We start from the raw sequence: 56864 nt of genomic DNA on the forward strand, positions 1-56864 counted from the left end.
CTGTCGATTCAGGCATCTGAATCGAAGCACTTCCTCGCTGCTTACTTCGTCCAACTCTTTGATTATCAAGGAGTTTTCCGTTTCGTCTGCGCCGGAAGTGGGGCGAATTATAGACACATCCAGAGGGGCGTCAAGCACTTATAGTGAAAATCTTCAAAATCGTCTTAAACCTGGAACAATGAGCATTATATTGCGCGGGTGCTATAGGTTCAGCACGACAGCCTTCACCTTCAATGCCTCTACGGCCTCGGGATATGAATCACTCAATGAATGCAAAAAAAAGCAGTCTGGCCTCCGCGTTTCTTCCCGTCGGCCTGCTGCTCATCGCCATGACATCTGTACAGACCGGCGCATCGCTGGCCAAGTCGCTATTCCCCATCATTGGCGCGCAAGGTGCTACCACCTTGCGCCTGGTTTTCGCGAGCTTGCTGATGTTCGTGATCCTGCGGCCCTGGCGGACAAGACTCACCAGGCACTCGCTGAGAGCAGTGCTTATGTATGGCATTGCTCTGGGCGGGATGAACATCCTCTTCTATATGGCTATACGCACCATCCCGCTGGGGATTGGCGTCGCATTGGAGTTCACCGGTCCGCTGGCCATTGCGCTACTGCATTCGCGCAAGATTACAGACTTCATCTGGATCGTAGTGGCAGTGACGGGTCTCGCCCTGCTGATCCCCATGGGTCAAGGCGGCACTCTGGACCTGGTCGGCTCACTGTACGCACTGGGCGCAGGTGCATGTTGGGCGGCCTATATCCTATACGGCCAGAAAGCCGGGGCTGACCACGGGGTACAGACCGCCGCGCTTGGCGTGATGATCGCGGCTATTTTCATTGCACCTATCGGCATAGCCCACGCAGGAAGCGCCCTTCTCACTCCAGCATTAATTCCAGTGGCGCTCGGTGTCGCGATTCTCTCGACCGCATTGCCCTTCACCCTCGAAATGATCGCCATGACCCGCTTACCGGCACGCACCTTCGGCACACTGATGAGCATGGAGCCTGCCATGGGCGCGCTGTCCGGGTTTGCCTTCCTTCATGAGTACCTTTCGCTGTCCCAATGGCTGGCAATCTGCGCGATCATCGTAGCCACGGTCGGCGCCACCTTGACCAGCCGATCGCAGGCCGCCGTTCAGGCGCACGACAACTGAGCGGAATTTATCGACGGTTACACGATGTCACTAGCATTTGTAACGCTGTTGCGCCATGTTTACCTCCGTCCCCTCTCCAGTGCGGTGCTTCATCTGGACGGGCATGATTGTTGGCTTCAGGTAAGCGAGCGAATTCAGGCTGGAGACTGAGCGGTGATCCGCGCTCAGGTAAGGAAATGAATGAAGTACATTTTAATAATGCTGGCGGCCCTGAGCATCGCCGGCTGCGCGGCCACTTCCAAGCCGGTGATGAGTAAGCGTGGGTTGCACATCAATTGCTCCGGCCTTTCCTCATCCTGGGATCAGTGCTATCAGATGGCGACCGATTCATGCGAGTCCAAGCAGTACCGAGTCATCGCCAAATCCGGTGACGCTGCTGAAGCTCCGAGCGAGTTCCCGTTGGGGCTCAATCCTGCCGGCTACACCAGTCGAAGCATGATCATCGTCTGCAAGAAGCCAACCAAGCCTTAACGCTCGCCGGTCAACGGACGCACACAGACCCTTGCGGGTCTTGCCGCCTGCTCCCATGTGCAGGCGCCTACACCGTGTTACATGCCTGCCCCCCTGCTTCTGCTGCCCCTCTATTAGATAGCTCTGCTGGAGTGCGCCGCATCCGCCATTGTTGCCCAGCATGGGCCACGCAGCCTTTAACCGTCTCAGCGACTAGCGACCTTTTTAAGGCAGATGAAGACACCGCCGCTTACATAGGCGGCGGTGTCTTTGGTGCTGTCAGACAGGAGCGGTGCGCAGTTCCAACCAGGCCAGCGCAGCGCCTTCAAGCAAAGGGCTCAGACGAAGTTTGACTTGCGCATGGTAGTGGTTCAGCCACTCGCGCTCCTCCGTGGTCAACACGCTGATCTCCAGGCAGCGAGTGTCTATTGGGCACAGGGTTAGGGTTTCGAACTTGAGGAATTCGCCAAAATCGCTCTTGCCCGCTTCTTGGTTGATGACCAGGTTTTCGATCCGCACGCCCCACTTCCCCGGGCGGTAGGTGCCAGGCTCGATGGAGGTGATCATCCCTGGCTGCATCGCGGTTTGCGGTGTGGCCGGCGCCTGATAGGCAATGACTTGCGGCCCCTCATGCACGTTGAGGAAGTACCCCACGCCGTGACCGGTGCCATGACCGTAGTTAACACCCTCGGCCCATATCGGCGCACGAGCGATTGCGTCCAGCAAGGGTGAAAGGATGCCTCGCGGGAAGTGAGCGCGGGACAGTGCAATGACCCCCTTGAGCACTCGCGTACAGTCACGCTTTTGCTCAGTCGATGGAACGCCGACCGGCACCATCCGGGTGATGTCGGTGGTGCCGCCCAGGTACTGGCCGCCGGAATCGATCAGCAGCAGGCCGTCACCTTCAATCTGGGCATGCTCGGCTTCGGTGGCACGGTAGTGCGGCATGGCACCGTTGCCGTTGAACCCGGCGATGGTGGCAAAGCTTGGGGAGATGTAGCCGGGGCGACGTGCCCGTGCGGCACTGAGTTTCTCATCGATGGTCAATTCGCTGACGGGCTCTTTGCCCAGCGCCGAATCCAGCCAGGCAAAGAATTCGCAAAGTGCCGCGCCATCCTGTTCCATAGCGTGACGAATGTGTTGGGCGTCTGCTTCGCTTTTCTGCGATTTGAATAAAGTAGTGGGATTAAGGCCTTCGACCAGCGTCACTTCACTGTCCAGATAATCGAGCAAACCGCAGGTCACACGCGCCGGATCGACCAGCAAGCGGGCATCACGGGGGACTTCTCGCAGCGCAGCGCCAATGCTGGTGTATTCACGCAGTGTGATGCCTTCGCTCTCAAGGGTTCTGCGTAAAGCAGGGTCAACTTTCTCCGGCGCGACGAAGAGGCTGACGCTGTCGGGGCCGATCAGAGCGAAGGAAATAAATACCGGGTTGTAGGAGACGTCTTCGCCGCGCAGGTTGAATAGCCAAGCGATATCATCAAGCGTTGCGAGGAAATGCCAGTCGGCCCCGCGCTCGCCAAGCACAGCACGCAGGCGAGTGAGCTTCTCAGGACGGGTTTGAGTGGAGTGGGGCGCGAGGTGCTCATAAATGGCTTGGGTGGGCAGTACTGGACGGTCACTCCATAGCTCGGTCAGGGGATCGAGATCGGTACGCAGTCGCGCTCCCCTTGCGTACAGATTACCGGCCAAGATCCGCGAAGACGCGACCGCAAGTACCGCGCCATCCACCGCTACCACCGAGTCGGCCTCGGCTTGGTCAGCCAGCCACTCCAATGGACCTGGCTGGCCCGGCTGCAGCTTGACCAACTCGATACCGCTGCCTGCCAGTTCCTTGGTTGCCTGTTCCCAATAGCGACTGTCCGCCCACAAGCCAGCGAAGTCGGCGGTGATGATCAACGTACCTACCGAGCCATGGAAACCCGACAACCATTGCCGCCCCTGCCAATACCCCGGCAGGTATTCAGACAAATGAGGGTCTGCCGAAGGCACCAGCCAGGCGCTGATTCCTTCACGACTCATCAAGGCGCGTGCCTGCGCCAGACGTTGCGCCACCACTGCGCTGGTTTTCGACTGCGTATTCATTGACTCTCCTGCTGACCCGAAAGGTTTGCGTCGCACCCCAGAGATAATGGAGGACGTCACGGCCCGGATCAACCGCAGGACGGCGATGCAGAATGACACGCTGGAAGGGTTGAGCAGCAGTACACTCGCAGTACGGCAGCGGCGACCTTGCACGTGCACTAAAGTTCAAGATGGGCCGAATCATCTAACGAATAACTGAATAAGTAAGCAGCCGGTCGAAAAGTTGTTCAGAACTTTAACACTCAATTAATTACCCGTTTTGTTGAGTGGCATTCGTATTAAAGCATGTATCAACACTGTTCAAATAATTCACGCCATAAAACCGCTACCCTCAAGTCCTGCCTGAATTCTGACGTTAGAAAAATGCCTCTACGCGCCTTGAACGCGGGTCGCGAGCTTAGGCACCCAGTCTTCGCAAGGCGTCAGTACACCGTGCTCATGATCTGATGTTTTTTTGACATCCATACAAATCAATAGGTTAGATGATACCAGTAGACCATTATCAAAAATTTAACAGAATGTTGACGAAATAATTTGACAGAAACTCTCTATCCGTCGATATATATGCCTGTCCAATGTTTTACCTTTTTTGCGGCATAGCCAAAACGCTATGCATCGCGAGCAATTGGACTTCATCACCCTGTACCCGCCAACGAAAGTTAGTCACCCACGGTGTGTTATTCGCGCCGGTGGGCATTTGTTGGCCTGAAGAATGTTTTTCAAAAATACTGAAAGTGCTCGGTAGGGCGGTAGCTTTGCCCAACGACTGAGTAAGACTTTTTTGAAAAACATGCAGGAATAACACAGCGAAGAACGGCAGGATCTGCAGATTCGGGCGGTAGCGTGCCCGACGCCTTGTCGCTACCTGCCGTGTCCCCTACCCATCTATAGAGGGTGAGATGCGATGCCTTTATCTTTCGACATGGATGAGCAGTTAGCCAAGCGCCTGGCTAACGAAATCGATACCAACGGCTTTGCGAAACTGAGCGGGGCAGTTACTGAAGTGGATCTTCGGCAACTGCGCGCCTGGACGGACGAGCAAGCGGCCAGGCATCAGGGTGAATACTTCGCTTACCACGGTGAGGCCGCCTTGGGCGAAAGCCTGCTGGCCAGCTACTGGACCGATCCTCAGTTCAAGTCACTGCTCGCAGGCCTCTACCGACACGCCGCACAGCGCGATGCGCGCAGCGACCGGATCTTCCCCGTACTGCGTTGCGTACAAGGCAATCAGGGCAAACGTGAATCCAACGCGTTTCACTACGATGCCAGCCTGGTCACCGCGCTTGTCCCTGTGTTCATTCCCACGGAAGGCGAAGAGCGCGGCGATCTGATGCTGTTTCCCAATATTCGCCGGGTGCGCTCCTGGGTCTTGTTCAACGTGATCGAGAAGGCCTTGCTGCAAAACAAAGTGACCCGCGGCTGGATTCTCAAGGGCATGCAGCGCAAGTGGCTCAATCCTTACGTGCTGCGCCTGGAGCCAGGCAACGTTTATTTCTTCTGGGGCTATCGCACGCTGCATGCCAATCAGCCCTGCGGTGCCGACGTCAAGCGCGCCACCGCGCTGTTCCATTTCGGTGACCCGCATACCGGGAGCCTGGCCACTCGACTGATCCTCAGGATCAACCAAGGCCGAGCCCGCCGGATGAGTAACAAGGCCGGCAACCCGCCGCCCGCCTCCACCCCAAGCTGAACCGGTTCGCCCCCCGCCCGGCGCCTGCACAGCATGACTGCCTGAAAAGCCCTAAAGATTTCGCGTCAGAAATGGAGAATTCGATGATCAATGTAACCAAGACCTACCTGGGCGATATCGACAAGTTCAAGACTTACGTCGAAGGCATCTATGCGCGTGGCTGGCTGACCAATCACGGGCCGCTGGTGTGCCAACTGGAGCAGCGCCTGAAGGACTACCTGGGCGTCAAACACGTCATCCTGACCAACAATGGCACCCTTGCCTTGCAGGTGGCGTATCGCGCACTGGGCTTGAGCGGTAGCGCGGTCACCACCCCTTTCAGCTTCGTGGCTACCAGCAGCTCGCTGCAATGGGAAGGCATCCGCCCGATCTTCGCCGACATCGATGCGCAGACCTGGAACATCTCCCCGGAACACATCGAAAGCCGCATCGTTTCCGACACCACCGCCATCGTCGGCACCCATGTGTTCGGCAACCCGTGCGCGGTCGAGCGCATCGAAGAGATTGCTCGTCGGCGCAATCTGAAAGTGGTGTACGACGGTGCCCATGCTTTCGCGGTACGCCATGCTGGCAAATCGGTGCTGAACTGGGGCGATATCAGCACCCTGAGTTTCCACGCCACCAAGCTTTTCCACACCATCGAAGGTGGTGCCATCATCACCAATGATGATGAATTGGCACGTCGCGTTCATCTGTTGTGCAACTTTGGCATCGTCGACGTCGACAAGATCGACGGCATTGGCATCAACGCCAAGCTCAACGAGTTTTCTGCCGCGATGGGCCTGTGCATTCTCGACGACATCGAGAACATTCTTCAGGAGCGCGCAGAAATTGCCCACCGCTACACCACGCGCCTGGGGGAATACGTCGATCTGCAAAAGCCCGAGGAGGACAGTCAGCTCAACCATAGCTATTACCCCATCGCCGTGAGCGACGAGCAGCAGCTGTTGCGCCTGCGCAGCGCCTTGAACACTAACGGCATTAACCCGCGCCGGTATTTCTATCCATCGCTGGACACCCTCGAGTACCTGCAGCCGCAGGCGGCGCAAACCGCTTCGCGCTCCCTTAGCGAACGCGTGCTGTGCCTGCCGATCTACCCAGGCCTCAAGCCCGAGGATCAGGAACGGGTGATCGCCACCGTGCTTTCCGAATGCAGTCTGGGCCGCACACCACACCAAGTGCCGAATATGGCGAGCGCCATCTGACAGCTGACAGCGACGACACGCACACGCTCCGGCAACAAGGGATACACCATGCAAACCAAACGCTCAGTCATACGCAACACTGCGTTGAGCTATGCAGGACAGGCCTACACCCTGCTGGTGGGGATCCTGATCATGCCGTTCTACCTTGGCCACATGGGCGCCGAGGCGTATGGGCTTATCGGCTTCTTCTCGGTCCTGCAGGCCTGGCTGCAGCTGTTGGACGCGGGTCTGTCGCCAAGCCTGGTGCGTGCGGTGGCGCATCAGCAAGGCGCTGAGGTTCAGGATCATCGCTCGGGTCGCCTGCTGCGCTCGTTCGAACTGATCTTCGTGCCATTGGCCGGGCTGTGCTGCCTGGCCATGATGATCGGCAGCGACTGGATCGCCGTGCACTGGCTCAATGCCAAGGAGTTGTCGACCCAGACGCTGGTCGAGTGCATCAGCCTGATGGGCATCGTGATCGCGTTGCGACTGTATTCGACGCTGTATAAAAGCGGGATTCAGGGCCTTGAACAGCACGCGTGGCTGAATATCGCCAACGTCGTCATCGCCACCCTGCGCTACTTCGGCGGATTGTTCCTGGTCAGCACCCTCTCCAGCGATCCGGTGCTGTTCTTCGAGTTTCAGGTGTTGGTCGGCGTGATCGAAACCCTGATCTTCGCCGCCCGCGCCTACCGGCAAATGCCGACGCCGTCGTGGCTGACGGGCTTTGACTGGCAGCTGGTCAAACCGATCATTCCGTTTGCGGCCAGCATGTCCGGCACTGCGGTGTTGTGGATCGTGCTGACGCAGATCGACAAGGTGCTGCTCTCCGAAATGCTGCCGCTCAACGAATACGGTTATTTCTCGCTGGTGGCGCTGATCACTACCGGGATCATGATGTTGAGCAACCCGTTGGCGCAGACGTTGCTGCCGCGCCTGACCGTGCTGATGGCCGAAGGACGTCGCCAGGACATGCACCAGCTATTCCTGGCGGCGAACCGTTTTGTCTGCACCTTTCTGTTTCCGCTGGCAGCTTTGATTGCCCTGCACGCCCACGAGATGGTGTACGCGTGGTCGGGCGATGAACCTGCTGCGCAATGGAGTCGCTCGATCCTGCCGTGGTACTCGCTGGGCAGCGCAATCATGGCGGTCAGCGCGTTCCAGTTCTATCTGCAATATGCCTATGGGCAGATGCGCCTGCATGTCTGGTACAGCGTCGTTTCAGCACTGATCACGGTGCCTGTGATGTTTCTGGCGATTCATAACTACGGGGCCCTTGGCGCCGCAGTCGCCTGGTTCGTCCTGCGCGTGGTGTCGTTCGCTATCTGGCCGACCATCGTGCATCAACGATTGGCGCCGGGGATTCACGGTGTCTGGCTGCGCGACATCATCCGCATCAGCGTGATGACCGGCGTGGGACTGGCAATCAGTGAGCCGCTGTTGCGCATGATCGCCGACGGCAATCGTTTCAATACGTTTTTGGGCTTGGCGGTCAGCGGTTTCATCACCCTGATGATCGTAGCCGCCAGCTACAAGCCACTGGTAACCAGGATTTCCATCCTGTTCAGTAAACCCAGCGTTTGATGCTGCGGTTTTTAAACCGCACCTTTGAATCAGAGAGCACAGCCATGGATGCTATTAGCAAAAAGACGAGCACCTCGCCGTCCGCCGCACCCCTGGTCAGCATTGTCTGCCCAGCCTACAACCAGGAAGCCTACGTCGTTCAGACGCTGGAAGGTTTTCTGATGCAGCAAACGACGTTCGATTTCGAAATCTTGGTCAACGACGACGCCTCCACCGACGGCACCGCCCGTATCATCGCCGAGTATGTCGAGCGCTATCCAACGCTGATCCGGGCCTTCTATCACGAGACAAACCAGTACTCGCAAGGCAATCCCTCGGTGCCGCGCCTGTTTGGCGAGGCCCGTGGACGCTACATCGCCTACTGCGAGGCCGACGACTATTGGACCGATCCGCGCAAATTGCAGATCCAAGTGGACTTTCTTGAAAGCCATCCCGATTACGTGCTGACCTACCACGATGCCATTCCCTTCGACATCCACGGCCAATACCCGGTGCAACTGCAAGGCAAGCTGCGCGGCGATGCCACGGCGCTGGAATTGCAGAAGGCACGGCCGATCTCGACGCTGACCACGGTGTTTCGCAACGTTTTCGATTCACTGCCCAAGGAACTGGTTGGCGCGCCGCTCAATGATCTGGTGTGGTGGTCGCTGCTGGGAGCTCACGGCAAAGGCAAGTTCATGGCCCAGATCAAACCCGCCGCGTATCGCCTGCATCCGGGCGGGGTGTTCTCCATGCGCTCGAACAAACGCAAGCTGCACATGGCACTGCAGACTTCGGGCGCGCTGGCTAACTACTACAACCGCCTGGGCAACGATGAGCTGTACGAGCATTTCCTGATGGAACTGGTCGGTTACTCGCTCTCGGCCATCACCCCTGAACGCAAGGTGCAGACCTTGCTGCAGGTGGGGCGCAACTTCAGCCTGAACATCGGCAAGCGGCTGATGACACCCTTGCGCAAAGGTCATGTTCAATAACGTTCTGGTGGTCTGCGTCGGCAACATCTGTCGCAGCCCCATGGCCGAAGCCATGTTCCGACAACGCGTGCACGACACCGGCATCGCGATCTCGTCGGCTGGCACCCACGCCATGCTCAGTTCAACCATGGACCCACTGGCCCGGGCCGTGTTGCACGTCAACGGCGTCGAAGCACACAAGCATCGCAGCCGGCAGATCGATCGGCAGATGCTCCATGACGCGGACTTGATCCTGCTGATGGAGCACCGTCAGGCGCAAAGCGTACTCAAGCTGGCCCCCGAGGTACGCGGCAAGACGTTTCTGATTGGCAAATGGCAACAAGCACTAGAAATTGCCGACCCCTACCGGCGCCCGAAACTAGCCTTTGAACAGACCTACGAGCAGCTTTCGCGTTGCGTCGACGACTGGCTTCCTTATCTTCAGTCAGGAGATCCGAGATAAATGACCGCTATGAACCGTACTTCCCTGGACGAGGTCCAGGACTCCCGGATCGATTTGGCGACTATCTTGCGCACACTTTTCGATCACAAAGGAATGATTGCATCGATTGTCGGTGTCTGCGTCCTGATTGGACTCACCTACGCCATCCTTGCCACGCCGATCTTCCAGGCCAACGCGATGATCCAGATCGAGCCGAAAAAAATCGGCATCGAAGGGCGCACCGAGATCAACGCCAAGCCGCTGTCGGTGTCCCAGGCGACTACCGAAATCGAGCTGATCAAATCCCGCGCGGTGCTGGGCAAGGTCGTCGAAGACCTCAAGCTCAATATCATTCAGAAGCCTAAATACGTGCCCGGCATCGGCGGCTATATGGCCCGTCGCTTCAAGCCCGAGCACGAGGGCGAGTTGGCGTCGCCGTTGTTCGGCCTGGACAGCTACGCCTGGGGCGGCGAGAAAATCGATATCTTTCAGCTGGAAGTGCCTGATGCGTTGCTGGGCGACAAACTGACGATGGTCGTCGACACGCCTGAAACCTTCAGCCTGTATGACGAAGACCACAACAAGCTGCTCAGTGGCCCGGTCGGTCAGACAGTCGAAGGCAGCGGCGTGAAGATTCAGGTGGCCGCGCTCAATGGCCGTCCTGGCACCGAATTCACGGTCACCCGTCAACGCACCCTGACGTCGGCGCTGGATTATCAGGATCGCCTGAAAATCATCGAAGCCGGCAAGGATTCGGGCATCGTCTACCTGTCGATTCAGGACGCTGATCCCATCCTGGCCAAGCGCATCCTTAACGAAGTCAGCCGTCTGTATGTGCGTCAGAACGTCGAGCGCAGCTCGGCCGAAGCCGCCCAGCGCCTGGAATTCCTGCGCTCGCAATTGCCTGCGGTGCGCAAGCAGCTGGAACAGTCGGAAATCGCCCTGAACAATTTCCAGATGGGCGCAAAATCGGTTGACCTGAGCGTCGAGACCAAATCGGTGCTGGATCAAGTGGTCAAGCTGGAAGGCACGTTGTCCGACCTGAAGATGAAACGGGTCGACGTTGAACGCCTGTACACGCCTGAGCACCCGACCTATCGCGGCCTGATGACGCAGATTGGCCAGGTCGAAGCGCAGAAAGCCGCCCTGTTGAAGAGGATCGAAACCCTGCCGGCCACGCAACAGGAACTGCTGCGTCTGAATCGCGACATGCAGGTCACTTCCCAGACCTACACGCTGCTGCTGGACAAGAGTCAGGAGCAGGACATTCTTCGTGCCGGCAGCATTGGCAACGTGCGCATCATCGACAACGCCGACGCCAACGTCGAAGAGCCGGTCAAGCCGATGAGAAAGATCATCGTGCTGGTCGCAGCCCTGGCCGGCCTGCTGCTTGCCGTGGCGACCGTGTTCGTGCGCCAGGCGTTCTATCGCGGGGTGGATAACCCCGAGGTGATCGAAAACCTGGGAATGCCAGTGTATGCCTCGCTGCCGTTTTCCCGTCAGCAGGAACGCATGGACAAGGCTCAGAACCGTACCGGCAACAAGGAGCCGCGTCTGCTCAGCGTCAGCGCGCCAACCGAGCTGGCCATCGAGTCGTTGCGCAGCCTGCGCACCAGCCTGCACTTCGCCATGCTTGAGGCGCGCAACAACGTGCTGATGATTTCAAGCCCTACACCGGGCGTGGGCAAGTCGTTCGTTTCCAGCAACCTGGCAGTGATCATTGCCCAGACCGGCAAGCGCGTGCTGTTGATCGACGCTGACATGCGCAAAGGCTACCTGCACAAGGTGTTCAACCTGACGCCCAAGCACGGCTTGTCCGACACCCTGGCGGCGCGGCTGAAAAGCAGTGAGGTGATCAACCACACCGAAGTGCGCAATCTGGACTTCATTTCCTGTGGATTCGCGGCACCCAACCCGTCCGAACTGTTGATGCATGACAACTTCAACAAAATGATCAGCGACCTGGCACCGCTTTACGATCTGGTGATCATCGACACCCCGCCGATCCTCGCGGTGACCGACGCCACCCTGGTGGGCCGTCAATCGGGCACTTGCCTGCTGGTCACCCGCTTCGGCCTGTCGACCGCCAAGGAAATCGAAGCGTGCAAGCGCCGCCTGATGCACAACGGCATCGTGATCAAGGGCGCGATCTTCAACGGCGTGCTGCGCAAGGCCTCGACCGCCGATTACGACTGCGCAGCCTATGGCTACGACTACAGCACCGTTCGCAAATAAGCCGACACCCAAGCGTCGCAGTACGAGGAGACGTTCATGGCCAGGACCATTGCAGTGATGCAACCCTATCTCTTTCCTTACCTGGGTTACTTCCAGCTCATTGCCGCTGCAGACGTCTTCGTCCTGGGAGACGATCTGCACTATGTCCGGTCGGGCTGGGTCAATCGCAACCGCATCCTGCATGACGGTGAGGCCCGGTTGATCAGCTTCCCGCTAAAGAAAGACCGCTTCGTGTTGCGGATCAACCAGCGGCAACTGTGTGATCACTTCAGCGAGGAGGCCGAGCGGCTGATTCGCTTGATCACCGAGACTTACGAGCGGGCGCCCTACTTCGCGCAGGTGATGCCGCTGCTCGAGCGCCTGATCCGGTTTCCGCAGCAGAACATCGCGCTGTATGCCGAACATGCACTGCGCGAAATGTGTGCTTATCTGCACATCGTCACGCCGATCATGCGCAGTTCGGACCTGATCCTGGGCAACCCGGCGGACAAGCAGGAGCGAATCATCCGCATCGCCCATGTGTTCGACGCCACGACGTTCATCACACCCGAAGGTGGATCCGTGGTGTATGACCGTGACCACTTCGCGCGCAATCGCTTGCTGGTCCGGTTTTTCAGGATGGGGGCGGTGGAGTACCGACAGTTTGGTCAACCTTTCGTCGCCAACTTGTCAATTATCGATGTACTGATGTTCAACTGCGTCGAGCAGGTTCAGCAGATGCTGAATTGCTACCAACTGGACAAGAATCCACCCGCCGCCAAAACCGTGTTGCTGGCCAGGCCCACGCCGCACCTGGAGCTTGTTTCTACCCCGTCGAACCGGATTGCAGTGGAGTGAAAAACCATGTCTGAAGCTGATAGCCCTTCCAGCAACTCAGCACGCTGGTACCTGATTCAGACCAAGCCCCGCCAGGAAGGCCGGGCACAGGAGCATTTGCACCGGCAGCATTTCGAATGCTATCGGCCGGTCAAGCAGGGCGAGAAAAAACGTGGCGCTCGCGGCGCGGCCGAAGAGGAGCTTTTCCCCGGTTACCTGTTCATTCGCATGGACCAGACCAGCGACAACTGGTACCCGATCCGCTCAACCCGTGGCGTGGCGCGCATCGTCACCTTTGGCGGGATGCCGGTGCCGGTCAAGGATGAGCTGATCGAACAGATCCGCGAACGCCTGCTGGCGCCGTCGCTGAAAGTGCCGTTTCAGCCAGGCGATGCGGTGCGCATCACGGCGGAGGGCTTCAACGAGGTCGAAGCGATCTTCCTGGCAGCCGATGGGGATGAACGCGCGGTGATCCTGCTCAACCTGCTGCAGCGTGAACAGAAAGTGACCTTGCCGGTCAGCAGTTTGACGCGGCTGCAAGCCCAGGTCTGATCCGAGCCGCGGTCGTCCGGTCCTCGTCGAAATCATGCGCATCCTTTGAACGTGCGCCTTGCCGGCGTATCTCGTAGACGCCGCCGGCAAGGCGTATCGCTGCAAGCGTGCACCTCACATTTATAGATTCCTGCGGGGCTGAAGCTTTCAGCCTTTTGAACCCCCTTTGCCCGGAAACTCACCATGACCTCGAAAACGACGCTGGTGACGCTCACCTACGGTGACCGTTTCAACTATTTGCACACGCTGGTCAGCCGTTCGCTGGAAAGCCCGCTGATCGATCGCGTGATCATTGTCAGCAATGCTTCAACCTCGCCACTGGACACCCTGCGCCGTACCTGGCCGGATCAGGTCAGCGTGATCTACATGCACGAAAACACCGGTTCCGCCCGTGGCTACTCGGTCGGGATTCAGGCCGCCCTGGATGCGGGCGCCGAGCATATCTGGCTGATGGACGATGACAATGCTCCGACCATCAACGCCATCGCCACGCTGCATCAGGTGCTTGAGGAGCGCAAGCTGATCGACGGCGAAGACAAAGCCGCCGTGCTGGGCTTTCGCCCGACGCATCAGGCTGACATCGCCGCCGGGGTGCCGAAGCGTTTTGCGATTCAGCGACGTTCGAGCTTCTTCGGCTTTCACATCGCGCAACTGCCGTACAAGATCTGGCGTCGGCTGCCTTGGGGTGCGCCACAGGCGGGCCACAGCAAGCTGCAGATGGTGCAACTGCCGTTCGCGACCTACGGCGGGCTGCTCGCCCATCGCGACCTGTATCGCAAGATCGGCCTGCCGCTGGACGCGCTGATGCTCTATGCCGACGACAGCGAATACACTTGGCGCATTACCGCAGGTGGCGGTCGGATCTTCCTGGTGCCGGATGCAGTACTCGATGACCTGGAAAGCTCCTGGAACATCAAGGCTCGCACCAACAACATCTACGAAAGCTTTCTGTTGGGCGGCTCGGATTTGCGTGCCTATTACGGGGCGCGCAACCAGGCCTGGTTCGACAAAAACGTCTGGGCCAATTCTTCATTGCTCTACAGCCTCAACCGTTGGGTGTTCTTCCGCCTGCTGAGGCTGATCGCCAAGCGCAGCGGCACGCAAGAGCGCCTTAGCCTTATCGAAAAAGCCATCCGTGACGGAGAGTCCGGTGTGCTGGGCCTGAACCAGTCATATCCTCTATGAAAATACTGTTCATCAGCAGCCTGTATTCACCGCACATCGGTGGCGGCGCGGAGATCGTCCTGCAGCGCACGGCCGAGGGCCTGCAAGCGCGCGGGTGCCAGGTCAGCGTGCTGGTAACTGGCCCCGATGCAGGGCTTGCGAGCGAGACAGTCAACGGTGTCAAGGTTTACCGCGCCGGCCTGCATAATTTCTACTGGCACTTCGGGGCACAGCGCCCGGGACGCCTGGCACGTTTGGGCTGGCACCTGCGCGATCACTACAACGGCGCCATGCGCCGCTACGTCAAACAGGTGATCGGCACCGAGCAGCCGCAATTGGTGGTCTGTCACAACCTGTCGGGCTGGTCGGTGTCGGTGTGGGACGAGATCACTTGCGCGCGACTGCCCATCGTTCAAGTGCTGCACGACATGTACCTGATGTGCCCCAGCAGCAACATGTTCAAGCGCGGCCAGTGCTGTCAGCAGCAATGCAGCAGCTGCCAGTTGTTTCGCAAGGGCCACGACGCACGCTCGGCGCAGGTGTCTGCGGTGGTGGGCGTCAGTCAGTTCATCCTCGACAAGCTGCAGCAATACGGCTACTTCAAAGCGGCCAAAGGCTACGTGGTACACAACGCCAGCCCGTACGCGTCGCTGCGCGATCCGCTGAGCTTGCAACCGCAGACCGATGCAGCGAGCAAACCCGCGCGGTTGCGCTTCGGGTATATGGGCACGTTGTCCGAGCAGAAAGGTGTACGCTGGCTTATCGAGCAATTCCAGCGCCTGCCGTTCGACGCCACCTTGCAGATTGCCGGGCGTGGACAAGCCTGTGACGAGTCAGCCTTCAAGGCTCTGGCCACTTCGCCGAATATAAGCTTCGTCGGCTACCAGAAGCCTGAACTGTTCTACGACCAGATCGATGTAGCCGTGGTGCCATCGCTGTGGAACGAGCCATTTGGCATGGTCGCGGTCGAAGCCTGCGCGCATTCGGTGCCGGTGATTGCCAGCCGCATGGGCGGCCTGCCGGAAATCATTCAGGATCCGCTTAACGGCTTGCTGTGCAGCCCGAGCGACCCTGACTCGCTGGGCCAGGCCATGCTCAGGTTGCATCAGCAACCCCAATTGCTGGCCCGCCTGCGCCATCAGGCGCGAGTCAGTGTCGCATCGCTGCTGGACCTGGAGTTGATGCTGGACAGATACGAAAGCATCTTCGCCCAAACCTTGCTGGACAACATCGTGCATCGCAAGCCTGCCGTTGTGCCGCATCCCGTTTGAACAACCGCAGCCAAGCGATCCCATTAGCCGACGGCCCGAGACCTACCTGAGCAAGCGCTCCGGACCGCGCCTCTTCATTGAGACACACCATGCCCATCATGCGCCTGACGAGGTTACGACGGCCCCTGGCGCTGCTGCTGGGGCTGCTGGTCACCTGCGCGGCCAGTGCCGACGACTCATTCATCATCGGGGTCGACACCCACCTGATGAACAGAAACACTTCACCGGCCAAAGCTTTGAAGCTGCTTCAGGCAGCAGGCGTGGATTCGGTGCGCGATGACGCCTACTGGTCCAGCGCCGAGCCCCGACGAGGGTTGATGAAGATAGAACCGTCCTGGCAGACGTATCTGAGCCAGACCCAGGAGCATCGGCTGCGGCCACTGCTGGTGCTGGGCTACGGCAACCCGTTCTACGATAACTACGCCAAACCGCGTAAACCTCTCGTGCGCGACGCCTATGGCAATTACGTCAGCTTCGTGACCCGGCAGTTGAGTGACAACGTGGACTTCTACGAGATCTGGAACGAGTGGGACCGGGAAAACCCCGTCGATCCTGCATTCGCCAAGGACTACGGTGTACTGGTGGAAGAAGCGGCCAGGCGCATTCGCGCCAATCAGCGGCCGATGCTGGTTCTGGCCGGGGCGGTGACCAGCCAGGGCATGGACCTGGGGTTTGCCGACCGACTGGTGGAGTCCGGCATCCTTGACCGAGTGGACGGGTTGTCGTTGCACCCTTACGTGCATTGCCGCTCGGACGAGCGCAATACCCCGGAAAACTGGATCGCCTGGCTGCGCAGGCTCAGCGAAGACCTCAAGGAAAAGACCCGGGACAAGACTGCCGTCCCGCTGTACCTGACCGAGATGGGATGGCCCAGTAACGAGGGGCATTGCGGCGCCGACGAAAAAACTCAGGCCGCGTTCCTGGCGCGCAGTTTCTTCCTTGCGCAGACGATGCCGAACATCAAGGGCATGTGGTGGAACGGGCTGCTTAACGATGGGCCCGACATCACTGACCCGGAGCAGAATTTCGGTTTGCTCACTCAGGATTTGGCGGTCAAGCAGTCGTATCTGACGCTGAAGGCCATCAGCCCGACGCTGCATGAGTTTCGCTACGATGCAGAGAAGAGCCGGGAGATCGATTCGCAGTATCTGCTGCGTTTTGCCCGCGGTTCGGAGCAGATCATGGTGGCGTGGACAGCGGGTTACCCGCGAACGATCAAGGTCGGCGCCAGTAGCAAGTTGCAGGGCAATGTGCAGTACATCGATACCCGGGAGCCACATAAGGGGCTGGTTGACAGCGGCATTCCCTGGAGCTGCAACGAGGGACGTTGTTCGGCGCAGGTGCCGATAGATGAATTTCCGAAGATTATTACACTGGGGACTCGGCCTGCATTGTTTGCGATGCCTTGAGTGTGGGATGTCGGTGGTGGCGCTGAGGTCGGTTGTTTACTTCTGTCCGGAGGGCGTAGAAGCGCAGCTTGCTCGCAATCTGCCGGGAGCCGCAGCAAATGCTGAGCATGCGGTTTGTCTGATACAACCGAGGTAGCGGGTTTTACTGCCGCTTCGCGCCAGATCGCGAGCAAGCTGCGCTCCTACGCCCTCTGGGCAGAATCAAAAGCAGTGCGGCGCTCCTACGTCCTCTGGGCAGAATAAAAGCAGTGCGGTGACTTGCAGTACCTGTGCAAGCGCTCGCGTGGCTTTGCACCTCAATACGCAGGCTCTGTAGGAGCGCAGCTTGCTCGCGATCTGCCGGGAGCCGGCAGCAAATGCTGAGCATGCGGTTTGTCTGATACAGCCGAGGCAGCGGGTTTTACTGCCGCTTCGCGCCAGATCGCGAGCAAGCTGCGCTCCTACGCCCTCTGGGCAGAATCAAAAGCAGTGCAGCGATCTGCTTGTCTGTGCAAGCGCTCGCTTTTGCCTTGCGCGTCAATACGCAGGCTCTGTAGGAGCGCAGCTTGCTCGCGATCTGCCGGGAACCGGCAGCAAATGCTGAGCATGCGGTCTGTCTGATACAGCCGAGGCAGCGGGTTTTACTGCCGCTTCGCGCCAGATCGCGAGCAAGCTGCGCTCCTACGCCCTCTGGGCAGAATCAAAAGCAGTGCGGCGATCCTACGCCCCTGGGCAGAATCAAAAGCAGTGCGGCGATCCTACGCCCTTGGGCAGAATCAAAAGCAGTGCGGTGATCCTACGCCCTCTGGGCAGAATCAAAGCGGTGCGGTGAATCGCAGTACCTGTGCAAGCGCTCGCTTTTGCCTTGCGCGTCAATACGCAGGCTCAGCAGGTGCACAGACCGATTTCAGCACCACCGATGATTATGGATACACCCGCAGCGCTACACCGATCCACGTCTTGACCCCAGAACACCCCTTTCATGTCCGCATCAAGAGCGCCCCACTCATCCAGGACGCTGCCGGATCTACGCACGACCCATTCCATTTTCAACAGGTCGACCACAATGATTGTGATCAATGCACGTTTTCTGACCCAAGAATTGCGCGGCGTACAACGCTTTGCAGAACAGACCTGTCTGGCGCTCAAAGAACTGCGTGACGATCTGGTATTCGTCGCCCCCCACGACATCAAGATGCACGACACCGCCCGCGCGCTGAACGTGCAATGCATCGGCAGCCGCACCGGCCATTTGTGGGAGCAACTGGATCTGCCGCTCTACCTGCGTCGCCAGGGCAACCCGCTGCTGATTTCGTTATGCAGCACCGCCCCCCTGTTTTACGGCAATCAGATCGCGACCCACCACGACGTCACCTACGTGCGCCACCCGGAAAGCTATACCCGAGCATTTCGCCTGCTGTACCGCACCATGACACCGATCATGCTCTCGCGAATCAAGGCGCTGCTCACGGTCAGCAACTTTTCCAAAGGCGAGATTTCGCAATTCTACGACTACCCGGAAAAGAAGATTTTCGTTGTGCCCAACGCGGTCAGTGGCGCCTTTCAGCCCGGCCCGCCGCTCACGAATCAAGCGCACTACCTGCTGGCGGTGTCCTCCCCCAGCGCGCACAAGAATTTTAGCCGGATGATCCAGGCATTCCTGATGCTGCGCGGCCACGACGACCTGCAACTGCATATCGTCGGCGGAGCCAGCGACGTGTTCGCCGACGACAACCTGCAACGCCTGGCCAGCCGCGACCCACGCATCCGTTTTCTGGGCCGCCTGAGCGACGAGCAATTGATTGAACAATATCAGGGCGCTACCGCATTCATCTTTCCTTCGCTGTATGAAGGCTTCGGCATTCCGCCGCTCGAAGCGCAAGCCTGCGGTTGTCCGGTGTTGGCGGCCAATGCGGCGTCCATTCCGGAAGTGCTGCAGGCCAGTGCGTTGTACTTCGACCCGATAGACGTCACGCACATGACCGCGGCCATGGAACGCATTCTCACGGACCTGCCGCTGCGTCAGTCCCTGCGCCGGCGTGGCCTGAACAACGTGGCGCGGTTTTCCTGGGACGAATCGGCGCGTCGGGTTTCACAGCGCATCGACACCCTGCTCAACCACCCCAAGGACCGCCGAACCAGCACCGGCAACGACGCGCTGCGCCGTGAATCCTCCAGCAAGCTTTGAGGCATGCCCATGAAACGTTTGGCCTATCTCGACGCATTGCGTGGCATCGCCGCGCTGATGGTGGTGTTCACTCACCTGTTTGGGCCGGTCATCGGTCATGTCTGGGTGTTCGACTACCTGATCGATCCAGGCAAGCTTGGGGTGCTGTGGTTTTTCATGATCAGCGGCGTGGTGATTCCCTACAGCCTCAAGCCCGGCCCGGACGGTGCGCAGCGTTTTCTGATCTCGCGGTTCATGCGCCTGTATCCGGCCTATTGGGTGTCGCTGCTGATTTTCGTGATCATGCTCAAACTGACCGGCGCTGCACTGCCCTCAGTCGCGCAGATCGTCGCCAACATCACCATGGTGCAGGCAGCACTGGGATTCGACGATGTGATCGGCCTGTACTGGACGCTGTTCATCGAACTGGTGTTCTACGGGCTGTGCCTGGCGCTGTTCATCAGCGGCAAACTGTATAACCAGACGACGCGCGCGCGCTGCTCGCTGGCGTTTTTGCTGATGGCACTGGCCATGGCCGTGGTGCGCGCGGTCAGCGAGCGCAAGCTGCCGGTGGCGCTGCCGCTGGCGCTGGCGCTGATGTTCTTCGGTTCGATCTGGCGCCAATGGCTGCTGGCCGAGCACAGCAAGGAATTGACGCGCAACCTGAAGATGCTGTTGATCGCCTTCGTCGTGATCCTGCCACCGACGCTGATCATGGCGTACAGCCAGGATATGGGCACCGGGGAAACCTGGGGGCGCTACTGCTTCACTTACGCGCTGGCCATCAGCAGCTTCCTGTTGCTGACCCGCAGCGTGCGCCTGAGTCATCCGGCGCTGGTCTGGCTCGGCGCGGTCAGCTATTCGCTGTACCTGCTACACCCTTCGATGTTGATGCTTGCCGAGTTTGTCCTGGGGGGCACCGGCGCGTCGCCGCTGATCATCGCGACGCTTGCCACTTTGCTGACCCTGGGCGCCGCTCATTTGTGCTTTCGCTACATCGAGTCGCCTTTCATTCAGCTTGGAAAACGCCTCAACAATCGCAAGGCCAAGACGCAAACCATCAGCGTCTAACGTCATGCCTGCGTCATAACAACCGCTCAGGACGCCCGTGCGAACATCGCTTCGCGCGACGGGTGCCTTCGAGCCGCCTGCAGAGAATTCCATGAAAATTGCAATCGTCCACGACTGGCTGGTGACGTACGCCGGTGCCGAACGGGTTTTGGCATCGCTTCTTAAAATCTGGCCCGAGGCGGATCTGTTCTCCGTCATCGACTTCCTCAGCGACCAGGACCGCGCGCAACTGGGCGGCAAAGTGGCCACCACCACCTTCATCCAGCGCCTGCCCAAGGCCCGCACCAAGTACCAACGCTACCTGCCGCTGATGCCGATGGCCATCGAGCAACTGGACCTGTCCGGTTACGACCTGATCATCAGCAGCAGCCACGCAGTGGCCAAAGGCGTGCTGTGCGGCCCTGACCAGTTGCACATCAGCTACGTGCATTCACCGATCCGCTACGCGTGGGACCTGCAGCACCAGTACCTGAAAGAAGCCAACATGAACACCGGCCTGAAGGGCAAAGTGGCGCGGATGATCCTGCACTACATGCGCATGTGGGATCAGCGCACGGCTGCCGGGGTTGATGACTTCATCGCCAACTCGCACTTCATCGGCGCACGCATTACCAAGTCCTACCGGCGCGAATCCACGGTGATCTACCCACCGGTGGATACACGGGGTTTCTCGATCCAGGAAGACAAGCAGGATTACTACTTCACCGCATCACGCATGGTGCCGTACAAACGCATGCCGATGATCATCCAAGCCTTCGCCGCCATGCCAGACAAGCGCCTGGTGGTGGTCGGGGACGGGCCGGAAATGGAAAAAGCCAAGGCCGCGGCCGCCCATGCACCGAACATCACCTTGCTGGGTTATCAACCGTTCGCAGTGCTGCAAGAGCACATGCGCAATGCCAAGGCGTTCGTGTTCGCCGCCGAAGAAGACTTCGGCATCAGTCCCGTTGAAGCACAAGCCTGCGGTACGCCGGTTATCGCCTTTGGCAAGGGCGGTGTGGTGGAGACGGTCTGCGGCCTGGAACACCCGCAACCGACCGGGGTGTTCTATCAGGAGCAGAGCACGGCGTCGCTGATCGAGGCTGTTGAAACCTTCGAGGCCTCGCACGGGCGCATCACCGCCCAGGCGTGCCGGGCCAATGCCGAGCGTTTCAGCGAGGCGCGCTTCGAACAGGAAATACGTCAATTCGTCGAATCGCGTCTCAGCGCCTCGCGCCAGTCCCGTCAGCCCATGCCCTACCGAGCGCCTCAAGTCGCTCCAAGCCTGGTTGCCAGCGACCTGACCGCCCGCGTTGTTCCGATCAAATCAGTCTGAGCGAGCCTAAAACATGAGCACACCCCTTCGCGGCATCCTGCATGCTCATCAATCCTCCTTGTCCGTCGCGCACCGTTTGCTCGATCTGGCCGTCATCGCTATTGCCGGCTACAGCATCACCGTGCTCACCGGCTCCCCGATGGGCACCGAAGCCTGGATGCAGATCCTGCTGGCAGCCGTGGCGTTCCACTGGCTGGCCGAATACCACCAGCTCTACGGTTCGTGGCGCGGCGAACGCATCGTGCGCGAACTGTTAAAGGTCGCCAATTACTGGGGACTGGCGTTCGTCCTGCTGCTGTCCGTGGATTATCTGCTGCTGCACCCGGATAACCTTGCCGATGACTCACAGATGGCCTGGTTCGCCACTACCCTGATGGCGCTGTGCGGTTACCGCCTGGCCATTCGCAGCCTGTTGCACACCTTGCGCAGCCGTGGTTTCAACGCACGGCGCGTGGCGATCGTCGGCACCGGTCATTGCGGCGAGCGTCTGGCGATGTCGATCGAAAGCGCGCCGTGGATGGGCCTGGACCTGCTGGGCTTCTACGACGAAACCCCGGAGCAGATGGACCTGGCGCGGATCGGCCGTCGCATCCCGGTGCTGGGCGACCTGGACCAACTGATCGCCGACGCTCGCGACGGCAAGATCGACAAGGTCTACATCACCTTGACCCTGGGCGCCCAAGCGCGCCTGCAAGAGCTGATCACAGGCTTGAGCGACACCACCGCGTCGGTTTACGTGATCCCGGATGTGTTCATGTTCGAGTTGCTCCACGCCCGCAGCGAAAGCATCAATGGACTGCCGAGCATCAGCATTTTCGACTCGCCCATGGACGGTGCCTGGAGCATGGTCAAACGCGTCGAGGACATCGTGCTGTCGAGCCTGATCCTCGCCATGATCGCCCTGCCGCTGTTGCTGATTGCCTTGGCAATCAAGTTCACATCAAAAGGACCGGTGCTGTTTCGTCAGCGCCGCTACGGGCTGGACGGACGACCGATCATGGTCTGGAAATTCCGCAGCATGAGCGTTCAGGAAAACGGCGACGTGGTGAACCAGGCCACGCGCAACGACAGCCGGATCACACCTTTGGGCGCATTGCTGCGGCGCACCTCGCTGGACGAGTTGCCGCAGTTTTTCAACGTACTGCGCGGCGAGATGTCGATCGTCGGTCCGCGCCCCCACGCGGTGGCGCACAACGAGCAATATAGAAAGCAGGTGTCAGGCTACATGCTGCGACACAAGGTCAAGCCGGGCATTACCGGCTGGGCGCAGATCAACGGCTGGCGTGGCGAGACCGACACGCTGGACAAGATGCAGAAACGCGTGGAATTCGACCTGCAGTACATCGAGCACTGGTCGGTCTGGCTGGACCTGAAAATCATCCTGCTGACGCTCTTCAAAGGCTTCGTCAACAAGAATGCCTTCTAAAAATCTGCCAATAACAACGACTTTGCTGCAGCCGACGGGCGCGAGGGGAGGTGCATAGGTGCGTGAAATAACGTGATCCGATGTTCGGTGTGAGTAAGGGAAGCAAAGAAATCACTGCGGTGCCAGTACGCACCTATTAGGATTAGAAGGAACATTCATATGAAAGTAACGTTAGCGGTCGTGCTGCTTTCCAGTCTGGTGTTGCAAGGCTGCGCATTCGCCCCGGGTCAATACATGTCACTGAGTGATGTCACCGATAAAGACCCGGACGGGCCGGCGGTGACCCTGGTCAATATCACCCCGGCCACCCTGGCCCAGCAGCAGAAGACTGCCGCCTCCCAGGCCAAGCCGTTGCCACCTGAGTTGCTGAGCTACAAAACCCCTGAATACGTGGTCGGACCGGGCGACGCCCTGTTGGTCACGGTGTTCGAACACCCTGAGCTGACCGCGCCAGGATCCCAAGAGCAACTGGACGCCAACAGCCGGGAAGTGCTCAACGACGGCACCGTGTTCTTCCCGTATGTCGGCCGTATCCAGGCCGGTGGCAAGACCGTTTCACAGATTCGCGACCAGCTGCGCATGGGCTTGCTGCCGCAGTACACCGAGGTCAAGGTCGACGTCAAAGTGTTGCGTTACAACAGCCAGCGCATTCTGCTGTCCGGTGCATTCAAGGCGCCAGGGCCACAACCTATCACCAATATTCCGCTGAGCCTGGTTCAGGCCATCAGCACCGCCGGCCTGGACCTGACCGACGCCAACCTGGCGGGTCTGACGCTGCGTCGTGACGGCAAGGATTACGTGATCGACGTCGACTCGCTTAATCGCAAGGATTCGCAACTGAGCAAGATCTACCTCAAGGACGGCGATTACCTGCACCTGAACAGTAATTCGAAGAACAAGATCTATGTACTGGGCGAAGTGTTGAACCCGCAAGTGATCTCGTTCAGCACCACCAGCGTAACGCTGCTCGAAGCCCTCGGCACTTCTGGCGGGTTGAGCCCGGAAGCGGCTGACGGTGAAGCGGTGTATGTGATTCGCGCACAGGATGCGACGCACTCGGCGACGGTCTACCACCTCAATGCCAAGAAGCCGACTGCTTACGTGTTGGCCAAGGGTTTCGAGTTGACGGCGCAGGACGTGGTGTATGTCGGCCCAGCCAATATCACCCGGTGGAGCCGTTATGTGAGCCAGTTGCTGGGTTCGAACAACATTGTTCAGACCGGCGCAATGTTTAGGCACTGACAACAGCGTTGAACATGTCGCTTTGAGCGATGAGTTAGATGCAAGCGTGAAAATAGAGAATCCTCGCAGCGTGTTGGCTGCGGGGATTTTTTTTGTCCGGCGTTTGGGATGCGGGGTTGGAGTGCGCATCTGTTATCAGCTGGTGCTGGTCAGGGTCCGGCGCGTAGGACGGCCACCGCTCATTGCCGGGCAACAACTGTTGCCCGGCAAACAGTAAATCAACACATGCAAGCTTTCCTGCCGTTTCGACCGACTCTATTCTTCAGCGCTTCGGCCTGCAGCCATTGCATTTGCTATACCACCCGTTGATCGGCAACGCTGGCACGCATGCTGCTTTGAAGCTGTCACAAGGTCTATCCGCCCACTCAATTTCGCGTCGAACGCGACCTGCAGAGTGCGCTCAGCACTCCGGGTGCCGACCTCAAGGAATCACAGCATGTTGGTAGTTTCAATCTCAGGCAGCCCGTCCACCCGCTCACGCTCGGGCGTCGTGCTCAAGCACGCGGCGCAATGGCTCGCCGATCGTGGCGTGGACGTCAAGGCCGTACGCATTCAGGACTTCGATGCAGAGGATCTGCTGTACGCACGCTTCGACAGCCCGCAAGTGGTGGCCTTCATCGACGCCGTGGCTCGGGCCGACGGTCTATTGATCGGCACACCGGTCTACAAGGCTTCGTTCTCCGGCGCGCTGAAAACCCTGCTCGACCTGCTGCCCGAGCGTTCCTTGCACGGCAAGGTGGTCTTGCCCCTGGCCACCGGCGGCAGCATCGCTCACATGCTGGCGGTCGATTACGCGCTCAAGCCTGTACTGTCAGCGCTCAAATGTCAGGAAGTGCTGCATGGCGTGTTCGCCATCGACAGCCAGATCAGCTACGGCGACAACGAACTGGGGGGCGATCTGGATGAGCTGTTGACCCAGCGCCTGCATGACGGGCTGGACCATTTCCTGCTGGGCCTGCAACATCGCAACAATGCGCGGCATAAAGAAGCGGGCGGGCATTTGAAGCTGGCCCTTTGAAGAGGCGGCAAGCGATGCGCCTCACGCGCAAGCAATCCAGCCGGGTAAGCCTCGCTTGCCGCTTGAGGCTTACCCGCGCAGCAAGGGATACAACGACAGCATCAACCACGCACCATCCCCGTGTTGAACAGCCGCAACCACAGCGGATCACGCAGCACACTGCGCAGCAACGCTGAACCGCGCCCACGTGACCAGAGCCGGCAGGTTAACGACGCCGAATACCAACGGTGGATGTGTGATTTTCAGCCGTCACGCTATAGAAAGCCCGAGGACAGGCACCTGGAAAAAGACGCTGACGTTGACCATACAGCGCCATAAGCGCTGCGGTTCTCATAAAACTGTTAAATCAGGGCAATCAATGGAGCGACCCGACGCGGGTGATCAGCCTTGGCGCGCTTTGCTGAATGCGCTGATTTCGACGTTGATTTCACCACGGTTATCGAACTCGTGAGCCCGTTGCAGTTGAGGCTGGGCCATCAACTGCGCCTTGCGGGCCTGATAAGCGTCGTAGGACAAGCTGCGACGGTTCAAGTCTTCAAGGGCCAGTTGATGGGTTTCTTCAGGGGAGTAAGGGCGCAGCTCGGGATGATTGCCAGCCGCACAGCCGGAAACGACAACGGCTGAAAGCAACATGGCAAAGGCAAGAAGACGGTTCATGGGAGCCTCCGAATCGGCTCGTCTCTGGAATGCAGCCAAGGCTACGCCTCTGCGTTTTCCAGCTGAAATCAGTCGTCTTGATAGTGGCTATCGGTGTTGCACAAACGCCGGGGGCGCGCAGCGGCGTCCACGGCGTACCGCCTACCTGTGGAACGTTGCGCAGGTTACGCCACTGGTGAAGGCGGTGCAGCGGTCACGCCGCACTCCCCCCGTCCCACAGCTCGCCAGTGCCTAAAGCGCCCAAAGGGTCGCGTATCAGGCCATGGGGCGGCTCACACCAACCAATGCCACAACAGCAACGTGCCGATCAGTCCCACCACCGAGACGATGGTTTGCAGCACCGACCACACCCAGATCGTCTGCTTGAGCTGCAATCCAAAGTACTCGCGCACCATCCAGAAGCCCGCGTCGTTGACGTGGCAGAAGAAGACCGACCCCGCCCCGATCACCAAGGCCACCAGCGACGCTTGCACCGGCGCAAGGCCAGCCATCATCGGCGCGAGAATACCCGCGGTGGTGGTGGTCGCCACCGTTGCTGAACCCGTCGCCTGACGCAGTGCCACCGCGATCAGCCACGCCAGCAACAGATACGGCATATGCGCGCCTTCAGCCACCTTGCTGATGGTCTGGCTGACGCCGGCATCGAGCAGTGTCTGTTTCAGGCCGCCGCCAGCACCGATGGTCAACAGCAACACAGCGATCGGCGCCAAGCTCTTGCGCAGCGTCCCGCCGACGTGCTCCCGCGAGATGCCATTGGCCCAGCCCAGGCAGACCGTGGCCGCCAACACCGCGATGCCCAACGCAACCAACGGCTCGCCGAGGAATTTCAGGGCCAACGCGACGTGACTTTCAGGGTCCATCGCCACTTTGGCCAGCGTGCTGCCGAGCATCAGGATAACCGGCAGCAGGATGATCAACAGCGAGATGCCAAACCCTGGCTGGCGTTGGACGTTGGGCTTGGCCGAAAACAGTTCACCCAACTCGGCGGGCTCCTCGACATGCAGGCGCTTGGACAGCCAGTTGCCGTACAGGGGGCCGGCCAGGATCACCGCCGGCACCGCGACGCACACCCCCAGCAGCATGGTCAGTCCCAGATCGGCGTGCAGTGCACTGACCGCGATCAGCGGGCCGGGGTGCGGCGGCATCAAGGCGTGCAGCGTGGTCATGCCGGCGAGGGCCGGAATCGCGATTTTCAATAACGGCTGGTTGGACTGGCGTGCCATGACGAAGATGATCGGCACCATCATCACCAGGCCCACTTCGAAGAACAGCGGCAAGCCAATGACCATCGCCACCAGCGCCATGACCCACGGCAGGCGCTTGCCCTTGCCCAGCACCAACAGGGTCGAGGCAATCCGGTCCGCAGCCCCGGACTCGGCCATCATCGCGCCGAGCATCGCACCCAGCGCGATGATGATCCCCGCCTCCCCGAGAATTCCCCCCGCGCCTTTGCTGAACGCTTTTGCAACGCCCTCCGCTGGCAGCCCCGCTCCGATCCCTGCGATGAAAGTGCCCACCAGAATCGATAGAAACGGCGGGAGTTTGGTGGCGCTGATCAGCACGATAATCGTGGCAATGGCGATCAGGCAGCAGATGATCAGGCGAGTGTCATGAAACACCCAGGCAGCAGACGACAAATCCAACGTGGAACCCCTTATCGTTTGGTTTTATGGCAGGTGTGAGGCTGAAAGCTTCGAAACAATTTGTTTCAGCCGGCCAGACGATACCGGATGCGGCATTGCGTCGCAGCGAATTTTTTACAGGGTTTGGCACAAATGCCCGTTCGCCTATCTTCACACCCGGTGCTGTGCGCACTCGATCAGGACATCCCTCAGCGCCTGCGCCGCGGCCGACAATTTGTGATCGGCCAGGGTCATCATGCCGATCCGCCGCTCGATGCGCGGACCTTCCAGGGCGATGCAGCGCGCGCCCAGTTCTTCCATCTGCTGAATGCATAACGACGGCACCGCGCTGACTCCAAGGCCGTTGGCAACCATGCGCCCGACCGTCGCCAGCTGATGGCTTTCGAACGCCACCGACAGCTTGCCGTGGCGGGTCTGCAAGTCCTGCTCCAGCAACAGACGCACCGCCGAAGGCCGCTGCAGCGTGATGAAGTCATGGTGCAGCAGTTCGTCCCAGGTCACCTCGCCCTGCTGTGCCAGCGGCGAATCCATCGGCACCACGGCAACGAAACGGTCCGTGTAAAACGCAGTGAAGGTGAGGTTGTTGGCCGACTCCGGTTCAAAGCCAATGCCCAGTTCGACGCGACGATGATCGACCATCTCCAGTACCTGCTCATTGATCACGTCATGCACTGCGACGTTGACCCGCGGGTAGCGTTGACGAAATACCTTAAGCGCGACGGGTAAGAGGTTCCCGGCAAACGACGGCATTGCCGCAACGGAGACCTTGCCCATCTGCAAGGTGAAACGTTGACGCAGCAATTCTTCGGCGTTGTCCCAATCGGCAAGCAGTTGCCGAGCCAAAGGCAGCAACGTTTCGCCCTCGGGGGTGAGGCTGACGTTGCGCGTGGTGCGGCTGAGCAACTGCCCGCCCAGATCCTCCTCCAGCGCCTTGATGGTCAGGCTCAAAGCCGGCTGCGACAAATGCAATCGCTCCCCCGCCTGGGCAAAACTCAGGCACTGCGCCACTGCGAGAAACGCCCGGAGCTGTTTCACGTTCATATATTTGGTTTTCTTATCAATCCATGAAAAAAACAAAATTAACAAATCACTGGGTGCGGGGGAAGATGCGATGAACGCTTTCCGGCATACACTTTGTCGGACATAACTACAAAGAAGGCGGGATAGAAAATGGCAGGCCTCGATAAACGAGTTTCGACGTACGAACAAGCCCTGGCCGGGCTGACCGACAACATGACGGTGCTTTCCGGGGGCTTCGGCCTGTGCGGTATTCCGGAAAATCTCATCGCCGAGATCAAGCGTCTGGGTGTGAAGGGCTTGACCGTCGTGTCCAACAACTGCGGCGTTGACGGGTTTGGCCTGGGCATCCTGCTGGAAGACCGGCAAATCCGTAAGATGATCGCTTCCTACGTCGGTGAAAACGCCCTGTTCGAACGCCAGTTGCTCAGCGGCGAACTGGAAGTCGAACTTACCCCCCAAGGCACCCTCGCAGAAAAAATGCGCGCAGGCGGTGCCGGTATCCCCGCGTTCTATACCGCCACCGGCTACGGCACGCCTGTGGCCGAAGGCAAGGAAACCCGTCAGTTCAATGGCCGCAACGTGATCCTGGAAGAGGCCATCACCGGCGACTTCGCAATCATCAAGGGCTGGAAAGCCGACCATTTCGGTAACGTGGTCTATCGCCACACCGCGCAAAACTTCAACCCGGTCGCGGCCACCGCCGGCAAGATCACTGTGGTTGAAGTCGAGGAAATCGTCGAGCCGGGGGTGCTGCTGCCGACCGAGATTCACACGCCGGGCATTTATGTGGATCGCGTGATCCTGGGTACTTTCGAGAAACGCATCGAGCAGCGCACGATCAGAAAAGCCTGACGCAGGCCTGACCGTCCAACCCCCCATTGATTGATCGGCAGCGAATGACCTGTAATCCGACTTGCCGGCGGTGACTTGATAAAGAACGCGACCACCGCACGCCAGTCTGTTGCAGGATCGTACACCGACAGAATAAAAGAGACCTACGATCATGGCACTCTCCCGCGAACAAATGGCTCAGCGCGTTGCGCGCGAACTGCAAGACGGCTTCTACGTGAACCTGGGTATCGGCATTCCGACCCTGGTCGCCAACTATGTGCCTGACGGCATCGACGTGATGCTGCAATCGGAAAACGGCCTGCTGGGCATGGGCGCATTTCCTACCGAAGAAACCATTGATGCCGACATGATCAACGCAGGCAAGCAAACCGTGACGGCACGCAAAGGCGCTTCAATCTTCTCCTCGGCCGAGTCCTTCGCCATGATCCGTGGCGGCCATGTCGACCTGACCGTATTGGGCGCCTTCGAAGTTGACGTCGAGGGCAATATCGCCTCTTGGATGATTCCCGGCAAACTGGTCAAGGGTATGGGCGGCGCGATGGACTTGGTGGCCGGCGCCGACAACATCATCGTGACCATGACCCACGCTTCCAAGGATGGCGAGTCGAAGCTGCTGTCGCGCTGCAGCCTGCCGCTGACCGGCGCCGGCTGCATCAAAAAAGTGCTGACTGACCTGGCTTATCTGGAGATCGAAAACGGCGCCTTCGTCCTGCGCGAAACCGCGCCGGGCGTAAGCGTCGAAGAGATCATCGCCAAGACCGCCGGCAAACTGATCGTGCCGGATGATGTGGTCGAGATGAAATTCTGACGGACGTCAGTCGCTTGCATTGAGCCGGCCTGTAGCAGTACGGCTTGCGGCCGGTGGCGATCTTAAAACTGTCACGCCGGCAAGTGCTGCTGCTACAACCACGCCGACCTCTTGATAGACCCGCGTCGTATTGATATTCCACCCAGCCTCTTCCGCAACGAAGGGGCTTTGCTGTATCTAAGGCTGCAACCTTTCTGCACCACCGCCGACACTAAGAAAAGCTATCGCCATAGCACCTGAACAATAACTCCAAGAGGTAAAAAAACCCGTGGCCGCCAATATCGAAGAAAGTCGCTCCGCCCGATTTGCCCTGCGTTGCGCCAAGTGGGCCGAGCGCTGGTTCCCTGACTCCTGGGTGTTCGCCGCCCTGGCCGTGGTGATCGTCACCCTTGCCACGCTCGTCATCGGCGCTAAACCCGCCGACACCGCCAAAGCCTTCGGCGATGGTTTCTGGAGCCTGATCCCGTTCACCATGCAAATGGCGTTCGTGGTGATTGGCGGCTACGTCGTCGCCAGTTCGCCACCTGCCGTCAAACTGATCGACCGTTTGGCGCGCATCCCGAAAAACGGTCGCTCGGCCGTGGCCTGGGTGGCGTTGATTTCGATGAGCGCATCCTTGCTCAACTGGGGGCTGTCGCTGGTGTTTGGCGGGCTGCTGGTACGTGCGTTGGCCCGCCGTACCGATCTGAAAATGGATTACCGGGCGGCCGGCGCAGCCGCGTATCTGGGTCTGGGCGCAGTCTGGGCGTTGGGCCTGTCGTCGTCGGCGGCGCAGCTGCAAGCCAACCCGGCGAGCCTGCCACCTTCGATCCTGGCGATCACCGGGATGATCCCATTCACCCAGACCATCTTCCTCTGGCAATCGGGCGTGATGCTGCTGGCGCTGATAGTGGTCTCGGTCGTCGTTGCCTACGCCACCGCTCCGGGCCCCACCAACGCACGTGACGCCAAGGAATGCGGCGTGGATCCAGCGTTCAGCCTGCCGCCGTTGCCGCCGCGCACCCGTCCTGGCGAGTGGCTGGAATACAGTCCGTTGCTGATCATTCTGATGGTGCTGCTGGCGTCCGGCTGGCTGTACAGCGAGTTCAGCACCAAGCCTGCGATCACCGCTATTTCAGGCCTGAACACCTACAACTTTCTGTTCATCATGCTCGGTGCCTTGCTGCACTGGCGTCCGCGCAGCTTTTTGGATGCCGTAGCCCGCGCCGTGCCGACCACCACTGGCGTGCTAATCCAGTTCCCACTGTACGGCTCGATCGCCGCGCTGCTGACCACGGTCAAGGGCGGTGACGCGCAAACCGTCGCGCACCACATCTCGACCTTCTTCACCAGCATCGCGTCCCACGACACCTATGCGCTGTTGATGGGCGTGTACTCGGCGATCCTCGGTTTCTTCATTCCGTCCGGCGGCGGCAAGTGGGTCATTGAAGCGCCTTATGTCATGCAGGTCGCCAGCGACCTGAAATATCACCTGGGCTGGGCGGTGCAGATCTACAATGCGGCCGAAGCGTTGCCCAATCTGATCAACCCGTTTTACATGCTGCCGCTGCTCGGCGTGCTGGGCATCAAGGCGCGGGACCTGATCGGCTTTTCGTTCGTACAGCTGCTGGTCCACACGCCGTTGGTGCTGTTCCTGTTGTGGGCGTTGGGCATGACCCTGACGTATCTGCCGCCGGTCATGCCATAACACCTCTCTATTAATGCCACTCGTAACAACACAGCCTGCCGGCGGCAGTGATTAAAACGCCGCTACCGCCGCCAAGCTGAACGCCACGGACGTTTAATCCGCTAGGGTTCGGCGCTTTCGCGGGTCTGCTGGATCAACCACTCTTTCAGCGCTCGCACCGTGGGGCGCTGGATCGAGTGTTTAGGCTGTACCAGGTAATAACCTTTCGCCAGCGGCAAGCGCTGCGCGAAAGGCTCGACCAGCAGACCGTTTGCCACTTCCTCCTGGGTCAGCCACTCGCTGGTAATGACCACTCCCTGATGCCGCCGCGCGGCTTCTATGGCCATCAACGACTGGTCAAAGTGAATGCCGCAAATCCCGATGCCTGCTTCTGCGTCAATGCCTGCAAAGCGTTGCAGCCATTGAGCCCAATGCGGGTGCAGCGTGTTGTGCAGCAAGGTGGCGCGGCGTAAATCCCCAGGCGCACGCAATCCCAGCTGTTCGAGATAAGCCGGGCTGCCGTAAACCCGCGCGTCGTCGCGATGCAGCAATTGCACGTCCAGCTCTGGCGCGTGGCCGTCGAAATGCCGGATCGCCAGATCGACCCGCTCGCTGCTGAAATCGGTGAGGGCAACCGTCGAGCTGAGGTGCAGGGCGACATCGGGATAACGCTCCAGAAACCCGGCCATGCGTCGGGCGAACCATTTGGCGGCCAGGCTCGGCGGCATGCTCAGCCAGACATCTTCGGCTTTTTGCCGATCCTTGCCTACGCCCTCACCACCCGCGCCCTGAGCTGGCGGCATGTGCGCTACGTCCATCACTTCGTAGTCATGGCACTGCTGGCAACGGCGGTTTACTACTACCTCTACGCCGAGGGCACGGCGCTGTTGCTTTCGAGCGTGGCCGGCCTGCTCAGCGGGGTAATTCCGCTGTTCACCTTCGGCTGCGCGTTCCTGTTCCTGCGCGAAGAAAAACTCAATGCGCGAATGACGCTGGGCGTGCTGCTGGGCTTTGTCGGCGTACTGTTGATCGCTCGCCCCTGGGCCGGCGGCGATTCGGCGATTTCGCTGCAGGGTGTGATTGACATGATGCTGGGCTCGCTGAGCATCGGTTGCTCATTCGTTTACGCCAAGCGTTTCCTGACCGGCCTGAACATCTCGGCGGTCGCGCTGTGTACTTACCAGATCGGCCTGGCGCTGGTGATGCTGCTCGCCGTTACCGACCGAACCGGTATGGCGCACATCACCGAAAGCCCGAAAGCCCTGATCGGCCTGGCCCTTGGGTTGGGGCTGTCGGGCACCGGCGTGGCTTACATCCTTTACTACTTCATCGTCGAACGGCTAGGCGCAGTGGTCGCTGCGTCGGCAACCTACATCCCGCCGATTGTCGCGTTGCTGATCGGTATCTTCGTCGCCGGCGAGCCGGTGCATGGGCTGGATCTCGTGGCGATTGCGGCGATCCTGGGCGGGGTGTTGGTGTTGCAAAGCGGTCGGCGGATGGCAGCACAACAGGCGTCGGCCAAAGACGCTGTCGCCGACGCCTGAGCGTTACGCAACGCCTGAAGCACATCCCCGAGACCCGGGTCGATCAATAGCTGTAACTGCGCTCCACACGGGTCACGCGTGTGTGATAGGAGCGGTACCAGATCGCGCGGCCACGCTCGCGGATCTGCCGATGTTCCGGGTGATTTTTCCAGCCCAGAATCGCTGCTTCATCGGTCCAGTAAGAGACCGTGATGCCCAGCCCATCTTCGCTGCGAGCCGATTCCACTCCGAGAAAACCCGGCTGAGCCTGCACCAGCTCGAACATTCGCTGCGAGGCCTGTTCATATTCCTGCGCGCCGGTCGCGGTACGAATCGAGGTGAAAACCACAGCGTAATACGGCAAGGGAAGCGCTTCAGTCATCGCGGCTTGCTCCGTTCTTGGCGCAGGCCACCACGAAGGCCTTGACCAAAGGCGGCGTAATGCCGTCCAGCGCCGCCCGCTCAGGTTGAAACAGGGTGGCGACGAAAAACGGATGATTCGCAAGCTCAATCGCGCGAACTTCCCCGTCGTGGTCGTAGCCGGACACCTTCAGCGGCCCGGTGAACATCTCGGCCTCCAATGCCTTGCGCAGGCCATACCGGCAGCGATAGCGCTCCTGGGTTTGCAGCGCGCCGTAGGCCTTGGCGATCTGTGAGCCGGGCAACAGGCGAATCGGCGCGAATGCTTCAATCAGTGAGCAACTCAGAGGGGTAATGATTGCGCGCGGCGATTGCGGTGCAGTTTCGCCATGCTCGGCATCGACCCAACCCAGATGATTGCGGGCGTACTCCAATACCGCATGCTGATAGCCGCCGCAGGTTCCCAGAAAAGGCACTCGGCCCTCGCGGGCAACACGAATCGCGGTCAATGCGCCATCCATATCGCGATAGGGGCTGCCGGGCACACACCAGATACCGTCGAAGGTGCGCAGACAGCTGCCGTCGCCGATCTGCGGTGTCGGCAGCCAGAGCGGCTCGACATTCACTGCTGCTTCGCCTGCTGCCCTGGCCAAGGCCACCGGGATCGCCTGATGCGCGGCCACGCCTTCGTCGTAGTCCCCCACCAACGCAATACGGATCGTCTGCTTCTGTTTCATGCCTGCTCCTTGATATCAAAACGCTTTGCGATAGGGTCGGTGCTGACTATATGCTTGCCGCCACGCAATCAGAATTGGCGTCCGAGCAAGTGATCAATGCAGCCACGCACTATCGAATCAACCATGCAGACCTTGCCCTGATCCTTGCGCTGGTACGGGGCAAGACATTGGCGCGTGCCGCTGAACAGCTCAAGGTCGATGTGTCCACGGTGTTTCGTGCCGTGCGCAGGCTTGAAGCCTGTGTCGGCACTGCGCTGTTCGATAAAAGCCGCACCGGGTATCGGCCGACCGGTGCCGCGATTGTGCTGGCACAGCAAGCGGAAAGCGCCGAACAGGCGCTGGCGTTGGCGCAGATCAGCCTGGAGCAGGGCCAGCAGATCGTCAGCGGCACCGTGCGCCTGACCTGTACCGAAGCGGTGCTGCAGAACCTGCTGTTGCCCGCGCTAACCCGCTTCATGCCCGACTACCCTGGCCTTAAGCTTGAACTCAACACGTCGAGCACCTTCGCCAATCTTAGCCGGCGCGACGCCGACATCGCCCTGCGCCTGACCAATAGCCCACCCGAGCACCTGGTGGGTACTCGTCTCGGCACGGTGTCCTATCAACTCTGTGCCAGCGATTCATACCTGCGCCGTCACGGCACGCAGGAGCACGAGGCGATGCACTGGATCGCGCCGGATGATTTTCTCCCCGACCACCCGACAGTCACCTGGCGGCGCCAGCAATTTCCCCAGGTGAACCTGGCCTACCGCTGCAGCTCGATGCTCGCCGTCGCGCAGTTGGCGCGTGCAGGCATGGGCGTGGCGGCACTGCCCGACTTCATGCTGCGAGAAGGCGACGATTTGCAGCGCTTGGGGGCGCCGCTTGAGGGTTACGACACAGCGCTGTGGCTGTTGACCCGGCCGGATTGCCGGGCTCTGCGTTCGGTCTCGGCGTTGTTCAGCGAACTGACCCATACCCTGAAGCTTGGGTGAGCGTCGGCGACTGAACCCGGCCCGTGCCGCCAGCTCCGCCCGCCACTGAACCCGTCGATGCCGCGTCGTACGGCTATCCGGGCGTAATCAGCGGGTTTCCCCCACGCGCTGCTGCCGTCGAAACTGCCCCGGCGGGACGCCGTGAGCCTTGCGAAACCGACGTGAGAAATAGGCCTCGTCGGTAAAGCCGCAGAGCTCGGCAATGTGACTCAGCGACTTGCTGCCGTTCATCAAATGCGTTCGCGCCAGTCGCATGCGTCGCTCCAGCACCAGCTCGGAAAACGTGCTGCCGGTTTCCTTGCGCAGCAGGTGGGTCAGGTAGTTGGGTGAAAGAAACGCCGCTGCCGCCGCATCGGTCAAGGTCATGGCCGGATCGCCGATGTGCTCGCGAATGTAGACCATCACCCGCCCCATCGCGTCGCGCCGCCCTCGCCGCTCGGCTCTATTGGTCGACAGCGCCAGCAACTGGGGCTCGAACAGATTGCAGACGTTGCCAATCAGCTGCAGCAGGTAGCCGCGCAGCATTGACCCTGAGCCCAGTTGCCGGTGCTGATCGGCTTCACGCATCCGGGTCAGCAGCATGGATATTTGTGCGAAGTCCGCATCGCCGAGGGTGTAGTCCAGATGCTCCTGGAAACGAAACGGGGCCAGCTCCGGGGCCTCGTTCAACGGTACGTCTTCCAGGTCCATCGGGTCGCATTCCAGGTGCTGCAAGAGAAATTCCTGCGAGAAGTTGATCAACACGAAGTTGCCGTCGTGCGGATGGGGAATCACGTGCAGGCGATGAGGCAGGATGAAGGCCAGTGTATTGCGCGGAAACGGTCGGATGGCGCCACCGATATGCTGCACGGTGTCGCCGCCGAGGTTGATCTGGATCTGGAAATATTCGTGGCGATGGGGAGCGGTCAACGCCGCACGTGCAGACTTGTCGCGGATATAGAAATCCATGCGGTCGCTGCGTTGCTGCATGCCATAGGTCTGGATGCGGGACGGATTGGCCATCGCTGAGGCACCTGAAATCACCGGGTTCGGACCGCCGCATGTTAGGACACACGCGGCAACCGGACCAAACGATTCGCTTAGTCGATCGTAACGGTCAGTTCCGCCAGCCCTTCGATACCGGCAGTGATTACGTCGCCGCGCTTAAGCGACCCCACACCGGCCGGGGTACCGGTATAGATAAGGTCCCCGGCCTTCACGCCGACCGACTGCGAGAGGTAGGCAATCACATCCCTGACCGCCCAGATCTGGTCAGCCAGATCGCCGCGCTGGCGGGCTTGTGCGTTGACGTCGAGCCAGATGGCGCCGCTCTCCGGGTGGCCGACCTTGCTCACCGGCAGCAATGCAGTGGCGGGCGCAGAGGCGTCGAACGCCTTGGCCCACTCCCAGGGACGCCCCATCTTCTTGGCCTGCGCCTGCAGGTCGCGACGGGTAAGGTCCAGACCGACGCCATAGCCCCAGACATGGCTCAGGGCGTCTTGCGGATCGATATTTACGCCGTCCTTGCCAATGGCAACCACCAGCTCGACCTCATGGTGCAGATCCTCGGTCAGCGGCGGGTAAGGAATGCTGCCTTCGGCCGGAACCACGGCATCTGCCGGCTTGGCAAAGAAAAAAGGCGGCTCGCGATCAGGGTCATGGCCCATTTCGCGGGCGTGCTCGGAGTAATTGCGACCGACGCAGAACACGCGGCGGATTGGGAAACGGCTGGAAGTGTCCACCACCGCCAGCGATGGCGTGGCCACAGGTTCAATGACGAATTCGCTCATGCTCATGTCCTCGAAAAGAAAATGCTCGACATGGACCCAGTGTGCCGACTGTGCAGCTGGCCGAGTTGGACAGATCCCTTGGGGTTTTGGACGGAACAACGGTCTCTGGTGGATGACTGGTCCGGGAGGGGTGCTCTGCATGGCCGATCATCCAGCCGTCGATCAACCACGCCCCACGAACGGCATGTTGCTGGCCATTACGGTCATGTTCAGCACATTGGCTGACAGCGGCAGGCTGGCCATATAGCTCACGGCGTCAGCCACGTGCTGCACGTTCATCGTCGGCTCGACCTGCAGTTGGCCACTGGGCTGCAACACGCCCTTGGTCATGCGATCGGTCATTTCGGTCAAGGCATTGCCGATGTCGATCTGCCCACAGGCGATGTTGTACTGCCGGCCGTCCAGCGCCGTGCTTTTGGTCAGCCCCAACACCGCATGTTTGCTGGAGGTATAGGGTGCGCTGAACAGCCGCGGTGTATGGGCTGATATCGAGCCGTTGTTGATGATCCGCCCGCCCTGCGGCACTTGCCGGCGCATCAGGCCGAATGCAGCGCGCACGCAGAGGAACATGCCGGTGACGTTGGTATCGATCACGTTCTTCCACTGCTCGACCGACAATTCGTCCATCGGCACCGCAGGTGCCCCAATCCCGGCGTTGTTGAACGTCACGTCCAGACGACCGAAGGTGCTTTCGATGGCCGCGAACAACGCCTCGACGCTGGCCGCGTCACGCACATCGGTGGACACCGCCAACGCCTGTTGACCGGCTGCCTTGGCCTGTTCGGCCAGCGCCTTCAACGGCTCCAGGCGACGCCCGGCCAGGACCACGGCATAACCGTCCTTCAACAGTTGCAAGGCAACGGCACGACCGATGCCGCTGCCTGCCCCCGTTACCAGCGCGACTTTCAAGGAAGATGATGAAGACATGAGCGATTCCTTATTTTTGTATGAGGGGTTGGAGAGAAAAAATCCGGCTTTTTTCAAAAAACCTAACCGCGCACAGGCGTCAGCACCGGCTTACCGGCATAAAACGCCAACAGGTTATCGGCCACCTTCTGCACCGTGGCACGCGAGGCTTCCGGCGACAGGCCCGCCAAGTGCGGCGTCAGAACCACGTTATGCAAGGTTTTCAGCGCATCCGGCACCTGCGGTTCATCGTCGAACACATCCAGCGCGGCACCCGCCAGACGCCCGTGCTGCAAGGCATCGACCAACGCATCAGTGTCCACCACGCTGGCCCGCGCGATGTTCACCAGAAAGCCTTCAGGCCCCAGCGCTTCGATGGCCGCCTTGTCGATCAAATGGCGAGTTCCGCCGCCGCCGGGTGTGGCCACGATCAGAAAATCGGATTCTGTTGCCAGTGCCAACGGTGTCGCGAAATAACTGAAATCGACATCGTCACGTCGAGAACGGCTGTGATAGCTCACCTGCATATCGAAGCCTAGCGCACGCTTGGCGATTGCCATGCCCACCGCGCCAAGCCCCAGAATGCCGATGCGCTTATTGGCAAACGATGGCCGCGTTACCTTGCGCCACTCGCTGCGCCGCACCGAGGCATCGGCCAGCGGGATGTCTCGCACCGCTGACAGCAGCAATGCCATTGCATGGTCGGCCACGCTCGGCGCATTGACCCCGGCGCCATTGGTCACGACGACACCCCGCGCCTCGGCGGCCGCCAAATCCACCTGCTCATAGCCGGCACCTAGCACACAGACGATGCCGAGCCTGGGCAATGCCGCCATCTCGGCCGCCGAGATGCCAAGCGGTCCGCGCGTCAGCACCGCATCGATCTCGGCACCCCGGGTCGCCACGGCCTCGGCTCGCATCGCTGGCGTTGGCGCCAATATCAGACGGAACCCGCTGTCCTCCAGAATGGGCAAGTACTCGTTCACGTTTTCGACCAACACCAACACCGTCTTCGTCATATTCGCTCCGTCGCGCAACATTCGATGGCACAGACAGTAGCGCGAGTTAGAGCGGTTGTGGAGCGGCCTTGCGATCTAACGTCATAAAACTTCATGAAACTGTCGCCCTGCGCCCAGACTCGTCGCAATGGCTCAACGCCGGATTGACCAGAGGTTCAGGACGACAGGTGTTTTCCCGCTGCGACAGCCAGGTTGCCCGCACGCCCGATACCTGTTTATGGTCACAGGTATGCGCCAGGATACGCAGCAGCGACCGCTGACTGAGTGCGCAGCGGCGAGACACGTCGCTTCATGAATGAATCATGCCTATAAGGAACGTCATCACCATGCTCAAAGGGTTCTCTCGAACGTTGCTTTCCAGAACATTGCTCAGCTGCGCGCTGGCCGGGATCATGTTGTCGTCGGGAGCCGCCCTGGCCGCCGCCGAACCTGGCAAGGCATTGGCCGCCAAGATTGGTGTGCCGTGGCCAGCGGTGATCGCTCACCGGGGCGCGTCATTCAACGCGCCGGAGGAAACCGTACCGTCCTACACCCTGGCCCGCGAGCTGGGCGCGGACTATCTGGAGATGGACATCCAGCGGACCAAGGACGGGGTACTCATCGCTCTGCATGACGATACGCTGGAGCGCACGACCAACATCGCCGAGGTTTATCCGAATCGCGTCAAAGACCCGCTGAGCAGTTTCACGCTGGAAGAAATCAAGCGCCTGGATGCCGGCTCATGGTTCAACAAAGCGCACCCGGACCGTGCCCGCGCCAGCTACGCAGGGTTGAAAATTCTGACCCTGGACGAAGTGATCGATATCGCCGAGGGCGGGAAGAATAAGCCGGGGCTGTACATCGAGACCAAGGTGCCCGCGCAGTTTCCGGGCATCGAAGAGGATCTCAAGAAAAAACTCGAACAACGCAGCTGGCTGAGCCAGCGTCCTGCGGCCGGGAAAGGACATGTGAATGTGGCGCACACGTCGGGTCGCGTTGTGCTGCAAACGTTCGAGAAGACAAGCCTGGAACTGTTGCAAAAAGCGATGCCGCAAACGCCCAAGGTGTTGTTGCTGTGGTTGGGTGACGGCTCCATTCAAGCGGCGTCCGACACGACCTTCAAGGAGTCGGGTGCGAAGGACAAGGCCAGTTTCTACGCCACTCAGCAAGTGAAATCCAAAGAAGAGTTCGCCGCATGGATGGACTGGGCCAAAGCCCACGGCGCCATTGGCACAGGCCCGGCATCGGCGCTGAAGAACGGTGGCGACCAAAGCTACATGGATCTGGTGCAGCCATGGATGAACCAGATGGCCCACGACCGCGGCCTGATCATCCACCCGTACACCGTAGACGATGCGGTGGACTTCCAGGCGATCAGCGCACGCGGGGTCGACGGGTTCTTCACCAACCGGGCCGCCGAACTGCTGAAATTCTACGGCAGGCCTTCGAAGGAGAGCATCGAGTCGATCCTCAAGCGCATCGGGTACTGAACCTTACATGATTCAGTCATGATCAAGCAGGTGCCGGCTTGCGGGTGAGCCGGCACGCCAACCTGTAGCGACCCGGCAAACGGACTGCAACAGGGCATGCCTGATCCGCTGGTTACGCCAGCTCGGCCACCACCGCTGCCAAGGCATTCGCCGGATCGGTGGCCTGGCTGATCGGGCGACCGATGACCAAGTAGTCGGAGCCTGCATCCAGTGCCTGACGCGGGGTCAGGATGCGGCGTTGGTCGTCCTGTGCACTGCCGGCCGGGCGGATTCCGGGAGTCACCAGTTGCAATGACGGGTGGGCGGTTTTCAGGGCCTGCGCTTCCAGCGCCGAACACACCAAACCGTCCATGCCGGCCTTTTGGGCCAATGCCGCCAGGCGCAGCACCTGCTCTTGCGGCTCGATGTCCAGACCGATGGCCGCCAGGTCTTCACGCTCCATGCTCGTCAGCACGGTTACACCGATCAACAAAGGTTTTGCACCCGTACGTTGATCGAGCACGTCGCGGCAGGCCGCCATCATGCGCAGGCCGCCTGAGCAATGCACGTTGACCATCCACACGCCCATTTCGGCCGCAGCCTTGACCGCCATGGCCGTGGTGTTGGGAATGTCGTGAAATTTGAGGTCCAGGAACACGTCGAAGCCCTTGTCGTTCAGGGTTTCGACGATGCCCGACGCGCTGCTGGTAAACAACTCCTTGCCAACCTTGACCCGGCACAGTTTCGGGTCCAACTGGTCGGCCAGTTTCAACGCGGCTTCGCGGGTCGGGAAATCCAGGGCGACGATGATGGGGGTCTGGCAGGCGGACATGAGCGGGTTCTCTGGCAAGTCGAAATCGGCGCGCATTGTAGCTGAACATCCTGCGGGACGGGACCCGATGATCGGCAAACGCTGCAAACCACCGTTACCCCCACATCAATCAATCGGCATCTCCTACAATTGAACCACTGGGCAGCGGCGCTGCTCAAAGCGGTATCACAATAAGGAGAGAGCCTCATGCCCTGGTACGCCTGGTTGATTCTGGTTATTGCAATCGGCTCGATCGTCGGCGGTTTGCTGATGCTTAAGGATTCAGCGAAAAAACTGCCCCTGACCGATGAACAGCTCAAGCGCGTTCACGAGCGCAACGCGCAAATGGATGCCAAGGAAGCACGCGACCGCTAGCCCCCCGGGCGGTGGAGGGTCATCGCCCGCTTGCCGTGCACTCCCCGCTACTGGCCCTTATCGCTGGCTTGATCACCCTTACCTGTTTGGCCCCACGCCACGGCGTGATGGCTGGCCGGGGGTGTCACGGCAATTCGGAACGGTTGGAATATCTTAAACATCTGCCCGTTTTCCCGCAGTTGCCGGAGCAACTCGCTGAATTTCTCCCCGCTGATCGGGGCGTTAGGTCGCAGCAAGGCATAGTGCCGATACACCTGATCCACGCGATTGGAGACCAGTAACTGATCGCCGTCCTGCGGATTGGCCGCCATGAACGTGCTCAGGTAGGAGCGCGTCACCAACGCAATGTCCGCCCGGTCACGCAGGATCATCAGCAAGTTGCTGTCGTGGGAATAAGTCAGTGTGGCGTTGTAGCGCTGCGATAGAAACTTGGGGTCGGGGTTGAACCGGGCGAAGGCGTAATGGTAGCCGCTGAACAATGCCAGGCGCTTGCCATTGAGGTCATCGAAATAACTTTGCGTACGCCCCGTTACGCGATGGGCGACAAAAACCTCGGCGTCCTCCAGCCCCATGTCGACGTCTTCATGGGGGATGTCTTTCCAGCCCCACGCCGGGTTCTCGAAAATTGCCATGTCGAACCGTTGCTGCTGGAAATCGCGAAAACGACGGGGAATCGAGGTCGGTACCATTTCAAAACGATAATCGCTCTGCATGGCGTTCAGTGCGCTGATCATCTGCGGCAGCAGCCCGGTGTCTTCGCCGCGTTCAGGGCGAATCGTATAGGGCGGGAAATGCGCCGCGCCAATGCGCACGATCTGCGCGGCACCCGCCTCCCAGGCCCAAAGCGGGGCCGTTGCCAACAGCAGCGTTTTCAAAGCCATCCGCACCGGCGTAGACATCAAGACAAAGCACCTCTGGCGAATCGCAATACGCGTAAACTATGCGTTCGCGAACAATTAGACAACGGTCGAACGAATACAAGCCGGGTTCATTTTTCGTCCGACCGATCAGGCAAGGCACTTGCGGCGCAATTTATGCCGAGCGCTCAAACCAAGCAAGCGCTCGGCCTGTATTTGCCTGCTTAACCGAAAAAAATCCTCGCCCACGGCAAACAATCTCCCCTCGGGCGAGTCCCACCCCATGAGCCCTGTGCGACAGCCAGGTTGGACTACGCTGCATGACGGTGCCACGGATTAGGGAACGGGAGCGAGCAATGCCCCATTGGCTGGTGTTAGATCTGGAGGCCACCACCGAAGAGGGCGGATGGCCTGTGGCAGAGATGGAAATCATTGAAATTGGCGCCTGTGTGGTCAATTCCGCCGGACGCGAGATCGACCATTTCGAACGTTTCGTGCGACCGGCACGCAGACCTCAGCTGACCTCGTTCTGCCGGGAGCTGACCCACATACAACAGGCTCAGATCGATACGGCCTCGGTCTTGACCACGATATGGCCGCAATTCGAACGGTGGATGAGCCATCATCGCACCCGATTGGTGGGCTGGGTCAGTTGGGGCGACTACGACCGCGAGCAACTGGCGTTGCAGTGGCAGCAACAGCAACTGACCAGCGAGTTGAGCGCGCTGCCGCATATCAACCTCAAGCAACGCTTCGCCCAGGCGCGTCAGTTGCAAAAACCCTGCGGATTGAACGCCGCGCTGCAACTGGCAGGCATGCACTTTAACGGTCAGCAACACCGCGCCCTGAGCGATGCGCGAAACACTGCACGGCTGCTGCCATTGGTGATTCCGTCCTGACGTGACGCATTTATAAAAGCGGATGACGGCCTTTTGTACGTTGGGCATACTATCCGGCCCTTTTCGGCCCTTTCCAAGGAGATCAGCCATGTTCAAGGTCAACGAGTATTTCGACGGCACCGTCAAGTCCATCGCCTTTCAACAAGCCGACGGTGCAGCCACCATCGGCGTCATGGCTCCAGGAAAATACAACTTCGGCACGGATCTTCGTGAAATCATGCACGTCCTCTCCGGCTCACTGAAGGTGCGGCTTCCCGGCAGCGAAGTGTGGGAAACCTTTGGCGCGGGCGAGCAGTTCCGGATTGCGGCCAACAGCAAATTCGACCTGGAAGTCAGCGTCGAAACCGCCTACCTGTGTGAATACCGCAAGGACTGATCCATGGATGAAGCGGCGCCAAGGGCGCCGCTTTTCGTTTATGGGATGAACACTTGCCAGCGCTGCCCTCAAGCAGTGCCGCTTATCGCCAACCGTGATATCGCGACGGCTGGCAAGCCGGGTCGCTACCTGACGCCGGTTTCCTCTTGATGACCCGCATTGAACTGCAACGCGGCCAGCCGCGCATAGAGCGGGTTGCTGGCGATCAGTTGCCGATGCGTGCCCACTGCAACGAGCTTCCCTTGATCCATTACCGCGATCCGGTCAGCATTCTGCACCGTGGCCAGCCGGTGGGCGATGACCAGAGTCGTACGCCCCTGCATCAGGGTGGGCAGTGCTTGCTGGATCAGGTATTCGCTTTGCGCATCCAGCGCGCTGGTGGCTTCGTCGAGCAACAGGATCGGCGCATCGGCCAGCAGAGCACGGGCAATGGCCAGACGTTGCCGCTGGCCACCGGACAAACCCATCCCGGCGTCGCCCAAATGGGTTTGATAACCCTGAGGCAACAGCTGGATGAATTCGTGCGCATGGGCAATGCGCGCCGCCGCCTGAACCTGCTCATCACTGGCCTTCGCATTGCCGTAGCGGATGTTGTCCTCGACGCTGCCGTAAAACAGCGCAGGCGTCTGTGAAACCCAGGCGAAACAGCGACGCAGATCCTGTGGGTCGACGTGCCTGGCAGGCGTCCCTTCGATCAAGACCTGGCCTTGCTGGGGATCGTAAAAGCGCAGCAACAGATCGAACAGCGTCGACTTGCCTGCTCCGGAGGGCCCCACCAGCGCCAGGGTCTCTCCCGCTTCGATGTTCAGGGTCAAGCCGTCGATGGCGTTGCGCTCGGGCCGTGAGGGATAGGCAAAGCTGATGTTGTCCAGGGACAGATGACCGCTCACGCGCTCCGGCAACTTGATCAGATCGTCCGCAGGCGGTGTGATATCACTGCGCGCCTGAAGCAGTTCGGTAATGCGTTCGGCAGCGCCCGCCGCCCGTTGCAGCTCGCCAATGACCTCGCTGAGCGTGCCGAAAGCGCTGCCGACGATCAGGCTGTAGAACACGAACGCCGCCAGTTCCCCCCCGGAAATTCGTCCGGCAATGACGTCCATGCCGCCGACCCAGAGCATCACCGCCACCGCACCGAGTACCAGCACGATGACCAGAGTGATCAGCCACGAACGCTGCAGGATCCGCTTGCGTGCAGTTTCGAATGCGCCCTCGGCGGTTTGCGAAAAACGCTGGCGGTCCTGCTCCTGGTGATTGTAAGCCTGGACAGTCTTGATCTGCCCCAGCGCCTCGGACACATAGCTGCCCACATCGGCGACCCGGTCCTGGCTTTCTCGCGACAGGCTGCGGACCCGGCGTCCGAAGATAAGAATCGGGGCCACCACAAGCGGAAGCGCCACGACCACGATACTGGTGAGCTTGGGATTGGTGAAAAACAGCAGGATTACCCCGCCGATCACCATTAACGCATTGCGCAGGAACATCGACAGCGACGAGCCGATCACCGATTGCAGCAATGTGGTATCGGCCGTAAGCCGGGACTGGATTTCCGAGCTGCGGTTGTTCTCGTAGAAGCCGGGGTGCAGGCTCACAAGATGGTCGAACACCTGCTTGCGCAGATCGGCCACTACACGCTCGCCAATCCACGACACCAGATAGAAGCGGGTAAAAGTGCCCACCGCCAACGCCACGACCAGCACCATGAACAGGCCGATGGTCTCGTTGAGCAAGGTGACCGATCGCGTCATGAAGCCTTGATCGACCATCAGCTTGATGCCCTGCCCCATCGACAGCGTGATGGCCGCCGTGACGATCAATGCCACCAGTGCGCCAATGGCCTGCTTGCGATAAGGCGCGAGCATCCGCAGCGCCAGGCGCATGGCGTGCCGCTGACGGCCGGAAAAAACTGATGGCATAAAAGGCACTCGATGGAGATTCAAGCGCAAGCCTACACCGGCCCTGGCATGCACGCTCGTCGTCTTTGCTGAACTCAGGCGGGGGATGCCAGTCAGCATAAAGGTATCCACCTTCAATCAGCCGCGTCATGACGCTAGCCAAAGCCGGTTAGAGTGGACTGGTCCGATGATCGACCGGTGAACCTAACCTACGACCGTTGGAATGAAAGGATGCTCATTGCGTCCAGGGATGACATGGCGTGGTCATCGAGGGTGGCGAAATCGAAGCGCACAACCTGATGAGGAGACAGGCCATGAGCTTGCAAAACAGCAGTAATCAAGCATCCGTCGTATTGCCCCAACCCGAGTTGCAGCTGGGCGGTGCCATTGTCGACGAATATGGCAACCAGGTCCTGATCACTGAAGAAATGGTTCAGGCCGCGTGCCAGGAATGCGAGAAGTACTGGGTCAGACCCGAAAAACAAGATTAAGAGATTTCCCTTAAACCCGGCCACCAGGCCGGGTTTTTTATGCGTCGCATGTCTTCCACATGCTGCAAGGCCACAAAAACCTGAGAAACATCCGACGCCGCCTTAATTGACAGGCAAGTGTCGACCACTATTACGTCCATCCCTGACTTATTCACTTAACATACATCAGGGAAAGGCCATGACTAGCGCGCCGAATTACCACTACACGCAAACCGATATCAACCAGGCATACGCGCAAATTGCACCCGGTATCTTCGATGCGATTGCCGAGCCATCCGATGGCGGCAAAACGCCCAAGCTGCTTGTGGTGGCGGGCGCCCAAGGAGCGGGGAAGACTTACTTGCTGGAAAATACCCTGCTGCCCAGCGGACACTATTCAGACTTCATCAGGCCATACATCCCTGAATACCGGGCCCGGCATCCGCAGTATGAGCAGATGCTTGAGCATGGCGTGCTGCATGCTTATGCACATACCGAACAGTTTATTTGGGACCTGGGCAGGAAGATTTTTCAGGACGCGTTTGCCAATAAGTACAACATCATTATCGAAACAGCATTGGACAGCATCGAGTTCGCGAGCCTGCCCATGTATGCCGCCAGCAAGGGATACCAGTTTGAGGTACACCTGATCGGCTGCAAGAGAGAGTTCGCTCACGTATCGACCATTGAACGCGCGCTAAAGAGTATCGAAAGCAAGGAGCTGGAGCGATTCGTCAGCCTTGAGAACATCGACGCAAGTATGGCCAATGCCCAATCGATCCTGACAGCGTTCGAAAATGCCTGCGCCGCCTCGGTAGGTTCCACCATCACCTTGTACGAGCGCGGCTTTGGAGTGCTCAGGGACCGTCGCGTCGTCTGCCGCAGTCTATGCACCCAATCCAGTGAGCTGATCCCACAATCCATCACCGACGAAAACGGTGTGGTCATAGAGCCGCGGCACCACGCGATGCGTATTCTGCGAACCGCCGAAGCCAACAAACCCTGCGCATTCAACAATTACGCAAGACTGGTGAATGCGCCGATCGTGTCACTTGACGAGCGCGGCGAAACCCTGAAAGCCGCACACCTGGCCTTGGCCAACTCCGAGCGCTGCACGGAGCCAGTGCCCTATCAAGTCTTCAACGATCTTCACGCTTACATTGTGAAGTACGTTTTCCGTTAAACCGATACCGCGCCCAGCGCCTGAACAATCCGCTGCAGGGTTGCACAATGCCCGTCGATGCTCACCCGCAGGCCTTCGATTTCCCGACGTGGCGGATAGTGCTTACGCAGGGCATCGAAGGCCAGGCGCTGGCTGGCGGAGTCGCCGACCAGACTGCGACGCAAATCCGCGTCGTCACGGCGCGGATCATAAACGCTGCGGCAGATCATGTTCAGCGCCCACGCCGGATCGCTGGCGGCATCCAGCGCGACCTGCGCCAGCCAGGGCTTGGGCAGCAGGTCTGCAAGCGCGATGGCAGGTGCTTGCCCGAGGTATGCGCACAACGCCTGATAGATCTGCGCTGTGCCGCGCTGGCGACCGTCGAGGCTGTAGCCCGCGATGTGCGGGGTGCCGATGACACACAAGTCGGCCAGATCCACGTCCACTGATGGCTCGTGCTCCCAGACATCCAGCACCGCTTGCAGGTCCTCACGTTCGAGCAGCACCTGGCGCAGGGCAGCGTTGTCGATGATAGGCCCGCGTGCCGCGTTGATCAGCCAGGCGCCTTGCCGGAGTTGCTGCAGGCGCGCACGATCGAGCAGGTGCCAGGTCGGTAGATCGCCAGTCTTGTTCAACGGCGTGTGCAGGCTGATCACGTCGCAGCGAGCGATGATTTCATCGAAGCTGACGTAATCGCCGCCTTCGGCAGCCTGCCGCGGCGGATCGCACACCAGTACATTCCAGCCCAACCCCCGCAGTACCTTGATCAGCCGACCGCCCACCTGGCCCGCACCTACCACGCCGTAGGTACGTTGCGTCAGGTCGGCGCCTTCGATTTCGGCCAGGGTCAAGAGGCTGCCAAGCACATAATCAACCACCCCACGGGCATTGCATCCGGGCGCGCTGGACCACTGAATGCCGGCTTGATTGAAGTAATCGAGGTCCAGATGGTCAGTGCCGATTGTGCAGGTGCCGACAAAACGAACCGCCGAGCCTTCGAGTAACTCGCGACTGACCCGGGTTACCGAGCGAACCAGCAAGACATCGGCGTCGGCCACAGCGGCGCGATCGAGCGTTCGTCCCGGATGACGACGGATGTCGCCGAACCCTGAAAAGAAAGCGTCAAGCAGTGGAATATTTTCGTCGGCAACTATGCGCATGGTGGGGCTCCCTGGAGTCGCGGCAGTGTAGGCGCTAGCGCGCCGGGGGGCCAGCACGATGCACTGCAGCAGCCAAGGCCAGCTCAGGCCGGGTTCTTACGAATCCAGTACAGGTAAATGCCATCGGCCACCTGTTTGTCGACCAACTCGTGATCCAGAAACACGCAGAACTTGGGGATGTCGCGCTGCGTCGAGGGATCGGTGGCGATGACCTTGAGCAAGCCTCCGGGCGGCAGATCGCGTACCTTTTGGTGCAGCATCATCACAGGCTCAGGGCAATTAAGGCCGCTTGCGTCGAGGACGGCGTCAACTGCAAGGCTTTGGGTGGAATCAGACATGAGGCGCTCCGGAAACTGGCGGGCATTGTGGCGTAAATAGCCAGAAGCGCCAATCTTCGCCTGTCTGGATCCCCATTTCGGCGCCCTTTCGTGTTGCAGACCTTCCCAGGATGGCGATCAATAGACGCCAGAACCGGCAGGCCCGACAGTTCAGTCACTACACGGGGATATTTCGCCAGCCTGTGCCACCAACCTTCGCCACCACCTGCAGTCAACTACGCTCCTGAGTAACGACTTTGTAGGATTCTGCGACATCTTGGCGTTTGGTGATGCACGGCACGGCACGTATGATCCTTGACATTTATTCGCAGATTAGAAGCCTATGTCCCTGATAGTTCTACTGCTTCTGCCCTTCATCGGCAGCTGTCTGGCGGCGCTCCTGCCGCACAACGCTCGCAACAGTGAATCCATTCTCGCTGGCCTGATTGCCCTCATCGCAGCCATCCAGGTCGCGCTGTGGTACCCGCAGATTGCCCACGGCGGAGTCATTCGCGAGGAGTTCTTCTGGCTGCCCAGCCTGGGCCTGAACTTCGTGTTGCGCCTGGACGGCTTTGGCTGGCTGTTTTCGATGCTGATCCTGGGCATTGGCGCGCTGGTGTCGTTGTACGCGCGCTATTACATGTCACCCGATGACCCGGTGCCGCGATTCTTCTCATTCTTTCTCGCCTTCATGGGCGCCATGCTCGGGCTTGTGATGTCCGGCAACCTGATCCAGATCGTATTTTTCTGGGAACTGACCAGCGTCTTTTCATTCCTGTTGATTGGCTATTGGCATCACCGTGCCGACGCCAGGCGTGGCGCCTACATGGCGCTGATGGTCACCGGTGCGGGCGGGCTTGCGTTGCTGGTCGGCATGATGCTGCTGGGCCACGTGGCCGGCAGTTACGACCTGGACCGGGTGCTGGCCTCGGGCGATGCAATCCGCGCGCATGCGCTATACCCGGTGCTGCTGACCTTGATCCTGATCGGCGCGCTGAGCAAGAGCGCACAATTCCCCTTCCACTTCTGGCTACCCCACGCCATGGCCGCGCCGACGCCGGTTTCGGCGTATCTGCACTCGGCGACGATGGTCAAGGCTGGAGTGTTTTTGCTGGCACGGCTGTGGCCCGCGTTGTCCGGCAGTGAACAATGGTTCTGGATCGTTGGCGGCGCCGGGGCCTGCACGCTGGTGATCGGTGCCTACTCCGCCATCTTCCAGACCGACCTCAAGGGCCTGCTTGCCTATTCCACAATCAGCCACCTGGGCCTGATTACGCTGCTGCTGGGCCTAAACAGTCCGCTCGCCGCAGTCGCAGCGGTCTTCCATATCCTTAACCACGCGACTTTCAAAGCCTCACTGTTCATGGCAGCGGGCATCATCGACCACGAAAGCGGCACCCGCGACATTCGTAAACTCAGTGGGCTGATCAGGCTCATGCCTTACACCGCGACACTGGCGATGGTGGCCAGCGCGGCCATGGCGGGGGTGCCGCTGCTCAACGGTTTCCTGTCCAAGGAAATGTTTTTCGCTGAAACCGTATTCATTAGCTCCACTGCCTGGGTTGAAGCGGCGCTGCCGGTGATCGCTACCGTTGCCGGGACGTTCAGCGTCGCCTATTCCCTGCGCTTCACGGTGGATGTGTTCTTTGGCCCGACAGCCACCGACCTGCCGCACACACCCCACGAACCGCCGCGATGGATGCGCGTGCCGGTGGAGCTGCTGGTGCTGGCCTGCCTGATCGTCGGCATCTTCCCCGCGCTGTCGGTAGGTCCGTTGCTGGCAGCTGCCGCACAACCGGTGGTCGGCGGCACCCTGCCCGAATACAGCCTGGCGATCTGGCACGGCTGGAACGCGCCGATGATCATGAGCCTGATTGCCATGGGCGCCGGGATCGGCCTTTATTTGCTGCTGCGTCCGCGCTTCAAGCGTAATCGTTTCAAAGGTGCGCCGCTGGTCTGGCGCCTCAATGGCAAACGCTTGTTCGAGCGCGTGCTGGTCAGCAAACTGCGCGTCGCCCGCGGCCTGGAAGGCCTGTTGACGACACGCCGCCTGCAGGCGCAACTGTTTCTGATGGTATTCGTGGCACTGGTTGCAGGCTTCGTGCCGATGTACGACAGCGGCCTGACCTGGGGCAACCGGCCAAAGATTCCCGGCTCCGGGGTATTCGTCGTGCTCTGGTTGATCGCCATCGCCTGCGCCCTCGGGGCTGCGTGGCAGGCCAAGTACCACCGCTTGGCGGCAGTGACCATGGTCGGCGTCTGCGGTTTGATGACCTGCGTAACGTTTGTCTGGTTTTCCGCGCCGGATCTGGCCTTGACCCAACTGGCCGTGGAAGTGGTCACCACCGTGTTGATCTTGCTGGGGCTGCGCTGGCTGCCGCGACGTAATGAAAACGTCGCGCCGCCGAACCGCTCGCGCAACCGCGCCAGAGCCCGCCGGGTGCGCGACTTCATCCTTGCCGTTGCGGTCGGAGGCGGCATGGCGTTGCTTTCTTACGCGATGTTGACACGCCCCACGCCGAATGCGATCTCCGAGTTTTACCTGAGCCGCGCCTTGAGCCAGGGCGGTGGTACGAACGCGGTCAACGTCATGCTGGTGGATTTCCGGGGCTTCGACACCTTCGGTGAAATCACCGTACTGGCGGTGGTGGCGCTGACCGTGTTCGCCTTGCTGCGACGTTTCCGCCCGCCGAAGGAGAGTATCGCCCTGCCCGCGCAGCAGCGCCTGTTGGCGCGCGATGTGGTCACTGATCTGGTCAACCCACGCCAGGCAACCGACACAGCACTGGGCTTTATGATGGTGCCTGCGGTGCTGGTGCGGCTGCTGTTGCCGGTGGCGTTCGTGGTTTCGATGTACCTGTTCATGCGCGGCCACAACCAGCCGGGCGGTGGGTTCGTCGCGGGGCTGGTGATGTCGGTGGCGTTCATCCTGCAATACATGGTTGCCGGTACGCAGTGGGTCGAGGCGCACATGAGCCTGCGTCCCCTGCGCTGGATGGGCACCGGGCTGTTCTTTGCGCTGGCGACAGGACTGGGTTCGATCGCCCTGGGTTATCCGTTCATGACCACCCACACGGCGCACCTGAATTTGCCTGTGCTGGGTGACATGCACATCGCCAGCGCGCTGTTTTTCGACATCGGAGTGTATGCCGTGGTGGTCGGATCGACGCTGCTGATCCTCACCGCGCTGGCCCACCAATCGGTGCGCAGCCATCGCCCGACTTCGTTGCCGCAACCGCTCGAACCGACGCCGCCGGCGACGCCGACAAGTCCTGCCACCTCACAAGGAGCCATTTGATGGAAGAAGTCATTGCCATTGCCATTGGCGTGCTCGCCGCATCGGGTGTATGGCTGCTCCTGCGGCCACGGACCTTTCAGGTGGTCATGGGCCTTTGCCTGCTGTCCTACGGCGTCAACCTGTTCATCTTCAGCATGGGCAGCCTGTTCATCGGCAAGGAGCCGATCATCAAGGACGGTGTACCGCAAGACTTGCTCAACTACACCGACCCCCTGCCCCAGGCGCTGGTGCTCACCGCCATCGTCATCAGCTTCGCCATGACCGCGCTGTTTCTGGTGGTGCTGCTCGCTTCCCGAGGCCTGACCGGCAACGACCATGTAGACGGTCGGGAGAGCAGTGAATGAGCCTGATGAATCAATTGGTCATTGCACCGATCCTGCTGCCGGTGCTGACCGCGGCGCTGATGCTCTGGCTGGGGGAAAAGCATCGCCCGCTCAAGGCGCGCATCAACCTGCTGTCAACCGCGCTGGGGCTGGCCATCGCTATCACCCTGATGATGTGGGTGCAGAAGACCGGCACGACGGGTTCTATCGGCGTATACCTGCCGGGCAACTGGGAGGCACCCTTCGGCATCGTGCTGGTGGTCGATCACCTCTCGGCCTTGATGCTGGTGCTCACCGGCATCGTCGCCTTCTGTGCGCTGTTGTTCGCGACAGCGCGGTGGGATCGGGCGGGTGCGAGTTTTCACGTGCTGTTCCAGATTCAACTGATGGGGCTGTACGGCGCGTTCCTGACCGCCGACCTGTTCAACCTGTTCGTGTTCTTTGAGGTGTTGCTCGCCGCGTCCTACGGCCTGATGCTGCACGGCTCGGGTCGCGCCCGCGTGTCGGCGGGGCTGCATTACATCACTATCAATCTGCTGGCTTCGTCGCTGTTTCTGATTGGCGCGGCGCTGATTTATGGCGTCACCGGCACCCTGAATCTCGCGGATCTAGCGGTCAAGATTCCGCAGGTGTCCGAGGCCGATCTGGGCCTATTGCATGCAGGCGCAGCGATTCTCGCGGTCGCTTTTCTGGCAAAGGCCGGTATGTGGCCACTGAATTTCTGGCTGGTGCCAGCCTACTCCGCGGCCAGCGCACCGGTGGCTGCGCTGTTTGCGCTAATGACCAAGGTCGGCGCCTACACCCTGCTGCGTTTGTGGACCTTGTTGTTCTCCGGTCAGGCCGGCGCCTCGGCGTTCTTTGGCGGCCAATGGCTGATCTGGGGTGGCATGGTGACGTTGACCGTGGCGGCGATTTCGGTGGTTGCCGCCCAACGCCTGGAACGCATGGCCAGCCTGAGCATCCTGGTATCGGCAGGCATTCTGCTATCGGCCATTGGCTTCGGCCAACCGAGCCTGACTGCGGGTGCGCTGTTTTATCTGGTCAGCTCGACCCTGGCGCTGAGCGCGCTGTTCCTGCTGGCTGAGCTGATCGAACGCTCGCGCTCGGCCAACGAAATACCGCTGGAGGACGACGCCGATCAGTTGCCCAGGACAATGGAGTCGCTGCATCCGCTGCCGGGCACCAACCTGGACGACGAACAGAAGGCCGTAGTCGGTCAAGTGATTCCCTGGACCATGGCGTTTCTGGGTTTGAGCTTCATCGCGTGCGCGCTACTGATCATCGGTATGCCGCCGCTGTCGGGCTTCCTTGGCAAATTGACGCTGATCAGCGCTTTGCTCAATCCGCTGGGTCTGGACGTGGCAAAGGATGAAGCCATTCGCGCCGACAGCTGGACCCTGGTAACGCTGTTGATTCTCTCGGGCCTGGCCTCGCTGTTTGCCTTCGTGCGCGTGGGCATCAAGCGCTTCTGGACGGCTCAGGATCGCCCGTCACCGGCACTGCGACGCAATGAATGCATTCCCATCGCGCTGCTGCTGGGCGCTTGCATTGTGCTTACGTTCAAGGCGCAGGGGCTGTTGCACTACACGCAGGACACCGCGCAGGCCCTGCATGACCCGCAGCAATATGTGTTGTCAGTCATGGCGGCCAGGCCGGTACCTTCCCCCGACAACGGGCCTGAGGAGGCACAGCCATGAAGCGTCTGTTCCCTGCGCCGGTGCTGTCACTCTCGCTATGGGCCTTGTGGTTGCTGCTGAACCTGTCGCTGAGCGCCGGTAACGTACTGTTCGGCGCGTTGCTGGGCCTGTTGGCGCCCATCATATTTGCCTCGCTGCGTCCGCAACCGGCACGCATTCGCCGGCCCGGTCTGGCACTGAAGCTGTTTTTTCGAGTAGGTCGTGATGTCCTGGTCTCGAACCTGATGGTGGCGTGGGGGGTGTTGCGCGCAGGGCGCACACCGCCGCGCTCGATGTTCGTCAAGGTTCCGCTGGATCTGCACGACGCGCACGGGCTAGCGGCACTGGCGATGATTTGTACCGTGGTGCCAGGCACGGTGTGGTCGGAACTGGCGCTGGATCGCAGCGTCCTGCTGATGCACGTGTTCGATCTGGATGACGAGGCGCTATTCATCGAGCACTTCAAACGCACTTACGAACGCCCGCTGATGGAGATCTTCCAATGAGCCTGCTGCTGACCAATGCGATCCTGCTCAGCCTGTCGCTGTTTACCGGGGCGATGATCCTGACCTTGATCCGACTGTTCAAAGGGCCGTCGGCGCAGGATCGGGTTTTGGCGCTCGATTACCTGTACTTGCTGGCAATGCTGATGATGCTGGTGTTGGGCATTCGCTACGCCAGCGACACGTACTTCGAGGCCGCGCTGCTGATCGCGCTGTTTGGTTTCGTCGGTTCGTTCGCGCTCGCCAAATTCCTGCTGCGTGGGGAGGTGATCGAATGAATTCGATGCATGTCTTGCCGTTTTGGGTCGAAGTGATGACGGCGGTGTTGCTGGTGTCGAGCAGCCTGTTCGCCTTGATCGGCGCGTTGGGCTTGTTGCGTATGAAGGATTTTTTCCAGCGCATGCATCCGCCGGCCCTGGCATCGACGATTGGCGCCTGGTGTGTGGCATTGGCGTCAATTGTCTATTTCTCGGCGTTGAAGCAAGGGCCCGTGTTGCACGCCTGGCTGATTCCGATTTTGCTGGCGATTACGGTGCCGGTGACCACGTTGCTGCTGGCGCGGACCGGGCTCTTTCGCAAGCGTATGGCGGGGGATGCCGACGTGCCGCCGGAGGTTTGCGAAGGGCGGCATGAGGGGAAGTGATTGATGCTGGGCGTGGTCGCGCCGCGTGCGTTCGGCCTGCACCCAAATTGCGCATCGTGTTGACGCGCAGGAAAAGCAAATGCTGGGCTTGAGCTAACGCTCTTCGCATTTCTAGGGTGGTTCGCGCCACTTTGTCGCACACCACTTATCGCATCACTTCTGCTACATTCCCGCGCCATGAAACTGACCCGCTCAGACCGACACCTGATCGCATGGATGCTCTACTGCTGCGTCCTGTTCAACGTGCTCGCCTGCAGTATCGGTCATGGCCAAATGGTCGGAATGCAGCTCAACGGCATCGGCGGCGAGTTCTGTTCCTCCGATGGCCGCGCGCTGGCGGTCAATCCGTTCAATCCGGGCGAGCAAAAAACCCCGACGCTTTCCGCAGCCTTCGGTTGTCCGCTGTGCTCAACAGGCGGCATGGGGCCAGCGCTGAACTCCAGCCTGACCCTGGCCATCCTCCCGGAACAACACAGCCCACCGCCTGCGGTCGTGGCCTCCTATGAAATCCCTCCTGCCTTTCATTGGCCAACCGCCAATCCCCGCGCCCCGCCTTTTTTCCTGATCTGACTTCAGCCCTTAACTGACCCGGCTTTCGGATGCGCTCGTCCGTGCCGTCAGCGCGCACTTTTGTAGCCTTGACGCGTTGACCTCCCGTCGCTGCATGGCTTGCTGACGGCAGCGATCGTGCAGGTGCCAGCGCCAGTAAGCCTTGCGGCTACTCAGGCCTGGGCGGCGCAGACTGCATCCGGTAGCGACTTCAGCACGACAGCCTCTGAAGGTCCGGGTTCTGCGCACATTTTTTTCAGGTTCTGGCCATGAAACGTATTCCCCTGCTCGCCGGTTTTATCGGCGCGCTATCCCCTGTCCTCCACGCGCAAACCCCTATCGACCTCGCTCCCGTTACGGTCAACGGTGATGAGATACCCACCCCTGGGCTCGATCTCGAACAATCCGCCGCCAGCGGCACCCACCTGGGCCTGAGCCTGCGACAGACGCCTGCCTCGATTGCCGTCGCCAACCGATCCGACATTGATCGCCGTGGCGCGCATCACTTTCAGGACGCCGCCAATGCCCTGCCCGGAATCAATGCCAGCGCTCCGCCGGGGTTTGGCGGGTTCATCTCGTATCGCGGCTTCACCAGCGCCCAAGTCACCCAGATGTTCAATGGCATCAACGTCGCAACCGGCTTGGCCAGGCCAGTCGACAGCTGGATTTACGACAGGGTCGAGTTACTCGGCGGGCCATCCTCATCAATGAACGGTGCAGGCTCCGTGGGCGGCTCGCTGAACTACGTCACCAAACTGGCTACCCGCGATGAAAGGGTCGCCGAAGGCCGCGTCAGCTACGCCAGTTTTGATACCACGCAAACCGCCTTCGGCCTGAACCATGCATTGAGCGCCCCCACCTCGGACGAGCAGCATTACGCAAGGCTCGATGTCAGCCATACCACTGGCAACGGCTACATCGATCGTCAGCAAAACGATGCCTGGAACGTTGCGCTTTCCCTGCT

General features: G+C 60.1%; 54 protein-coding genes (1 of these 54 running past the window's edge). 38 read left to right on the forward strand and 16 right to left on the reverse strand.

Going from position 1 to position 56864, the window contains the following annotated elements; all coding sequences use genetic code 11:
* Positions 1-266 precede the first annotated feature (266 nt).
* Positions 267-1151 (forward strand): threonine/homoserine exporter RhtA, encoded by an 885-nt coding sequence (gene rhtA / locus B3I26_RS26830; protein WP_296262366.1) that lies wholly within the window; start codon positions 267-269, stop codon positions 1149-1151.
* A 180-nt stretch (positions 1152-1331) separates the two neighbouring features.
* The gene (locus B3I26_RS26835) at positions 1332-1622 is read left to right on the forward strand and encodes a hypothetical protein (protein ID WP_296262367.1); all 291 of its coding nucleotides are present in this window, start codon (positions 1332-1334) and stop codon (positions 1620-1622) included.
* A gap of 258 nt (positions 1623-1880) precedes the next feature.
* Here B3I26_RS26835 and B3I26_RS26840 read toward each other — a convergent pair whose 3' ends face one another.
* Positions 1881-3689: an aminopeptidase P family protein gene (locus B3I26_RS26840; protein ID WP_296262368.1), complete on the reverse strand. Its 1809-nt coding sequence runs from the start codon at positions 3687-3689 to the stop codon at positions 1881-1883.
* A 904-nt stretch (positions 3690-4593) separates the two neighbouring features.
* Between B3I26_RS26840 and B3I26_RS26845 the strand changes: the two genes are divergently transcribed.
* The 17 genes from B3I26_RS26845 (at position 4594) to ssuE (ending at position 25207) form a co-directional block, all read left to right on the forward strand.
* Positions 4594-5379 (forward strand): hypothetical protein, encoded by a 786-nt coding sequence (locus B3I26_RS26845; RefSeq protein ID WP_296262369.1) that lies wholly within the window; start codon positions 4594-4596, stop codon positions 5377-5379.
* Positions 5380-5462: 83 nt separating this feature from the next.
* Positions 5463-6584, forward strand: a complete 1122-nt coding sequence (locus B3I26_RS26850; RefSeq protein WP_296262370.1) for a DegT/DnrJ/EryC1/StrS family aminotransferase — start codon at positions 5463-5465, stop codon at positions 6582-6584.
* A gap of 48 nt (positions 6585-6632) precedes the next feature.
* Positions 6633-8147: a lipopolysaccharide biosynthesis protein gene (locus tag B3I26_RS26855; RefSeq protein ID WP_296262371.1), complete on the forward strand. Its 1515-nt coding sequence runs from the start codon at positions 6633-6635 to the stop codon at positions 8145-8147.
* A gap of 44 nt (positions 8148-8191) precedes the next feature.
* Positions 8192-9121, forward strand: coding sequence for a glycosyltransferase family 2 protein (locus tag B3I26_RS26860; RefSeq protein ID WP_296262372.1), 930 nt, complete (start codon positions 8192-8194; stop codon positions 9119-9121).
* The gene (locus tag B3I26_RS26865; RefSeq protein ID WP_296262373.1) at positions 9111-9563 is read left to right on the forward strand and encodes a low molecular weight protein-tyrosine-phosphatase; all 453 of its coding nucleotides are present in this window, start codon (positions 9111-9113) and stop codon (positions 9561-9563) included. Before B3I26_RS26860 ends, B3I26_RS26865 begins: the two co-directional genes overlap by 11 nt.
* On the forward strand, positions 9564-11777 hold the full coding sequence (locus B3I26_RS26870) for a polysaccharide biosynthesis tyrosine autokinase (RefSeq protein WP_296262374.1): 2214 nt from the start codon (positions 9564-9566) through the stop codon (positions 11775-11777).
* A 36-nt stretch (positions 11778-11813) separates the two neighbouring features.
* The gene (locus B3I26_RS26875) at positions 11814-12614 is read left to right on the forward strand and encodes a WbqC family protein (protein ID WP_296262376.1); all 801 of its coding nucleotides are present in this window, start codon (positions 11814-11816) and stop codon (positions 12612-12614) included.
* Between the two features lie 6 nt (positions 12615-12620).
* Positions 12621-13145, forward strand: a complete 525-nt coding sequence (gene rfaH, locus B3I26_RS26880; RefSeq protein WP_296262377.1) for a transcription/translation regulatory transformer protein RfaH — start codon at positions 12621-12623, stop codon at positions 13143-13145.
* A 183-nt stretch (positions 13146-13328) separates the two neighbouring features.
* On the forward strand, positions 13329-14330 hold the full coding sequence (locus tag B3I26_RS26885) for a glycosyltransferase (protein ID WP_296262378.1): 1002 nt from the start codon (positions 13329-13331) through the stop codon (positions 14328-14330).
* A complete protein-coding gene (locus B3I26_RS26890) occupies positions 14327-15580 on the forward strand; it encodes a glycosyltransferase family 4 protein (RefSeq protein ID WP_296262379.1) in 1254 nt (417 codons plus the stop codon). Before B3I26_RS26885 ends, B3I26_RS26890 begins: the two co-directional genes overlap by 4 nt.
* Before the next feature lie 89 nt (positions 15581-15669).
* On the forward strand, positions 15670-16989 hold the full coding sequence (locus tag B3I26_RS26895; protein WP_296262381.1) for a hypothetical protein: 1320 nt from the start codon (positions 15670-15672) through the stop codon (positions 16987-16989).
* Between the two features lie 1045 nt (positions 16990-18034).
* A complete protein-coding gene (locus B3I26_RS26900; protein WP_296262383.1) occupies positions 18035-19156 on the forward strand; it encodes a glycosyltransferase family 4 protein in 1122 nt (373 codons plus the stop codon).
* Positions 19157-19165: 9 nt separating this feature from the next.
* A complete protein-coding gene (locus B3I26_RS26905; protein ID WP_296262384.1) occupies positions 19166-20206 on the forward strand; it encodes an acyltransferase family protein in 1041 nt (346 codons plus the stop codon).
* 91 nt (positions 20207-20297) lie between these two features.
* On the forward strand, positions 20298-21521 hold the full coding sequence (locus B3I26_RS26910) for a glycosyltransferase family 4 protein (protein ID WP_296262386.1): 1224 nt from the start codon (positions 20298-20300) through the stop codon (positions 21519-21521).
* 13 nt (positions 21522-21534) lie between these two features.
* A complete protein-coding gene (locus B3I26_RS26915) occupies positions 21535-22947 on the forward strand; it encodes an undecaprenyl-phosphate glucose phosphotransferase (protein WP_296262388.1) in 1413 nt (470 codons plus the stop codon).
* Between the two features lie 159 nt (positions 22948-23106).
* A complete protein-coding gene (locus B3I26_RS26920; RefSeq protein ID WP_296262390.1) occupies positions 23107-24189 on the forward strand; it encodes a polysaccharide biosynthesis/export family protein in 1083 nt (360 codons plus the stop codon).
* Positions 24190-24625: 436 nt separating this feature from the next.
* Positions 24626-25207 (forward strand): NADPH-dependent FMN reductase, encoded by a 582-nt coding sequence (gene ssuE, locus B3I26_RS26925; RefSeq protein ID WP_296262391.1) that lies wholly within the window; start codon positions 24626-24628, stop codon positions 25205-25207.
* Between the two features lie 381 nt (positions 25208-25588).
* Here ssuE and B3I26_RS26930 read toward each other — a convergent pair whose 3' ends face one another.
* The 3 genes from B3I26_RS26930 to B3I26_RS26940 all read right to left on the reverse strand — a co-directional run bounded on the left by B3I26_RS26930 (position 25589) and on the right by B3I26_RS26940 (position 28548).
* The gene (locus tag B3I26_RS26930) at positions 25589-25864 is read right to left on the reverse strand and encodes a hypothetical protein (RefSeq protein ID WP_296262393.1); all 276 of its coding nucleotides are present in this window, start codon (positions 25862-25864) and stop codon (positions 25589-25591) included.
* 272 nt (positions 25865-26136) lie between these two features.
* Positions 26137-27507, reverse strand: a complete 1371-nt coding sequence (locus B3I26_RS26935) for a gluconate:H+ symporter (protein WP_296262394.1) — start codon at positions 27505-27507, stop codon at positions 26137-26139.
* 150 nt (positions 27508-27657) lie between these two features.
* On the reverse strand, positions 27658-28548 hold the full coding sequence (locus B3I26_RS26940; protein WP_296262395.1) for a LysR family transcriptional regulator: 891 nt from the start codon (positions 28546-28548) through the stop codon (positions 27658-27660).
* A gap of 129 nt (positions 28549-28677) precedes the next feature.
* Between B3I26_RS26940 and B3I26_RS26945 the strand changes: the two genes are divergently transcribed.
* The 3 genes from B3I26_RS26945 to B3I26_RS26955 all read left to right on the forward strand — a co-directional run bounded on the left by B3I26_RS26945 (position 28678) and on the right by B3I26_RS26955 (position 31874).
* The gene (locus tag B3I26_RS26945) at positions 28678-29379 is read left to right on the forward strand and encodes a CoA transferase subunit A (protein ID WP_296262396.1); all 702 of its coding nucleotides are present in this window, start codon (positions 28678-28680) and stop codon (positions 29377-29379) included.
* A gap of 151 nt (positions 29380-29530) precedes the next feature.
* Entirely contained in the window at positions 29531-30187 is a 657-nt protein-coding gene (locus tag B3I26_RS26950) for a CoA transferase subunit B (RefSeq protein ID WP_296262397.1), read from the forward strand.
* A gap of 268 nt (positions 30188-30455) precedes the next feature.
* Positions 30456-31874 (forward strand): short-chain fatty acid transporter, encoded by a 1419-nt coding sequence (locus B3I26_RS26955; protein WP_296262398.1) that lies wholly within the window; start codon positions 30456-30458, stop codon positions 31872-31874.
* A 101-nt stretch (positions 31875-31975) separates the two neighbouring features.
* Here the strand turns inward: B3I26_RS26955 and B3I26_RS26960 are convergent, their stop codons facing one another.
* Positions 31976-32656 (reverse strand): LysR substrate-binding domain-containing protein, encoded by a 681-nt coding sequence (locus B3I26_RS26960; protein WP_296262399.1) that lies wholly within the window; start codon positions 32654-32656, stop codon positions 31976-31978.
* Between B3I26_RS26960 and B3I26_RS26965 the strand changes: the two genes are divergently transcribed.
* A complete protein-coding gene (locus B3I26_RS26965; protein ID WP_296262400.1) occupies positions 32657-33397 on the forward strand; it encodes a DMT family transporter in 741 nt (246 codons plus the stop codon).
* A gap of 43 nt (positions 33398-33440) precedes the next feature.
* On the opposite strand, the gene B3I26_RS26970 is transcribed toward B3I26_RS26965, so the two are convergent.
* Both B3I26_RS26970 and B3I26_RS26975 read right to left on the reverse strand, forming a co-directional pair.
* The gene (locus B3I26_RS26970; protein ID WP_296262401.1) at positions 33441-33758 is read right to left on the reverse strand and encodes an antibiotic biosynthesis monooxygenase family protein; all 318 of its coding nucleotides are present in this window, start codon (positions 33756-33758) and stop codon (positions 33441-33443) included.
* A complete protein-coding gene (locus tag B3I26_RS26975) occupies positions 33751-34473 on the reverse strand; it encodes a CTP synthase C-terminal region-related (seleno)protein (RefSeq protein WP_296262403.1) in 723 nt (240 codons plus the stop codon). The genes B3I26_RS26970 and B3I26_RS26975 overlap by 8 nt, the downstream gene beginning before the upstream one ends.
* Positions 34474-34523: 50 nt before the next feature.
* On the opposite strand from B3I26_RS26975, the gene B3I26_RS26980 reads away from it, so the two are divergent.
* Positions 34524-35447 (forward strand): LysR family transcriptional regulator, encoded by a 924-nt coding sequence (locus tag B3I26_RS26980; protein WP_296262405.1) that lies wholly within the window; start codon positions 34524-34526, stop codon positions 35445-35447.
* An 87-nt stretch (positions 35448-35534) separates the two neighbouring features.
* Here the strand turns inward: B3I26_RS26980 and B3I26_RS26985 are convergent, their stop codons facing one another.
* The 4 genes from B3I26_RS26985 to B3I26_RS27000 form a co-directional block, all read right to left on the reverse strand.
* Positions 35535-36449, reverse strand: a complete 915-nt coding sequence (locus B3I26_RS26985) for a helix-turn-helix transcriptional regulator (protein WP_296262407.1) — start codon at positions 36447-36449, stop codon at positions 35535-35537.
* A gap of 77 nt (positions 36450-36526) precedes the next feature.
* Complete coding sequence (locus B3I26_RS26990; protein WP_296262410.1) at positions 36527-37216, reverse strand: fumarylacetoacetate hydrolase family protein; 690 nt, start codon at positions 37214-37216, stop codon at positions 36527-36529.
* A gap of 162 nt (positions 37217-37378) precedes the next feature.
* Positions 37379-38143: an SDR family oxidoreductase gene (locus tag B3I26_RS26995; protein WP_296262411.1), complete on the reverse strand. Its 765-nt coding sequence runs from the start codon at positions 38141-38143 to the stop codon at positions 37379-37381.
* 62 nt (positions 38144-38205) lie between these two features.
* Positions 38206-39141 (reverse strand): 2-hydroxyacid dehydrogenase, encoded by a 936-nt coding sequence (locus B3I26_RS27000; RefSeq protein WP_296262412.1) that lies wholly within the window; start codon positions 39139-39141, stop codon positions 38206-38208.
* Between the two features lie 326 nt (positions 39142-39467).
* On the opposite strand from B3I26_RS27000, the gene B3I26_RS27005 reads away from it, so the two are divergent.
* Entirely contained in the window at positions 39468-40610 is a 1143-nt protein-coding gene (locus B3I26_RS27005) for a glycerophosphodiester phosphodiesterase (RefSeq protein WP_296262624.1), read from the forward strand.
* Between the two features lie 112 nt (positions 40611-40722).
* Here the strand turns inward: B3I26_RS27005 and pyrF are convergent, their stop codons facing one another.
* Entirely contained in the window at positions 40723-41421 is a 699-nt protein-coding gene (pyrF, locus tag B3I26_RS27010) for an orotidine-5'-phosphate decarboxylase (RefSeq protein ID WP_296262625.1), read from the reverse strand.
* 186 nt (positions 41422-41607) lie between these two features.
* Between pyrF and B3I26_RS27015 the strand changes: the two genes are divergently transcribed.
* A complete protein-coding gene (locus B3I26_RS27015) occupies positions 41608-41775 on the forward strand; it encodes a DUF2897 family protein (RefSeq protein WP_296262413.1) in 168 nt (55 codons plus the stop codon).
* 47 nt (positions 41776-41822) lie between these two features.
* Here B3I26_RS27015 and B3I26_RS27020 read toward each other — a convergent pair whose 3' ends face one another.
* Positions 41823-42674 carry a substrate-binding periplasmic protein gene (locus B3I26_RS27020; protein WP_296262415.1) on the reverse strand — a complete coding sequence of 284 codons (852 nt, stop codon included), beginning with the start codon at positions 42672-42674 and terminating at the stop codon, positions 41823-41825.
* Positions 42675-42988: 314 nt separating this feature from the next.
* Between B3I26_RS27020 and B3I26_RS27025 the strand changes: the two genes are divergently transcribed.
* Both B3I26_RS27025 and B3I26_RS27030 read left to right on the forward strand, forming a co-directional pair.
* Complete coding sequence (locus B3I26_RS27025) at positions 42989-43531, forward strand: exonuclease domain-containing protein (protein WP_296262417.1); 543 nt, start codon at positions 42989-42991, stop codon at positions 43529-43531.
* Between the two features lie 88 nt (positions 43532-43619).
* On the forward strand, positions 43620-43907 hold the full coding sequence (locus B3I26_RS27030; RefSeq protein ID WP_296262419.1) for a pyrimidine/purine nucleoside phosphorylase: 288 nt from the start codon (positions 43620-43622) through the stop codon (positions 43905-43907).
* A 125-nt stretch (positions 43908-44032) separates the two neighbouring features.
* Here B3I26_RS27030 and B3I26_RS27035 read toward each other — a convergent pair whose 3' ends face one another.
* On the reverse strand, positions 44033-45820 hold the full coding sequence (locus tag B3I26_RS27035) for an ABC transporter transmembrane domain-containing protein (protein ID WP_296262421.1): 1788 nt from the start codon (positions 45818-45820) through the stop codon (positions 44033-44035).
* A 293-nt stretch (positions 45821-46113) separates the two neighbouring features.
* On the opposite strand from B3I26_RS27035, the gene B3I26_RS27040 reads away from it, so the two are divergent.
* Both B3I26_RS27040 and B3I26_RS27045 read left to right on the forward strand, forming a co-directional pair.
* Positions 46114-46290: a PA1571 family protein gene (locus tag B3I26_RS27040; RefSeq protein WP_296262423.1), complete on the forward strand. Its 177-nt coding sequence runs from the start codon at positions 46114-46116 to the stop codon at positions 46288-46290.
* Positions 46291-46468: 178 nt separating this feature from the next.
* Positions 46469-47452, forward strand: a complete 984-nt coding sequence (locus B3I26_RS27045) for a zeta toxin family protein (RefSeq protein WP_296262424.1) — start codon at positions 46469-46471, stop codon at positions 47450-47452.
* Here the strand turns inward: B3I26_RS27045 and pdxB are convergent.
* Positions 47449-48591, reverse strand: coding sequence for a 4-phosphoerythronate dehydrogenase PdxB (gene pdxB, locus B3I26_RS27050; protein ID WP_296262426.1), 1143 nt, complete (start codon positions 48589-48591; stop codon positions 47449-47451). The two genes, B3I26_RS27045 and pdxB, sit on opposite strands and share 4 nt — an antisense overlap.
* An 83-nt stretch (positions 48592-48674) precedes the next feature.
* On the reverse strand, positions 48675-48929 hold the full coding sequence (gene tusA / locus B3I26_RS27055) for a sulfurtransferase TusA (protein ID WP_296262428.1): 255 nt from the start codon (positions 48927-48929) through the stop codon (positions 48675-48677).
* 322 nt (positions 48930-49251) lie between these two features.
* Here tusA and B3I26_RS27060 point away from each other — a divergent pair, with 322 nt between their 5' ends.
* From B3I26_RS27060 to B3I26_RS27095, 8 genes are all read left to right on the forward strand, one after another.
* Positions 49252-52206 (forward strand): monovalent cation/H+ antiporter subunit A, encoded by a 2955-nt coding sequence (locus B3I26_RS27060; RefSeq protein WP_296262429.1) that lies wholly within the window; start codon positions 49252-49254, stop codon positions 52204-52206.
* Positions 52206-52550, forward strand: a complete 345-nt coding sequence (locus B3I26_RS27065) for a Na+/H+ antiporter subunit C (protein WP_296262430.1) — start codon at positions 52206-52208, stop codon at positions 52548-52550. The genes B3I26_RS27060 and B3I26_RS27065 overlap by 1 nt, the downstream gene beginning before the upstream one ends.
* The gene (locus B3I26_RS27070; protein WP_296262432.1) at positions 52547-54226 is read left to right on the forward strand and encodes a monovalent cation/H+ antiporter subunit D; all 1680 of its coding nucleotides are present in this window, start codon (positions 52547-52549) and stop codon (positions 54224-54226) included. The genes B3I26_RS27065 and B3I26_RS27070 overlap by 4 nt, the downstream gene beginning before the upstream one ends.
* Entirely contained in the window at positions 54223-54711 is a 489-nt protein-coding gene (locus B3I26_RS27075; RefSeq protein ID WP_296262434.1) for a Na+/H+ antiporter subunit E, read from the forward strand. The genes B3I26_RS27070 and B3I26_RS27075 overlap by 4 nt, the downstream gene beginning before the upstream one ends.
* A complete protein-coding gene (locus B3I26_RS27080) occupies positions 54708-54986 on the forward strand; it encodes a K+/H+ antiporter subunit F (protein ID WP_296262435.1) in 279 nt (92 codons plus the stop codon). Before B3I26_RS27075 ends, B3I26_RS27080 begins: the two co-directional genes overlap by 4 nt.
* Positions 54983-55351: a Na+/H+ antiporter subunit G gene (locus tag B3I26_RS27085; RefSeq protein ID WP_296262436.1), complete on the forward strand. Its 369-nt coding sequence runs from the start codon at positions 54983-54985 to the stop codon at positions 55349-55351. Before B3I26_RS27080 ends, B3I26_RS27085 begins: the two co-directional genes overlap by 4 nt.
* Positions 55352-55528: 177 nt before the next feature.
* Complete coding sequence (locus tag B3I26_RS27090; RefSeq protein WP_296262437.1) at positions 55529-55921, forward strand: DUF2946 domain-containing protein; 393 nt, start codon at positions 55529-55531, stop codon at positions 55919-55921.
* Between the two features lie 248 nt (positions 55922-56169).
* Positions 56170-56864, forward strand: the 5' portion of a protein-coding gene (locus tag B3I26_RS27095; RefSeq protein WP_296262438.1) for a TonB-dependent receptor. 1438 nt of this gene lie beyond the right edge of the window; the window shows 695 of its 2133 coding nt (coding positions 1-695); its start codon is at positions 56170-56172; its stop codon lies off the right edge, out of view.

Origin of the sequence: Pseudomonas sp. UBA5706, assembly GCF_002419965.1 — a bacterium.
In the GTDB taxonomy this organism is placed as follows: Bacteria; Pseudomonadota; Gammaproteobacteria; order Pseudomonadales; family Pseudomonadaceae; genus Aquipseudomonas.

What these genes read in the sequence shown, in the direction of transcription:
- rhtA (WP_296262366.1), top strand. Translation starts at nt 267, where the DNA reads ATGAATGCAAAAAAAAGCAGTCTGGCCTCCGCGTTTCTTCCCGTCGGC.
- B3I26_RS26835 (WP_296262367.1), top strand. Translation starts at nt 1,332, where the DNA reads ATGAAGTACATTTTAATAATGCTGGCGGCCCTGAGCATCGCCGGCTGC.
- B3I26_RS26840 (WP_296262368.1), bottom strand. Translation starts at nt 3,689, where the DNA reads ATGAATACGCAGTCGAAAACCAGCGCAGTGGTGGCGCAACGTCTGGCG.
- B3I26_RS26845 (WP_296262369.1), top strand. Translation starts at nt 4,594, where the DNA reads ATGCCTTTATCTTTCGACATGGATGAGCAGTTAGCCAAGCGCCTGGCT.
- B3I26_RS26850 (WP_296262370.1), top strand. Translation starts at nt 5,463, where the DNA reads ATGATCAATGTAACCAAGACCTACCTGGGCGATATCGACAAGTTCAAG.
- B3I26_RS26855 (WP_296262371.1), top strand. Translation starts at nt 6,633, where the DNA reads ATGCAAACCAAACGCTCAGTCATACGCAACACTGCGTTGAGCTATGCA.
- B3I26_RS26860 (WP_296262372.1), top strand. Translation starts at nt 8,192, where the DNA reads ATGGATGCTATTAGCAAAAAGACGAGCACCTCGCCGTCCGCCGCACCC.
- B3I26_RS26865 (WP_296262373.1), top strand. Translation starts at nt 9,111, where the DNA reads ATGTTCAATAACGTTCTGGTGGTCTGCGTCGGCAACATCTGTCGCAGC.
- B3I26_RS26870 (WP_296262374.1), top strand. Translation starts at nt 9,564, where the DNA reads ATGACCGCTATGAACCGTACTTCCCTGGACGAGGTCCAGGACTCCCGG.
- B3I26_RS26875 (WP_296262376.1), top strand. Translation starts at nt 11,814, where the DNA reads ATGGCCAGGACCATTGCAGTGATGCAACCCTATCTCTTTCCTTACCTG.
- rfaH (WP_296262377.1), top strand. Translation starts at nt 12,621, where the DNA reads ATGTCTGAAGCTGATAGCCCTTCCAGCAACTCAGCACGCTGGTACCTG.
- B3I26_RS26885 (WP_296262378.1), top strand. Translation starts at nt 13,329, where the DNA reads ATGACCTCGAAAACGACGCTGGTGACGCTCACCTACGGTGACCGTTTC.
- B3I26_RS26890 (WP_296262379.1), top strand. Translation starts at nt 14,327, where the DNA reads ATGAAAATACTGTTCATCAGCAGCCTGTATTCACCGCACATCGGTGGC.
- B3I26_RS26895 (WP_296262381.1), top strand. Translation starts at nt 15,670, where the DNA reads ATGCCCATCATGCGCCTGACGAGGTTACGACGGCCCCTGGCGCTGCTG.
- B3I26_RS26900 (WP_296262383.1), top strand. Translation starts at nt 18,035, where the DNA reads ATGATTGTGATCAATGCACGTTTTCTGACCCAAGAATTGCGCGGCGTA.
- B3I26_RS26905 (WP_296262384.1), top strand. Translation starts at nt 19,166, where the DNA reads ATGAAACGTTTGGCCTATCTCGACGCATTGCGTGGCATCGCCGCGCTG.
- B3I26_RS26910 (WP_296262386.1), top strand. Translation starts at nt 20,298, where the DNA reads ATGAAAATTGCAATCGTCCACGACTGGCTGGTGACGTACGCCGGTGCC.
- B3I26_RS26915 (WP_296262388.1), top strand. Translation starts at nt 21,535, where the DNA reads ATGAGCACACCCCTTCGCGGCATCCTGCATGCTCATCAATCCTCCTTG.
- B3I26_RS26920 (WP_296262390.1), top strand. Translation starts at nt 23,107, where the DNA reads ATGAAAGTAACGTTAGCGGTCGTGCTGCTTTCCAGTCTGGTGTTGCAA.
- ssuE (WP_296262391.1), top strand. Translation starts at nt 24,626, where the DNA reads ATGTTGGTAGTTTCAATCTCAGGCAGCCCGTCCACCCGCTCACGCTCG.
- B3I26_RS26930 (WP_296262393.1), bottom strand. Translation starts at nt 25,864, where the DNA reads ATGAACCGTCTTCTTGCCTTTGCCATGTTGCTTTCAGCCGTTGTCGTT.
- B3I26_RS26940 (WP_296262395.1), bottom strand. Translation starts at nt 28,548, where the DNA reads ATGAACGTGAAACAGCTCCGGGCGTTTCTCGCAGTGGCGCAGTGCCTG.
- B3I26_RS26945 (WP_296262396.1), top strand. Translation starts at nt 28,678, where the DNA reads ATGGCAGGCCTCGATAAACGAGTTTCGACGTACGAACAAGCCCTGGCC.
- B3I26_RS26950 (WP_296262397.1), top strand. Translation starts at nt 29,531, where the DNA reads ATGGCACTCTCCCGCGAACAAATGGCTCAGCGCGTTGCGCGCGAACTG.
- B3I26_RS26960 (WP_296262399.1), bottom strand. Translation starts at nt 32,656, where the DNA reads ATGCCGCCAGCTCAGGGCGCGGGTGGTGAGGGCGTAGGCAAGGATCGG.
- B3I26_RS26970 (WP_296262401.1), bottom strand. Translation starts at nt 33,758, where the DNA reads ATGACTGAAGCGCTTCCCTTGCCGTATTACGCTGTGGTTTTCACCTCG.
- B3I26_RS26975 (WP_296262403.1), bottom strand. Translation starts at nt 34,473, where the DNA reads ATGAAACAGAAGCAGACGATCCGTATTGCGTTGGTGGGGGACTACGAC.
- B3I26_RS26980 (WP_296262405.1), top strand. Translation starts at nt 34,524, where the DNA reads ATGCTTGCCGCCACGCAATCAGAATTGGCGTCCGAGCAAGTGATCAAT.
- B3I26_RS26985 (WP_296262407.1), bottom strand. Translation starts at nt 36,449, where the DNA reads ATGGCCAATCCGTCCCGCATCCAGACCTATGGCATGCAGCAACGCAGC.
- B3I26_RS26990 (WP_296262410.1), bottom strand. Translation starts at nt 37,216, where the DNA reads ATGAGCGAATTCGTCATTGAACCTGTGGCCACGCCATCGCTGGCGGTG.
- B3I26_RS26995 (WP_296262411.1), bottom strand. Translation starts at nt 38,143, where the DNA reads ATGTCTTCATCATCTTCCTTGAAAGTCGCGCTGGTAACGGGGGCAGGC.
- B3I26_RS27000 (WP_296262412.1), bottom strand. Translation starts at nt 39,141, where the DNA reads ATGACGAAGACGGTGTTGGTGTTGGTCGAAAACGTGAACGAGTACTTG.
- B3I26_RS27005 (WP_296262624.1), top strand. Translation starts at nt 39,468, where the DNA reads ATGCTCAAAGGGTTCTCTCGAACGTTGCTTTCCAGAACATTGCTCAGC.
- pyrF (WP_296262625.1), bottom strand. Translation starts at nt 41,421, where the DNA reads ATGTCCGCCTGCCAGACCCCCATCATCGTCGCCCTGGATTTCCCGACC.
- B3I26_RS27015 (WP_296262413.1), top strand. Translation starts at nt 41,608, where the DNA reads ATGCCCTGGTACGCCTGGTTGATTCTGGTTATTGCAATCGGCTCGATC.
- B3I26_RS27020 (WP_296262415.1), bottom strand. Translation starts at nt 42,674, where the DNA reads ATGTCTACGCCGGTGCGGATGGCTTTGAAAACGCTGCTGTTGGCAACG.
- B3I26_RS27025 (WP_296262417.1), top strand. Translation starts at nt 42,989, where the DNA reads ATGCCCCATTGGCTGGTGTTAGATCTGGAGGCCACCACCGAAGAGGGC.
- B3I26_RS27030 (WP_296262419.1), top strand. Translation starts at nt 43,620, where the DNA reads ATGTTCAAGGTCAACGAGTATTTCGACGGCACCGTCAAGTCCATCGCC.
- B3I26_RS27035 (WP_296262421.1), bottom strand. Translation starts at nt 45,820, where the DNA reads ATGCCATCAGTTTTTTCCGGCCGTCAGCGGCACGCCATGCGCCTGGCG.
- B3I26_RS27040 (WP_296262423.1), top strand. Translation starts at nt 46,114, where the DNA reads ATGAGCTTGCAAAACAGCAGTAATCAAGCATCCGTCGTATTGCCCCAA.
- B3I26_RS27045 (WP_296262424.1), top strand. Translation starts at nt 46,469, where the DNA reads ATGACTAGCGCGCCGAATTACCACTACACGCAAACCGATATCAACCAG.
- pdxB (WP_296262426.1), bottom strand. Translation starts at nt 48,591, where the DNA reads ATGCGCATAGTTGCCGACGAAAATATTCCACTGCTTGACGCTTTCTTT.
- tusA (WP_296262428.1), bottom strand. Translation starts at nt 48,929, where the DNA reads ATGTCTGATTCCACCCAAAGCCTTGCAGTTGACGCCGTCCTCGACGCA.
- B3I26_RS27060 (WP_296262429.1), top strand. Translation starts at nt 49,252, where the DNA reads ATGTCCCTGATAGTTCTACTGCTTCTGCCCTTCATCGGCAGCTGTCTG.
- B3I26_RS27065 (WP_296262430.1), top strand. Translation starts at nt 52,206, where the DNA reads ATGGAAGAAGTCATTGCCATTGCCATTGGCGTGCTCGCCGCATCGGGT.
- B3I26_RS27070 (WP_296262432.1), top strand. Translation starts at nt 52,547, where the DNA reads ATGAGCCTGATGAATCAATTGGTCATTGCACCGATCCTGCTGCCGGTG.
- B3I26_RS27075 (WP_296262434.1), top strand. Translation starts at nt 54,223, where the DNA reads ATGAAGCGTCTGTTCCCTGCGCCGGTGCTGTCACTCTCGCTATGGGCC.
- B3I26_RS27080 (WP_296262435.1), top strand. Translation starts at nt 54,708, where the DNA reads ATGAGCCTGCTGCTGACCAATGCGATCCTGCTCAGCCTGTCGCTGTTT.
- B3I26_RS27085 (WP_296262436.1), top strand. Translation starts at nt 54,983, where the DNA reads ATGAATTCGATGCATGTCTTGCCGTTTTGGGTCGAAGTGATGACGGCG.
- B3I26_RS27090 (WP_296262437.1), top strand. Translation starts at nt 55,529, where the DNA reads ATGAAACTGACCCGCTCAGACCGACACCTGATCGCATGGATGCTCTAC.